General features: G+C 44.1%; 42 protein-coding genes and 1 tRNA gene (1 of these 43 running past the window's edge). 20 read left to right on the plus strand and 23 right to left on the minus strand.

Translation table 11 applies throughout. The annotated features are described in order from the left end of the window. The 3 genes from JKP82_RS10590 to dnaQ all read right to left on the minus strand — a co-directional run bounded on the left by JKP82_RS10590 (position 1) and on the right by dnaQ (position 2701). A tRNA-Asp gene (locus JKP82_RS10590) sits at positions 1-77 on the minus strand. Positions 78-398: 321 nt separating this feature from the next. Next, positions 399-1895 carry a TIGR03503 family protein gene (locus tag JKP82_RS10595; protein ID WP_218396988.1) on the minus strand — a complete coding sequence of 499 codons (1497 nt, stop codon included), beginning with the start codon at positions 1893-1895 and terminating at the stop codon, positions 399-401. Between the two features lie 89 nt (positions 1896-1984). Next, complete coding sequence (dnaQ, locus tag JKP82_RS10600) at positions 1985-2701, minus strand: DNA polymerase III subunit epsilon (RefSeq protein ID WP_013784493.1); 717 nt, start codon at positions 2699-2701, stop codon at positions 1985-1987. A gap of 103 nt (positions 2702-2804) precedes the next feature. On the opposite strand from dnaQ, the gene rnhA reads away from it, so the two are divergent. Next, positions 2805-3272 (plus strand): ribonuclease HI, encoded by a 468-nt coding sequence (gene rnhA, locus JKP82_RS10605; RefSeq protein ID WP_013784494.1) that lies wholly within the window; start codon positions 2805-2807, stop codon positions 3270-3272. A 144-nt stretch (positions 3273-3416) separates the two neighbouring features. On the opposite strand, the gene JKP82_RS10610 is transcribed toward rnhA, so the two are convergent. Beyond that, the gene (locus JKP82_RS10610; RefSeq protein WP_218396990.1) at positions 3417-4394 is read right to left on the minus strand and encodes an NAD(P)H-quinone oxidoreductase; all 978 of its coding nucleotides are present in this window, start codon (positions 4392-4394) and stop codon (positions 3417-3419) included. Positions 4395-4854: 460 nt separating this feature from the next. Between JKP82_RS10610 and JKP82_RS10615 the strand changes: the two genes are divergently transcribed. Continuing rightward, entirely contained in the window at positions 4855-6048 is a 1194-nt protein-coding gene (locus JKP82_RS10615; protein WP_218396992.1) for a class I SAM-dependent rRNA methyltransferase, read from the plus strand. Between the two features lie 194 nt (positions 6049-6242). On the opposite strand, the gene JKP82_RS10620 is transcribed toward JKP82_RS10615, so the two are convergent. The 6 genes from JKP82_RS10620 to JKP82_RS10645 form a co-directional block, all read right to left on the minus strand. Then, positions 6243-6497 (minus strand): DUF2061 domain-containing protein, encoded by a 255-nt coding sequence (locus tag JKP82_RS10620; RefSeq protein ID WP_159530902.1) that lies wholly within the window; start codon positions 6495-6497, stop codon positions 6243-6245. Between the two features lie 355 nt (positions 6498-6852). Continuing rightward, positions 6853-7155: a PilZ domain-containing protein gene (locus JKP82_RS10625; RefSeq protein ID WP_159530904.1), complete on the minus strand. Its 303-nt coding sequence runs from the start codon at positions 7153-7155 to the stop codon at positions 6853-6855. A gap of 158 nt (positions 7156-7313) precedes the next feature. Continuing rightward, a complete protein-coding gene (gene hrpA / locus JKP82_RS10630; RefSeq protein ID WP_218396994.1) occupies positions 7314-11327 on the minus strand; it encodes an ATP-dependent RNA helicase HrpA in 4014 nt (1337 codons plus the stop codon). A gap of 402 nt (positions 11328-11729) precedes the next feature. Continuing rightward, positions 11730-13043 carry a Na+/H+ antiporter NhaC family protein gene (locus JKP82_RS10635; RefSeq protein WP_218397136.1) on the minus strand — a complete coding sequence of 438 codons (1314 nt, stop codon included), beginning with the start codon at positions 13041-13043 and terminating at the stop codon, positions 11730-11732. A 224-nt stretch (positions 13044-13267) separates the two neighbouring features. Then, positions 13268-14362 carry a helix-turn-helix domain-containing protein gene (locus JKP82_RS21025; protein ID WP_159530908.1) on the minus strand — a complete coding sequence of 365 codons (1095 nt, stop codon included), beginning with the start codon at positions 14360-14362 and terminating at the stop codon, positions 13268-13270. Continuing rightward, a complete protein-coding gene (locus tag JKP82_RS10645) occupies positions 14362-15333 on the minus strand; it encodes a GGDEF domain-containing protein (protein WP_232370622.1) in 972 nt (323 codons plus the stop codon). The genes JKP82_RS21025 and JKP82_RS10645 overlap by 1 nt, the downstream gene beginning before the upstream one ends. Before the next feature lie 354 nt (positions 15334-15687). Between JKP82_RS10645 and JKP82_RS10650 the strand changes: the two genes are divergently transcribed. The 3 genes from JKP82_RS10650 (at position 15688) to JKP82_RS10660 (ending at position 21871) form a co-directional block, all read left to right on the plus strand. Continuing rightward, positions 15688-18393 (plus strand): TonB-dependent receptor, encoded by a 2706-nt coding sequence (locus tag JKP82_RS10650; protein ID WP_159530910.1) that lies wholly within the window; start codon positions 15688-15690, stop codon positions 18391-18393. 108 nt (positions 18394-18501) lie between these two features. Beyond that, positions 18502-19488, plus strand: a complete 987-nt coding sequence (locus JKP82_RS10655; protein WP_159530912.1) for a purple acid phosphatase family protein — start codon at positions 18502-18504, stop codon at positions 19486-19488. Next, the gene (locus tag JKP82_RS10660; protein WP_218396996.1) at positions 19481-21871 is read left to right on the plus strand and encodes a phytase; all 2391 of its coding nucleotides are present in this window, start codon (positions 19481-19483) and stop codon (positions 21869-21871) included. Before JKP82_RS10655 ends, JKP82_RS10660 begins: the two co-directional genes overlap by 8 nt. 108 nt (positions 21872-21979) lie before the next feature. On the opposite strand, the gene JKP82_RS10665 is transcribed toward JKP82_RS10660, so the two are convergent. Both JKP82_RS10665 and JKP82_RS10670 read right to left on the minus strand, forming a co-directional pair. Then, the gene (locus JKP82_RS10665; protein ID WP_159530916.1) at positions 21980-22399 is read right to left on the minus strand and encodes a CBS domain-containing protein; all 420 of its coding nucleotides are present in this window, start codon (positions 22397-22399) and stop codon (positions 21980-21982) included. Positions 22400-22650: 251 nt separating this feature from the next. After that, the gene (locus JKP82_RS10670) at positions 22651-26238 is read right to left on the minus strand and encodes an ATP-binding protein (protein WP_218396998.1); all 3588 of its coding nucleotides are present in this window, start codon (positions 26236-26238) and stop codon (positions 22651-22653) included. A gap of 167 nt (positions 26239-26405) precedes the next feature. Between JKP82_RS10670 and sbcB the strand changes: the two genes are divergently transcribed. After that, entirely contained in the window at positions 26406-27839 is a 1434-nt protein-coding gene (gene sbcB, locus JKP82_RS10675; protein ID WP_159530920.1) for an exodeoxyribonuclease I, read from the plus strand. A 148-nt stretch (positions 27840-27987) separates the two neighbouring features. Beyond that, positions 27988-29643 carry a FapA family protein gene (locus JKP82_RS10680; RefSeq protein ID WP_159530922.1) on the plus strand — a complete coding sequence of 552 codons (1656 nt, stop codon included), beginning with the start codon at positions 27988-27990 and terminating at the stop codon, positions 29641-29643. 69 nt (positions 29644-29712) lie between these two features. Here the strand turns inward: JKP82_RS10680 and JKP82_RS10685 are convergent, their stop codons facing one another. Together JKP82_RS10685 and JKP82_RS10690 are read right to left on the minus strand one after the other, a co-directional pair. Next, positions 29713-31173 carry a diguanylate cyclase gene (locus JKP82_RS10685; RefSeq protein ID WP_232370623.1) on the minus strand — a complete coding sequence of 487 codons (1461 nt, stop codon included), beginning with the start codon at positions 31171-31173 and terminating at the stop codon, positions 29713-29715. Between the two features lie 330 nt (positions 31174-31503). Beyond that, positions 31504-32679, minus strand: a complete 1176-nt coding sequence (locus tag JKP82_RS10690; RefSeq protein ID WP_159530924.1) for a thiolase family protein — start codon at positions 32677-32679, stop codon at positions 31504-31506. Positions 32680-32947: 268 nt separating this feature from the next. Between JKP82_RS10690 and JKP82_RS10695 the strand changes: the two genes are divergently transcribed. From JKP82_RS10695 to JKP82_RS10725, 7 genes are all read left to right on the plus strand, one after another. After that, positions 32948-33355, plus strand: coding sequence for a MerR family transcriptional regulator (locus JKP82_RS10695; protein WP_057792458.1), 408 nt, complete (start codon positions 32948-32950; stop codon positions 33353-33355). After that, on the plus strand, positions 33352-34521 hold the full coding sequence (locus tag JKP82_RS10700; RefSeq protein WP_159530926.1) for an isovaleryl-CoA dehydrogenase: 1170 nt from the start codon (positions 33352-33354) through the stop codon (positions 34519-34521). Before JKP82_RS10695 ends, JKP82_RS10700 begins: the two co-directional genes overlap by 4 nt. 87 nt (positions 34522-34608) lie before the next feature. Beyond that, a complete protein-coding gene (locus tag JKP82_RS10705; protein WP_218397000.1) occupies positions 34609-36216 on the plus strand; it encodes a carboxyl transferase domain-containing protein in 1608 nt (535 codons plus the stop codon). A gap of 17 nt (positions 36217-36233) precedes the next feature. Beyond that, positions 36234-37028 carry an enoyl-CoA hydratase/isomerase family protein gene (locus JKP82_RS10710; protein WP_159530930.1) on the plus strand — a complete coding sequence of 265 codons (795 nt, stop codon included), beginning with the start codon at positions 36234-36236 and terminating at the stop codon, positions 37026-37028. Next, the gene (locus JKP82_RS10715; protein WP_218397002.1) at positions 37025-39115 is read left to right on the plus strand and encodes an acetyl/propionyl/methylcrotonyl-CoA carboxylase subunit alpha; all 2091 of its coding nucleotides are present in this window, start codon (positions 37025-37027) and stop codon (positions 39113-39115) included. The genes JKP82_RS10710 and JKP82_RS10715 overlap by 4 nt, the downstream gene beginning before the upstream one ends. Positions 39116-39129: 14 nt before the next feature. Continuing rightward, positions 39130-40074: a hydroxymethylglutaryl-CoA lyase gene (locus tag JKP82_RS10720; RefSeq protein WP_159530933.1), complete on the plus strand. Its 945-nt coding sequence runs from the start codon at positions 39130-39132 to the stop codon at positions 40072-40074. A gap of 177 nt (positions 40075-40251) precedes the next feature. Further along, on the plus strand, positions 40252-41232 hold the full coding sequence (locus JKP82_RS10725) for a transposase (protein ID WP_218397004.1): 981 nt from the start codon (positions 40252-40254) through the stop codon (positions 41230-41232). A gap of 361 nt (positions 41233-41593) precedes the next feature. Here JKP82_RS10725 and JKP82_RS10730 read toward each other — a convergent pair whose 3' ends face one another. The 4 genes from JKP82_RS10730 to JKP82_RS10745 form a co-directional block, all read right to left on the minus strand. Continuing rightward, positions 41594-44227 (minus strand): EAL domain-containing protein, encoded by a 2634-nt coding sequence (locus tag JKP82_RS10730; RefSeq protein ID WP_218397006.1) that lies wholly within the window; start codon positions 44225-44227, stop codon positions 41594-41596. A gap of 114 nt (positions 44228-44341) precedes the next feature. Beyond that, positions 44342-45502, minus strand: a complete 1161-nt coding sequence (locus JKP82_RS10735) for an MFS transporter (protein WP_218397008.1) — start codon at positions 45500-45502, stop codon at positions 44342-44344. Between the two features lie 571 nt (positions 45503-46073). Next, entirely contained in the window at positions 46074-46607 is a 534-nt protein-coding gene (locus JKP82_RS10740) for an SRPBCC family protein (RefSeq protein WP_159530941.1), read from the minus strand. A gap of 44 nt (positions 46608-46651) precedes the next feature. Further along, on the minus strand, positions 46652-47623 hold the full coding sequence (locus JKP82_RS10745; protein WP_159530943.1) for a nucleoside hydrolase: 972 nt from the start codon (positions 47621-47623) through the stop codon (positions 46652-46654). Positions 47624-47845: 222 nt separating this feature from the next. On the opposite strand from JKP82_RS10745, the gene glgC reads away from it, so the two are divergent. Further along, a complete protein-coding gene (gene glgC / locus JKP82_RS10750) occupies positions 47846-49120 on the plus strand; it encodes a glucose-1-phosphate adenylyltransferase (protein ID WP_159530945.1) in 1275 nt (424 codons plus the stop codon). 3 nt (positions 49121-49123) lie between these two features. Here the strand turns inward: glgC and JKP82_RS10755 are convergent, their stop codons facing one another. Beyond that, positions 49124-49927, minus strand: a complete 804-nt coding sequence (locus JKP82_RS10755) for an alpha/beta fold hydrolase (RefSeq protein WP_159530947.1) — start codon at positions 49925-49927, stop codon at positions 49124-49126. Between the two features lie 122 nt (positions 49928-50049). Further along, positions 50050-51369: a spinster family MFS transporter gene (locus tag JKP82_RS10760; RefSeq protein ID WP_126873697.1), complete on the minus strand. Its 1320-nt coding sequence runs from the start codon at positions 51367-51369 to the stop codon at positions 50050-50052. Positions 51370-51539: 170 nt separating this feature from the next. On the opposite strand from JKP82_RS10760, the gene JKP82_RS10765 reads away from it, so the two are divergent. Continuing rightward, positions 51540-52355, plus strand: a complete 816-nt coding sequence (locus JKP82_RS10765) for an acyl-CoA thioesterase (protein ID WP_218397010.1) — start codon at positions 51540-51542, stop codon at positions 52353-52355. Positions 52356-52469: 114 nt separating this feature from the next. Here the strand turns inward: JKP82_RS10765 and JKP82_RS10770 are convergent, their stop codons facing one another. Next, complete coding sequence (locus JKP82_RS10770; RefSeq protein ID WP_159530951.1) at positions 52470-53315, minus strand: HDOD domain-containing protein; 846 nt, start codon at positions 53313-53315, stop codon at positions 52470-52472. Positions 53316-53677: 362 nt separating this feature from the next. On the opposite strand from JKP82_RS10770, the gene JKP82_RS10775 reads away from it, so the two are divergent. After that, a complete protein-coding gene (locus JKP82_RS10775; protein WP_218397137.1) occupies positions 53678-54967 on the plus strand; it encodes a glycosyltransferase in 1290 nt (429 codons plus the stop codon). Here JKP82_RS10775 and JKP82_RS10780 read toward each other — a convergent pair. Both JKP82_RS10780 and JKP82_RS10785 read right to left on the minus strand, forming a co-directional pair. Next, the gene (locus JKP82_RS10780; protein WP_218397012.1) at positions 54962-55366 is read right to left on the minus strand and encodes a SufE family protein; all 405 of its coding nucleotides are present in this window, start codon (positions 55364-55366) and stop codon (positions 54962-54964) included. The genes JKP82_RS10775 and JKP82_RS10780 overlap by 6 nt on opposite strands. Before the next feature lie 60 nt (positions 55367-55426). Further along, positions 55427-55831 (minus strand): DUF2750 domain-containing protein, encoded by a 405-nt coding sequence (locus tag JKP82_RS10785; RefSeq protein ID WP_218397014.1) that lies wholly within the window; start codon positions 55829-55831, stop codon positions 55427-55429. 265 nt (positions 55832-56096) lie between these two features. On the opposite strand from JKP82_RS10785, the gene JKP82_RS10790 reads away from it, so the two are divergent. The 3 genes in view from JKP82_RS10790 to JKP82_RS10800 are tightly spaced (at most 49 nt apart) and all read left to right on the plus strand, a layout consistent with a single transcriptional unit that may run on beyond the window. Then, the gene (locus JKP82_RS10790) at positions 56097-56774 is read left to right on the plus strand and encodes a heme oxygenase-like domain-containing protein (RefSeq protein ID WP_218397015.1); all 678 of its coding nucleotides are present in this window, start codon (positions 56097-56099) and stop codon (positions 56772-56774) included. A gap of 49 nt (positions 56775-56823) precedes the next feature. Further along, positions 56824-57633, plus strand: a complete 810-nt coding sequence (gene xthA, locus JKP82_RS10795; protein ID WP_159530959.1) for an exodeoxyribonuclease III — start codon at positions 56824-56826, stop codon at positions 57631-57633. A gap of 32 nt (positions 57634-57665) precedes the next feature. After that, positions 57666-57671: the 5' end (the start) of an energy-coupling factor ABC transporter permease gene (locus JKP82_RS10800; RefSeq protein ID WP_159530961.1), read on the plus strand. The gene runs 636 nt beyond the window's last position; only the first 6 of its 642 coding nucleotides appear in the window; it begins with the start codon at positions 57666-57668; its stop codon lies beyond the right edge, outside the window.

Here is a 57671-nt window from a genome sequence, read left to right on the forward strand (position 1 = left end):
TGGCGGAGCGGACGGGACTCGAACCCGCGACCCCCGGCGTGACAGGCCGGTATTCTAACCAACTGAACTACCGCTCCACAATTTCAATGTTATCAGTGAGTTAGTTGAGTTGTTAAAACCCCTTGCCCTCACTGCGGCGCAGATAATACGGTTTAGACCTTACAGAGTCAATGCTTTTTATTAATAAAATTGTCATCTGGGCACTGTTTGCACGATAAATAAACACAATGTTGAAATATAATTCAATCAGGCGGGAATTCGTACACATAAAACTAGCATGCTATTCCCACAGGCCACGCTCACCTTAGGATAGCTTATTTGCACTTTCGTATTAATTAATAGAAAAAAGTCCGCCTATTACGGCTATTCAGCGCTAAGAATGTGCCTACTTATTGCCCCTACTCTACCGGTTTCGACTTCTTAAACTTTGCCAGTAATTTTTTAAAGCCCTTGGGTTCATTATCAAGAGATAAGTCAGATTCAGAGACCATTTTCTTGTTAGCTTTTTTATTTTCTTTTTTTGTGGCTAACTTTGTAGATGCAGAACCACTGGCTTTTCTTCTTTTTAAGATAATAATAATAACAGCAGCAATAACACCTATTAAAATAATCGTGCCATTTACCCCTACAATAAGTAGAGTTAGCGTACCTGAATCCATTTCATCATCTTCAACCATCGATTGTGTATTTTCTGGATTGGCGGATGTTGAACCATTGCCCATTGCGAGCCGATCTTCACTACCATCAACAATCGGATCTTCTCCGTCAATTAACGGGTCTATCACTTCTGGCGCAGGTGCTTCAGCCAAAAAACTATACTCAGGCACATCCAAAATGAAGTCTCGGCCATCCGATGTTGTGCCATAGGCTGTTAGCTTAACGCGATAAACCCCCTCTTCATAAGCAACAATAAGGTGCTCTCTTACACCATCGCCACCTTCGGTTAACGAAAAGTTTTGTATATCTGCGTTTGGAAATCTAATTTTGCCGTCAATAAGAAGTGACTCTATGTTGACGAGTTCACGATCTACATCGACGGACAAGGTATGATATCCATCTCCCGTACCATCGGTAGCGTCTAGTTCAACATCTACATAAACAGGGTTGGTGTGCAGTATAATGGGTGTACCAATTTGTTCTCGAGTGAACATTGGTGTGTCTACCCGATACACAGGCTGCCATTTACCCGCCGCCACTTTTAAATTGAATTGGCCAGTAAACACCCCATCCATAGGACGCTCATCCATGCCCCGCCCGTTATCTTCAAACTTTGCGATTTCTGCTTCGTTAGCACCAAAGTTGTCATAATTGGGGTCATTGGCACTTTCAAACTCAATAGACAATTCCACTACATCACGAAACTGTTTGTTGTCAATTTTTTCGCCACCATTGGTTAGGTAAGCTGTAGATTTTAATATTTCGCCAGAAAAGAGAATGCTGGGAAGCGGTGTGGCGTGAAGCTTAATATCAGAAATGACCATAACCCGACTTGCTGGGTTAACCTGACCTACCGCCTGCCAAGGGCCAGGCATAGGATTTTCAATGGTGATCATATCAAAGGTATCGGCGTCGAACCACTTAACGTTGGCCTCGTCCACCCTACCTTGAAACAGCTTTGAACCATCGGGGCGAACTAATACTACGGGAGCAGAGCCGTATTCACGAAAGAAAATCATGGAGACCTCTTTCACGTTGTAGTCAATACGAAAACGATTCTGTAATAATTTAATCGAGTTCTCGTATTCATCCCCCAAGTCAGTAATAGGTGAAGGCGCAGTGTCGGCTTGCGTGCCCTGTGATGACGGAGCTGGCAGCGAAGTATCTTGTGAAAATACCGATGCAGTACATCCTAATAGGCACAACGCCAACACTAGTTTCATCACACCTACTTTCACTGTTGCCCGCTCCTTTGGAAATGTATTTTAAAAATGGTTAAGTACGGCTAGTAGCTAAGGCTACACACCATAACCTGCACCTGAATTAGCTATGCATCGTTTTGCTCTGGGCGCCACAAACATTTACCCCCTGCTTTTTCTACGATATCTAAACGGGATTCATGCTGTGCTAATTCATCGGCGCTAGCCTTGATAACCTTTAATTTATTTCCGTTTCTGTTCAACCGCCGAAGTGCATCTGATTGGTTTTCACCGCTGCCCTTAGATGCCAAATTAAGCTTTGTCTGCCCACCGGTCATTAGCAGGTATACGTCGGCGAGTATTTCAGCATCCAGTAATGCGCCGTGAAGCTCACGATGGCTGTTGTCTATGCCATAACGCTTACACAACGCATCTAGGTTGTTCTTTTGTCCTGGGTGCATTTTGCGCGCAACCGCCAAGGTATCAAGCACACTACAAATATCTTTGGTGATAACGCCACGGGTTTTCGGTTCCATCCCAAATTCGTGATCCATAAAGCCTACATCGAAGGGCGCGTTATGGATAACTAATTGAGCACCGCGAATAAAATTCACGAAATCTTCGGCTACATCTCTAAATGTAGGCTTATCGGTTAAGAACTCGTTGGTAATACCATGAACATCAATGGCCTCTTGTTCTATTTGACGGCCAGGATTAATGTATACATGAAAGTGATTGCCAGTAAGTTTACGGTTAACCAGCTCAACACACCCAATTTCAATCACTCGGTGACCTTCTTTAGGGTCGATACCTGTAGTTTCTGTATCTAGTACAATCTGACGCATGATTCCTCTAATCTTACCTTTTGTTTTTTGATAGTATATCAACCCCTTCGCCACAGGCTAAGGGAAAAGCGAAATATGAAAGTAAATAATTTAAGGACACCCAGTGGCTCAAAAAACCATTCACATTTTTACTGATGGCTCATGCCTTGGAAACCCAGGCCCAGGCGGCTATGGCGCTGTACTCGTTTATAACAGTCACCGTAAAGAGCTAAGTGGCGGATTTGCGCATACGACCAACAATCGTATGGAATTAATGGCGCCTATTGAAGCATTAAACAGCTTAACTGAGCCCTGCAACGTTGAATTAACGACAGATAGCCAGTATGTGAAAAACGGTATCAATCAATGGATCCACAACTGGCGTAAGAACGGCTGGCGCACATCAGACAAAAAAGCGGTAAAAAATGCCGACCTTTGGAAACGCCTTGATGAGGCAGTTAGCAAGCATAAAATTAATTGGCACTGGGTAAAAGGCCACTCGGGTCACCCTGAAAATGAACGCTGCGATGACTTAGCGCGTGGCGCGGCAGAAGCCAAACCTACAACACCAGATAGTGGCTTTACAGGCTAATTACTTTAAGGGCTAATAGCTTACAAGGCCAATAGATTTGCAAGCAAACACCTCTATAGGTAAAGGTTAGTGATTTTGCGAAAAGAAAAGGCAGCATCGCCTTTTCTTTTATTACGCTAAATTGTTTTTATTTTTCGCGTCTCACTACCACTCTACAACTATCTTTCCTTGCGTGTCGTTACTTTCTAATCGTGCGTGAGATTTTGCGACATCACTTATTGCGTATACCGTATCTATGTTTACGCTAAGCTCGCCCGAGGTGAATGCAGGTAAACAGGTTGTCGAGAAGTCACTAATAAGCGCGCTTTTGTAGTCATCGGTTCTGTTACGCAGCGTAGTACCTTGTATTCTGGCTCGTTTTCCCAACATTAACGCCATATCAAGGTTGTCGGCATAACGCCCAGCCAACATGGCGAGGTAAACGACAATGCCGTCTCGCTTTAGAATGTGAAGGTTTCGATTTAAATAATCGCCACCCACCATATCAAGCACCATATTCACGCCCTCAGGCCAATGGGCTTGTACCTCTTCAGCAAAATTTTGCGTTTTGTAATTTATCAGCAGGTTAGCGCCGTTTTGCTTACACTGCGCTAGCTTTGCTTGGGATGATGCGGTAACTGCACTTTCTACTCCCCAATAATGGCAAAGCTGAGTGGCGGCTAATCCCACACCACTGGCACCACCGTGAATGAGAACCCGCTCTGCTGGTTTTACGTTCGAAATAAGACGCAAGCACTGAAATGCAGTAAGAAACACCTCGGCAAGCCCTGCCGCCGTGCTATACGGCATATTTTCAGGAACGTGCATTAAATGCTGCGGGTTAACAGCAACTTGCTGTGCATAACCACCGCCTGCAACCAATCCAAAGACCTTATCTCCCACTTTCCACTCACTGACTGTAGCGCCTACCTCTATGACCTCACCGGCAACCTCAAGCCCTAAAATCTCACTTTCACCAGGGGGGGGAGGATAGTGCCCTTGGCGTTGCAATGTATCGGCTCGGTTCACACCAAAGGCGTGTACTTGCACTAGTACTTTATCGTCGGTGAGTACGGGCGCATCAACCTCTGCTATTGTTAGGCCTTCTGGTGCACAGCCTTTTTCGAAGTTTACAAATTGCATTAGTATCCTCTTTTTTGGAATTTCACTGGGGGTGCAGTGTGTCTTTGCACGTTAGTGATAGCATGAATAAATTTGTTAACCTATGATTACGTGGGTGATAATTTTTGGTGCATAATTGAGTTGGCAATTTTAGCCTCATACCGCTAACACCTATTTTATTGTGCAAAATGAGACGTAAACCAATGTAACTTAAGGTTATTGAAACAATACTCATGATTACCAATAGTTTGCTATAACCCTGTGTGTTATCTATGGCCTGCGCTGCCTAAACAAACTTACTTTCAAACTTAATAAAATAGTTAAGTTCTGGTCAGTAAACTGGGTAATCATTCGCATAGGCAACGCTTTATCGCTATACTTCGCCCCGCCGCTTACGTGTGGTTGCAAGGGCCGTTCACTTGCTAAAGGCTTTCAATGCAATACCCACTTCCTAGCTAATTCAAGAAATAGAGTACGTTTCATGTCATCACAAGTTATTTTGCACCCTAATAGAGATAAATCCCTTCGTCGTCGCCACCCTTGGGTGTTTGAAAGCGCCGTGGCAGAACTAAAAGGTAGAGGGCGCAGTGGTGACACTGTTGATGTGTTCGATTCAGAAGGTGATTGGTTAGGTCGCGGCGCTTACTCTCCTACTTCGCAAATTCGCGTACGCATGTGGACCTTTAGTAAAGAAGAAAGCATCGATAACGCATTCTTTTTACGCCGTATGGAAATTGCGCTTAATTTGAGAATGCGTTTATTTGACCCAGAAGTCACCAATGCATTTCGCTGGATTGCATCTGAGAGTGATGGCCTTCCAGGTGTTACCATAGATTTGTACGACAACGTAGCCGTATTGCAACTATTAAGCGCTGGGGCCGAGAAGCACCGAGATAAAATTGTGTGGGCAATAAACAAGTTAAAGCCCGGTACCCACGTTTACGAGCGAAGCGATGTTGATGTACGTAAAAAGGAAGGTTTAGAGCCCGTTACAGGTGTGGTGAGCGGCGAGCCACCTATGCAAGTTACCGTAAAAGAAAATGGGCTTTCTATCGTTGTTGATATAGAGAACGGCCACAAAACAGGCTTTTATCTTGATCAACGAGATAGCCGTGCTGCCGCTGCACATTATGCCAAAGACGCTGACGTGCTTAATTGCTTTAGCTATACCGGCACCTTTTCTTGTTACGCACTACAAGGCGGCGCTAAATCGGTTACCAATGTGGATGTTTCTCAGCCTGCACTCGACCTTGCTAAGCAGCATGTGGCGTTAAATGGTTTAGATGAAAACAAAAGTCATTACGTCAAAAAAGATGTATTTAAGCAGTTGCGTGAATACCACGAACGCAAAGACCAATTTGATATGGTTATCCTCGACCCACCTAAGTTTATCGACAATAAAGCTTCGCTAAACCGTGCTGCCCGGGGTTATAAAGATATAAACCTGTACGGTATTCATGCGGTGAGAAATGGTGGATTACTGCTTACCTTCAGCTGTTCTGGCTTGATGCCAGCCGACCTGTTTCAAAAAATTGTGGCTGATGCGGCATTGGATGCAGGAAGAACCATTAAGATTATTGCGCGACTTAACCAAGCCACCGATCATCCTGTGATAGGCAGTTATCCTGAAGGGTATTACTTGAAAGGTTTGGTTTGTGAAGTTACCGATCTGTAATTTCAGGCGTACTTTTTACATCCAACGAAATACACGTTACAGACGAATAAAAGCAAATTAATACAGGGTTACTGTTTAATTCATTAAGCATAAAAAAACGTGGCGCTAAGGTTTTATTAAGTGTTATTAGACTTAACTCACCTTTAGTGCCACGTTCTTCGAAAATTCAAATAAGAGGCAAACTTAGTAAACGCTTATGATGCCAATGTCATCTCATTTGAAGCAAAAGCCTGCTCAGGACCACTACGTAGTTGCTGATCGCTAGCTTGGTCTTTAGGCTGGTTCTCAAATTTCTTCCAGACTCGCTCGTGAAAATAAAATACCACCGTATTTACAGCTGGCTCAACTAAGGCTACTGCCCCACCCACTACTGCACTACCTGTTAATAAATATGCCACTGTAAAAGCGACGGTGAAGTGCATACACGCAAAAGTGATTGTCTTTTTCATAATGATTAACCTAATAAGTTTGTCTCGAATCGTTAATAAGAATTATTATCGATTAGATACATCAAAGACAATTGATTTTTACGAAGGGCGCCATCGACTTATTCGATTTTAATATCATACAAGGCGTTGCTTTGTACGTGATAAGCATAGAGGTATTAGCCACTGCGTTCAGTCAGCTAGATATTTCAGCGTTTTAGGCATTTTACAGGGGAAGTGGGAATATTGGTTGTCAGCAATGGGTTGTCAAAATGGCGCTAATACTAACACTAATTACAAGGTTGACAGAGCTAGACTGACTCACGAAAGCATTCGTGAGTCATAAATAAGCCTAGGCTAATGAACGCCCTTGTACAGCCTACTTCATTTCTGAGATTTCAACCCCAATTAAACAGCTAGATTCTGTATCTGGCTCACAGCGAACCACAGTAGCAATAGCTGCTAATGAGGGCACTTGAGAGCTTGGAGAATCTATGGCAACGCTAACTTGCGTACCAATTTCTATCGATGGTTCATCTACTTCTAAAGACATGCCCGTCGCGCTGATGTCTTTACACATCGCTTGCATAGTGCGGCTCGATTCATCATCAGTAACCTGTAACTGACAAGGCGAATTAACCATCATCCTGAAAAAGTTTCGCTTATCATCGTATCCCAACATTTCTACATCTCCACTACGTATTCAAACCACATGTTGCTCTACCTGTTATAGGGCGAGGTTGGCTGCTTGTCAATCAGACTAACCAAGAATTGTCCGATTATATTTAGAAAATTAGTTTCTGTTTTTGGGGAAATTAATCAAGGCCCTTAGTTTCCCAGCTAGAAGTCGGCTAAAAACAGTGAGATACGCTTTGCCGATATAGGGTAAGCCGTACCTAATGCTTGCGCAAATAAAGACACCCTTAATTCTTCAATCATCCAACGTGCATCTAATAATGCTTGGGGTACTTTACCTTTAGGGTATTTACCACACGCTTTTTCCCACTCATTGACCGCTTTCTCAACGGTGAGTTGATGCATTCTGTCTTTGTTCGGATCAATCGGTAGCTTTTCTAGACGACGAGATAACCCTTTTATATACCGATTCCAATCGTTAAGTCGCGCTTCACCTATATCCGATACAAACCCCGGGAATACCAAGCTAGAAAGGTGCCCTTTGCAGTCGCCTAATGCGTTTATCATGTTAAGGGGCACATTGCCTTTCATTTGCTTTTGGCATTGGTGAGCAAGGGTTAAGCCCTGCTCTACCTGTTTCGCTATTTCTAGTACTTTGTCGTTAATTTCAGCGCGCACTATATCTACGCACGCATCGAAATCAGCTTTGTTACGAATATCTGTATTGTGCTTTTCACAATACTCGCCCACCAGCGCATCTATACCGGCAAAAATACAATCATCAATAAGCGCTTTAATTTGCCCAAACGGATTAAAGTAAAGACCCAGCTTCGCTTTATTGGGCAGCTTACTTTGTAAATAATTAAGCGGCGACGGCATGGCGTTTTTAATCAACACGTTCACACCTTTTCGGTGCATAGATTGCGCTTTTTCTGGCTCGTCAATGAGTGCAATATCTACCTTATCGCCCTTCTCCACTAATGCAGGGAAGGCTTGTACTTCAAAGCCCCCCATCTTTTGCGCAAAAGTAGTAGGTAAAGTGTCGAAATCCCAACTTTCAATACCACTACGCTCAAGCTCAGGCGTAGCCGCCTTTTCAAAGGTTTCTTTTACTTGCCCAGCACATTGCTGTTTAAGGGCGTGCAAATCGTCTGAGCGCGCAATGGTTTCGCCTTTATCGTTTACCACGGTAAAGTGCATGATTAGGTGCCTATCAAGCTGAGAAAGGTTCCATTCATCTTCTTCTACGGTAATGCCTGTCATTTTACGTAGTTTAGCCGTTACAGCCTCTACAAGGCTAACTGGCCGGCCGTTTTTATCCGTTTCACTGATATCAGCAATGCAGGCATCCGCAAAGTTAGGCGCAGGCACAAAATTGCGGCGTAAGCGCTTTGGTAAGGTTCTGATCATTGACACTATGCGTTCATGTCGTAGCCCTGCCACTTGCCAATCAAAGCCAATATTTTCCACTTGATTGAGTACCGGCAAAGGAATAATCACGCTAACGCCATCGTCATCCGCATTCGGCTCAAAATGATAACGAAGCCCCATGGTAATGTTGCCCTGTCGCCACGCATCAGGAAACGCGTTTTCTATGGATTGGCCTGGCTGCTGGCGATACACGTCTTCTTCGGTAAAGGTAAGCACTTCACTTATCTTTTTGCCGCCCGACTTTTCTCCGCCCGCTTGTTTAGCTAACGCTTCTTGATTTTTGTACCATTTTTTAAACGCCGCTTCATTATTCGCTTCCACTGGAATACGGGAGGCATAAAAACGTACCAGTTCGTCGTCATCAACCAAAAGATCACGGCGGCGAGTTTTTTGTTCAAACTCATCGGCTTGTTCAAGCAAGGCTTGGTTTTCTTTTAAGAAACCAAAGTTAAGTCGTGTGTTACCCTCAACTAAGCCTTCGCGAATAAAGAGCTCGTGGCATACCGGCGGGTCAATTAAGCTATATACTTTGGCCCGCTTCATCACTATGGGTAAGCCAAACAAGGTTACTTTTTCAAACGCGATAACCGCACCGCGTTTTTTCGACCAATGAGGCTCAGAATAACTGTGTTGACTAACATGCCCGGCTATTGACTCTATCCACGCGGGATCAATTTTCGCCACCATTCGAGCAAATAGCTTAGAGGTTTCCACTAATTCAGCCGCCATTACCCATTTAGGCTGCGACTTAGAAAGCCCAGACCCCGGGAATACCATAAAACGCGTATTACGCGAGCCTAAGTATTCTCTGTCTTTATCTTTAAAGCCAATATGCGAAAGCAAACCACTGGCAATGGCTTCGTGAATAGCTTGATAATCTGGCTCGTTTTTCACAATGCCAAACCCAAGTTCGGCCACCGACTTTTTAAGTTGGCTAACAATGTCCTGCCATTCGCGCATACGCAGGTAATTGATAAATTGGTTCTTACACCATTTACGAAGATGGTTCTGGCTTAATTCATTTTGCTGCGCTTTAAAGGCATCCCACAGGTTATACAAACTAATAAAGTCTGAGTCTTTATCGGTATATTCGCTGTGCTTTTCATCCGCCTGTTGGCGTTTATCCTGTGGGCGTTCACGGGGGTCTTGAATAGATAGTCCTGCGGCAATGACCATCACTTCCATCAACGCGTTAGTGCGCTGCGCTTCCACCACCATGCGGGCGTAGCGAGGGTCGATAGGTAAACGGGCAATCTGCCTGCCCATTTTAGTAAGCTGCATGCGGCCTTTTTGTTTCACAATGGCCTGAATTTCTTCTAGCAACCTAAAGCCGTCATTAATGTTACGGTTATCGGGCGGCTGTACAAAAGGAAAATCGGCGATATCCCCTAACCCCAACGCAAGCATTTGTAAAATAACAGAGGCCAAGTTAGTACGCAGTATCTCGGGGTCGGTAAATTCAGGGCGGCCTAGGTAGTCATCTTCACTGTATAAGCGAATACAGATACCATCGGAAACACGTCCGCATCGCCCAGCCCGCTGATTCGCAGAAGCTTGTGATATAGCTTCTATAGGCAACCGCTGTACTTTACTTCGGGCGCTATAGCGTGAAATACGGGCCACACCAGGGTCGATAACATACTTAATGCCCGGCACAGTTAGCGAAGTTTCTGCCACGTTGGTAGACAATACAATGCGCCTACCGGTGTGAGACTGGAAAATACGGTTTTGTTCTGCGGCGGAAAGCCTAGCATACAAAGGTACTATTTCAGTATTACGGTATTGCCTGCGCATTAGCGCATCTTGGGTGTCGCGAATTTCACGCTCCCCACTTAAGAACACCAAAATATCGCCCGGTTTCTCGGTTAATAGCTCATCAACCGCTCCCACAATGGCGTCGGTTTGATCGATATCGTTCTCATTGTCTTCAGGGCTGTGATAACGAATTTCAACCGGATACGTACGTCCACTCACTTCAATAATAGGCGCATTATTAAAGTGCATCGAGAATCGTTCGGGGTCGATGGTTGCCGAGGTAATAATGAGTTTAAGTTCAGGGCGCTTGTCTAATAGCTGCCTTAAATAGCCCAGCAAGAAGTCGATGTTTAAGCTACGTTCGTGGGCTTCATCAATAATAATGGTGTCGTACTGATTCAAGAAACGGTCGTTTTGCATTTCTGCCAGCAACATACCGTCTGTCATCAGTTTTACGTAGCTTCGCTCGCTAACCTGATCGCTAAAACGAATCTTAAAGCCTACCTTTTCACCTAGCGGCGTGTTCAGCTCTTCGGCAATACGAGTTGCCACACTGCGAGCAGCCAATCGACGTGGCTGGGTATGCGCTATCATGCCGCTGACACCACGGCCAAGCTCTAAACATATTTTCGGCAACTGGGTTGTTTTACCCGAGCCGGTTTCACCCGCTACAATCACCACCTGATTTGCTGCAATGGCTGCTTTAATATCGTCTTTTTTATCGCTAACCGGCAATGGTGGATAGGTGACTTCAGGTAAATTCTTAAGCCTGACCGCACGCTTATCTACCGACGCTTGAATATCATTGGCGAGCTTGTCGTATCGAGTGGCTAACTTGCTTTGCGGGCTATCGGCAGCAGATTCAGTTTGGTTATTATCCTTTACCTTTTCACTGCTATTAAGCTGCCTCGTGAACTGCTGAATACGCCGTTTTAACGGGAATTTATCCACCGACAGACAATTATCGAGTTTTTCATATAACGGTTTAATCTGAAAAGCGACAGGCGACGAGGGCGCGTTAGGTGAAGACAATTTACCATCCTACTTTTTAATACGAACTGGGTGATACGAACTGTACTATCTGTACTTACGGTGCTTAATAGCGAAACGAACTGTTAACCATTGCTGTCAAAATAGCCTGTGCTTTTATATACGGCTAGACAGCGGAGGTCGATCCTAGAAGAAGTTGCTTTAAATTTCCACCGCTAATCACCGTAGCGTGTAGCATAGTGATACGAACCGGATATTTACCCTGCTAGAACAGTAACGAGGCGACGTTTACTCGCGTTAACTGCCAATGTGAACCATCGCTATTGCTGCAGGTATTAACAACTGGTTTGAGTTACCAATCGTTAATACCCTTAGGCATAGATATGCAATACGTATTCAATGTCGAATGTTAGTTTATGCTGAACACAACAACGTTGAGAAGCGCTATTTCACGGCGGCCGAAGCTTCTGTTAATTCATCGTCATTTTTCTGTTCAAATGTGGGAAAGTTGAACCATATCGCCAGTAAGCCAAACACAAAAATAAGCATGGGGTACCAACAATAAGGCGTAATGGCTAGCGGCGATATACCTACTACCGCAGCGGCACTTAATAACTGCGCACCATAAGGCACTAGCCCTTGAAAGCTACAAGAGAAAATATCGAGTAGTGATGCAGTACGACGAGGATCTACCCCATACTTTTCGTTTAAATCGCTCGCGATAGGACCAGCAGTGACAATTGCAATGGTATTGTTAGCGGTGGTTATATCTAAAAAGCTTACCAAGCCAGCAATGCTAAACTCTGCGCCTTTTTTGCTGGTAACGCGCTTGGTTAAGCGGTTTATCAGCCAGTTAATTCCACCGTTTGCATGCATCAAGGCCACAATCCCGCCAATGGTAATGGCAATCATGGCGAGGTCTTGCATCCAGCCCATGCCTTTTTGAATGCTGTGCATCATAGTAAGCACTGTGAAACTGCCTTGCATTAACCCCACCACACAAGCAGTTGCAATGCCCACTGCCAATACAGTAATAACGTTAAAACCGGTTAGCGCGAACCCGATAATGAATAAGTAAGGCAGTATACGCCATGCATCGTACTCTTTGGTGTCAATAAGTTCTGAGGTATCTACATCAACAAAGACGAGTAGTAACACCATGGTGGCAAGGCAAGCTGGTAACGCTACCATCAAATTTGCACGAAATTTGTCTTTTAGCTGTACGCCTTGGGTTCGGGTGGCCGCAATAGTGGTGTCTGATACAAACGACAAATTATCACCAAACATAGCGCCGCCCACTACCACACCTAGGGCAAGTTCAACAGGTAAGCCTAAGCTATTTGCCAGCCCAGCCCCTATGGGTGAAAGCGCGGTAATGGTGCCCATTGAAGTCCCCATGGCAAACGAGATAAAGCAGCAAATTAAAAATAGCCCGGGTAAAATCATGGCGGTGGGTACAAATTGCAATGCCATATTTACCGTAGCATCGCGAGCACCTATATCGATGGTGACTGCGTAGAACGCGCCTGCAAGAAGAAATATCAGCACCAGTAAAATAATGTTTTTATCACCGCCGCCTTTGCAAAACGTTTGTACTTTTTCTGAGAAACTTACCTTTTTACCTTTAGGGTTTAAGCATAAGCCGTAACCTGCACTAATAAAGAACGCTACTAAAATTGGCATAGCAGTAATATCGTTAGTAATAAGCCCTGTAGCTACCACCAAAACAACGAATAATAAAATGGGTGTTAATCCCATCGGGTTAGGTAAAGGTTGGCTTTTTGAATTTGATTGCTGCACAGAAAACTCTACTTCTTTAGATCGGAATGGGCTCGGCGAATGGCCGACAATTAGTTTACCTATAATACGCGTTACGTATAAACGATTATGTCTAAACCCGTTTATGTAAGCGCGTTTGTTTAAGCAAGCTTTCGCAAAAACAAACGAAAGGATAAAAGGTTTTGCACCCAATGCAAAGTAAATTAACGGGCGCGAAGCTCACTTGGGGTCAAGCCAGTTAACCGTTTTACCGCACGGCGAAAATTAGGGAGGTCGGAAAAGGCCATTTGAGAGGCGCTTTGTTCGTTGTTTAGCTTTTTAAGCGCCAGTAATACTATTGCTTGTTGCCGCCGGGCTTCTTCGCTTAGCCCACGATACGTGTAGTGATGATCGCTCAGCTTTCGTTTTAACGTTGCGGTACTGTAACCCAAGCTTTCAGCTAAATCCGCTAAGCCTTTTTGTGGCTCCTGCAACGTTAAACTTCTTATGTAGTCGAGTAAACTCAGATGTGAAGGGGATTGGGTTTGAGGTTGCTGATACTCTGCACTCTTCCCCCCCTCACATTTATGATTGGCGTTTTCGTCATAGCCACTTTCAACACACGTACTTTTCTCAATAGCAAAAGGAAAAGGACTCACCATACAAGATTTGGGAAGCGTTATAGACATTAACGGCGCATTGAAAGTAACTCGAAGCCCCAGGTAAGTCTCAAAATCTTGAACATTGCGCGGTCTATCGGAATCCATTGTAAAGCGTAAAGGTAAACGAGTGCCGGTCCACTGCTTCAACAAGGCCACCAGCATAGATAAATACAGCTGGGCAATAAATGGCCACAGCTTTTGATTACCTTTTTTTTCACACCCCATGGTGTCTTGTAACACCCATATGTATTTATCTTGCAGGGTAAAGCGCTTAAACGATACCAAGGGAATACTTCCCCAACGTATTGCGATAAGCGTTTCAATCGCTTGCTCAAGGTTTTGGCTATGTTTAATATCGGCTAAATCTGCACGCAGCCATACCCCACCTAAACTCTTTCCTATCAGAAAGCTAACATCGTTACCTTTGCATTGCCCTCTTACATTTGACAGTAAGGCAATACATTGTTTAGCGCTAATACGTGTATTCACCGTAAGACTATCGTCAAAAATCCCTGTGCCGCGAAGTATCTTGTCTTTACTTGCTCCTCGGGGAATGGCGACGTCGAGCACAGCGTTTACAAGGTGATACGCGGGTATCACCTTGTCCGACTTAGTCACTGGTACAATCGTAAGTGCTGGTGTTGAATTAGCTATCACTATGCAGCGTTCCTGCTACCGCTTTTAGTGCCGGATTTACTGCGCTTATTACTCCCATCAGTACCATCAAGCCTATCGCCGTCTTCAAGCTGAAGTAGTAAATGCTGCAAGGTAGCGTTTAGCGAAGCTTCCACACCAAGTGGCGCCACCACTGCACGCGCACTGGTATAAATGGCAGCCGTGTCTTCCTTATAGCGAAACGCCACATGGCCGATACTTGCTCTAACTTCTTTAACGATACCTTGTGCTTCAGCTTCATTCACATTAGGCAGTAATAGCGCGAACCTATCGCCGGCATACCGACAAGCTAAATCTTGTTGTCTCAGGTTCATCACAACCAATTGGGCGACTTCGTGTAAATAACGGTCGCCTTCGGCTTGTCCATAGCGCCGATTAAAATAAGAAAATTCATTAATATCGATAATGGCCACATAGCCACTATTCCCAGACGCTTGCAATGCGGTAACCCGTGATTGCCAGTAATCGCCTCGATACAACTGGGTAATAGGATCGATTTCTTGGTGATCTCGATAGTCCCATTCACGGCGGCGAAGTTGCATGTTGATTGCACGCTGTTCTAAATGCCACAGATACAGCGCGGCTGTCATTATTATCATGCCGATTGCAGCAGGTATAGACTCAATCATGCTAAGCCACACAGCAGACTCAGGATAACGTAAAAACTCATCAAGCAAGTCGAGTGTCATTGAGAAGAGGAAAAACACTAAACCTACAATTAGCAAGCTGGTTACCTTGCCAGGAGGCCGACTGGCCAACACGGCTACAATCCAGCCTAGCGTCAGTAGCACTACACTGCCCTCACCCACAATATCTAATCCAGATATAATGGCGAGTGGCTTGGGGTTGCCAAAAGTTAGGCTTAATGAGCTAGCCAGTGCGACGATAGTAAAAGTAAAGAATAGCCAGCCTTTGTGGTGGCTAAACTGCGTGGCATTTCGTAACGTAAACATGAAGTAGCACTCTTATGGGTAACAAACTGTGCTTTTTACGACATCGCTGATAAAAGCAGCCGGAAATAAGCAGTAGAACAAGAATTAGGGAATATCCCATTTTTAACCTAATTGTCGAGGGTCAGTTTGGCTCACCAATGTGACAAATTGGTGGCAGTGCACCTTTGAATTTAAAAATATTAACAAAATAACTAAATTTATTAGTATGTTACCAACAGGTCAATTTAGCTCACTCTTCTTTCATTTAGTTCATATTCGCTATTTATGCCAGTGTAGATAGAGTTCTCGTCATGTAACTGTCATATCAGCTTTTTACCGTACGTGGGCATCGCACACTTAACTTATGGATTAAGAATGAAAATTAAAACCCGTTATTCCACGTTACGCATTGCCTGTATTGCCGCGCTTGGCCTTACTTTTTCTCATCACGCTCTGGCCGCGAATGGCGCTATTACCGGAACCCTAAACGACGCTGCAGAGGCGCGAGTTTATGTAGGTGCTAAGGTAAGATTGGTAGAGCTGAACCTCATCACAGAATCTCGACGCGACGGCAGCTTTCGCTTTTCTGGTGTACCAGCGGGAACCTATACATTAGAGGTGTCGTACCTAGGTGAAGACACCGTTACGCAAAAAGTTACCGTTAATGACGACGCCACGGTGCGACCGGCCATAGAGTTGGGGCAAGGTGACGAACTTGAAGAACTATTAGTATTGGGGCAGCGTAGTAGCCAGGCCAGTGCCATAAACCAACAACGGGTATCAGACCGTATATCAAATGTGGTATCTGCCGATGCTATAGGGCAATTCCCCGATCAAAATGCCGCTGAATCATTGCAACGTTTACCTGGCTTGTCGATTGAACGTGACCAAGGTGAAGGTCGTTTTGTAGGCATTCGTGGTATCGATCCTAACTTAAACAACGTAACCATTAATGGCTTAAACATTCCTTCACCAGAATCTGGTGTTCGCTCTGTCGCCTTAGATGTTATTCCCTCTGAGCTAATTCAAACCCTTGAAGTGTCTAAATCGGTTACCCCTGATATGGATGGTGATGCTATTGGTGGCTCAGTGGAAGTGACCAGTGTCAGCGCTTTTGATAAGCAGCAAGACACCGCGAGTATTACTGTGCAAGGTAGCCAAAATGACTTACGAGACGAAGTAAGCCCAAAAGTATCAGGCACCATTACAAAAAAACTAACGCCCGATTGGGGTATTGCTGCCGCTTTGTCGTACTTTGACCGTGATTTCGGCTCAGATAACGTTGAAAGCAATGGCGATGACGAGGTTGAACAACGTCAGTACACCATTACCCGTGAGCGCTTAGGTGGTGCTGTAAACCTTGATTACCGCCCAGACTTTAACAATCAATACTACCTTCGTACTCTGTACAGCGAATTTTCAGATGAAGAATACCGTTTAAGCAATACTTTCACCCTAGACGGCGAAGATTCAGAAATTGAGCGTGGCAGTAAAGACAGAAAAGAAACCCAAAGTATTTTTACGGTAGCCCTTGGCGGTGAACATCAATTGCAAACTTGGAAAGCCGACTGGCAATTAGGCTATGCCAAATCTGATGAAGATGAGCCAGACGCGCTTTACTATAACTTTGTCACTGAAAACGACAGCATCGATGCAAACCTAAGCACCATTCGCCCTGCTATTACACAAGATGCAGACGCCATGGACTTATCAACGTACGAGCTAGATGAAATTGCATTTGAAGATAACTACACCAAAGACACCGAAACCAGCTTCAAGCTTGACTTAGCGCGCCCTGTAAACTTTGGCAGCTATTTAGGTGAGTTAAAATTAGGGACTAAATACCGTAGTCGTGAGAAAGACAGAGACAGCAGTATTTTTATTTACGATGGCGATTTCGATGAAATAAACCCTGCTGATTTCGGTGATGATTCACCAGAATACACACTAGGTGATTTTGGTCCGGGTTTGTCTCGTTCCTCTATGCGTGATTACTTTAACACTAATCGCAGTGCACTAGAGCTCGCTGAACTTGATTCAGAGATTGAATCTAACGGCGCCACCTATGTGAACGAAGAAGATATTTTTGCCGCTTACGTAATGGGTAGCGTTAATATAGATAAACTTCATATTGTTGCCGGTGTGCGCTACGAGCGTACCGAATTCAGTACATCAGGCATGCGTGTTGAACTTATTGAAAATGAAGAAACCGATGTTGAAGATGTGGTAAACACGGTATGGGAAGCTGAACGTGACTACGATCACTGGTTGCCCAGCATTAACGCCCGCTACGCGTTTTCAGACAAACTTCAACTTCGCGCCGCTTACACCCAAACCATTTCACGCCCTAAATTTGAAGATGTTGCAGCGTTTCAAATCATTGAAAGTAAAACCGAAGAAGACGACGGCGTGTTTGTGACCGAGCGTGAAGCTGAAGTGGGCAATCCTGAGCTCCAGCCCTATGAAGCACAAAACATTGATCTTTCTTTAGAATATTACCCAGGTGATATCGGCGTACTTTCAGCAGGCTATTTCTATAAAGATATTGATAACTTTGTAGTGTACGCCGACGTAGCAGGCACTGAAGGCTGGGAAGATTACGATGAAGCTATTCAAGCAATTAACGGTGAAAGTGCCAGCTTACACGGGCTAGAGCTTTCATGGGTTAAAGCTTTTAATAACGGTTTTATTATGTCGGCCAATGCCACCTTTACCGATTCAGACGCCACCACATTCTTAGACGGTGAAAAGTTTGAAACCCAATTACCCAACCAGTCAGATACTATCGGCAACCTTACCTTTGGTTACGAAGCCAACGACTTTAGTTTACGTTTAGCCATGACCTACAAAAGTGAAAACTTCGAGGAAATTGATGGCGATATGTTGCGCTACGAAGACGAGCACGCTCAGTTAGACTTTACTGCTAAGTACTATATTAATGATGACATGCAAGTCTATTTCAACGCTATCAATATCAATAATGAGCCGTTTTATAACTACTTCGACTCGCGCACTAACAATGCACAATTTGAAGAATATGGCCGCACGTTTGAGCTAGGTTTCACATGGCAAATGCGCTAAGAAACACCACGTATATTTTGTTTTTAAATAAGATATACGTTTAACACTAAAGCTATTAAACACAACACATTGGGCGCGCAACAGCGCGCCCTCATCAGAGAAATATTCATGCGCGTATTACTGCTTCTTGCTGCCTTTTTGTCACTCGCGTGCCAAGGGCAAATCACATCACACGATTATTACCATCAACACCAAATTAGCAACCTAACTGCACAAGACGATGCTTATACCTTTTTGGTTGTAGGTGACTGGGGCCGCAATGGCCATTTTTATCAGCGCGATGTCGCCAAATGGATGGACATTGCCAGCTACCAACTAGATGCAGAATTCATCGCCACAACAGGCGACAACTTTTATGACAACGGAGTGGCGTCTGTTGAAGACCCTTACTGGCGTACCTCATTTGAAGACATTTACCATCAACCTCATTTATTCGTAGATTGGCACCCTGTGTTAGGTAACCATGATTACCGCGGCAACTGGCAAGCACAAATCGACTACAGCAAAATAAGTCGACGCTGGGAAATGCCAGCGCAGTATTATAGTAAAACCGTCGAACTAAAAGACGGTACCACCGCGCTTATTTTATTTATTGACACCAACCCGCTAAATCCAGATTACGCCACAGAAGCAAAATACCAAGAAGCTTATAAACAAGGCTCAACAAAGCAATTAGCGTGGATAAATAAAATGCTATCAGCGAGCACCGCTAAATGGAATGTTGTGATAGGACACCACCCGATGTATTCAAGTGGAAAGCGCTACGGTAATACCAGCGCTATTAAAGATGTACTCGAGCCTTTGTTACACCAGCACGGTGTTGATGCCTACATAGCGGGTCACGAACATGATTTGCAGCATAACCAGTTACCTGACGACGCATTGGTACATATTGTATCTGGTGGAGGTTCAGAAGTACGCCCAGTAGGACATTACGACTTTACTCGTTTTGCTGAATCGACGGGGGGCTTTGTGGCGGTAAGTATGACTAATAACGAACTTGGGTTTACCTTTATTAACCACAAAGGGGGCGTGATTTATCGACATAAAGTACAAAAGCCTAGCGCTGAAATAATAGGAACTGGCAATGAATAACACGCAAAGCAAACTTACAAGGATTACCTTACGAACACGACAGTTAGCTTTTTGCTTTGCTGCTATGGCAAGTGTTAGTGCCCCTGCTGCCGCGCAGCTAAATACAATCGCTAGCACTTTGCTAGATTATGCGAGCAGTAACACAGCCCCTTTGAAAGAACACAATGTGGCGGTATTAACTGCGGCCGACCTCACGCTAGTAGAAAATACCGCTGTTGTTGGCATGGGTTCGGTGGCGACATTCGAGGTAAACGGCAGAACAATAAACATAACAATAAGCGAAACCAATGGCTTAACCGTTTCTGATAACAAAAATTTGCTCGCGACGCAAAAAGGCCACTTTGTTGACGCAGGAAGTTACCTAGCTGTTGACGAATCAGGGCACACTAACAACGCCTATATTCACACCTTGGTGTTTGATATAAATAGCCAACAAATTCGCAGCTACAGAATAGGTACTGAAAATAGCCAAAACCACACTGTGAGTATTACCCAAACATCAGCGACTGAAGTGAAAGATTCAGAAGCGTTGTGTAGCGCAAATATAGGCGGCAAATTGCAGTTCATCAATATAGATGCTTTGGGCATGCTCACCCAATATTTGGCGCTCCCCGATAAAAGCGATAGCACACACACCGTTTATCATTTACGAACTCTGGCTATTGGGCCAGGTATAAAAAGTTGCGCGCTTGGGGTTAGTTACGGAGCAGATCAAGAAGGAGCAGCGCAAAGAGATAAACGTCACGTTGAACAAACCATTTACTTGGCTGACGAGTATGCCGGAGTATGGGCCATGCCTGCAAATGCAGAAGCTGAGGTTGAGCGTTCGCTTATTTTCAACCAAGCCGATACGCCTGTAGAAGGTGTTGCTACGCTTAACGGGCTGGACGCACACACCTTGATTATGGGCAAGCCAGCGTCAGAAAACCCAGTTTTACAGGGCCAAGTTACCGCATGGGTAAGCCCAGAACACAAGGGGATGTGGCTACACAACACTTGCGCCACAACTTTCTTTGGTTTTGATGTGAACATCGCCCCAGAAGATATCGCGCTGTCGGTAAAAAGCGATACGGTTTACGCCAACATTTACGATGACAACTCAGGCAGCACGTTCACCACCGACATCACCCAAGCTATAGCAAGGCTCAATACTTGCCACGAAAGCGCCCCATCTCTAGATAAAAGAACGCTTAACAAGACACCCATAGTAATAAACGAAAATCTCACTATCGAGACACTCATCACAAACGATGACGTATCTACTAACAAGACACCCATGCTTTCCACTATAGAACTGCAGCCTATTTATGAAACCGATGTGGTGGAAAATTATGGTGATGCAGCAGATGATCCGGCTATTTGGGTAAACAAAAGTCACCCGTCAAAAAGTTTGGTGATTGGCACTAATAAAAAAGGCAGCCTAAATACCTACAACTTAGAAGGCGAGTTAGTGGCATCTCACAAGGTAGGACGCGTAAACAACGTGGGCGTGGCATACGACTGGGCACCAGAACACGATATTGCGGTGGCAAGCAACCGAAGCAGTAATAGCATGTCGGTCTTTTTCATCGATAAAAAAACTGGTGAGCTAACCTTTAACACCAACCTCCCTACCCCACTAACCGATATATATGGGCTGTGCGTCTTTACAACAAATAACCACACTCAGGTATTAGTAAACAGTACTGATGGCCGGTACTTACGCTATCAGTTGAACCCTCTCACAGATGTGAATAGTAAGGCCAGTGCGAAAACTAACAGCAAAGCTAACAGAGACACCCATGACATCATTGCGAGCAAAACTGACAGAGCAAGCCCTTCTCTGGTTTCTGCCACCTTGATTCACGACTTCCACTTACCGTCTCAGCCGGAAGGTTGCGTTGTCGACACTGATACGCAAATTGCCTACTTGGGAGAAGAAAGTGCAGGCATATGGGCGTTGGATGTTTCTGAGGTAAAAGCAAAGTCCTCATCAATGCTTAATAAAACGATTATCCAGACACCCACGCTTATTATTCCGATTGAAGCACCGGTTACCGCTGACATCGAAGGCTTGTCGTTGTTTGATGTAGACGGTGTACGCTATCTTATTGCTTCTAGCCAAGGCAATAATCAGTACGCCGTGTATGAAAGCAAGGCACCTTACCGTTTGATGGGTATGGTAAGCATTGGTGCAAATTATGATAACGGCATTGATGGCGTGTCGGAAACCGATGGGCTTGAAACCACAAACGTCAATCTGGGTGGGCTATTTAAAAATGGGCTATTTGTAGTACAAGATGGAAGAAACGTAATGCCTAGCCAGCGGCAGAACTTTAAGTTAGTGGCGGGAGATGACGTAGCAGGTGCTATTCGTACTTTTGTGATCACTCGTACTCGGTAACCAACTTTTGATAAATCCCATAGGAACAATAAGTTAAACTATAAAAAAAGGGTAAGCGAATTGGCTTACCCTTTTTTACTCTCGGACTGCTTAATTACACACCACATGCTAGCTGGCGCGCTGATAACCCGATCGAAGTTGTACGTCTATTGCTCTAAGTACTGCCGTTCGGTTAATACTTCCAACCAACACGCCATCGTCATCAACCACAGGGTAAACGCGAGGCTTATCTTTGATAAGTAATTGGGCAAGTTCTATTACCGACAGATACGGTTTAATAACCACAACCGGTGCTTTCATTATTTCAGCCACCCGGCAAATCTGCTCTCGGTAGTAACTTGACGCTATCATTTGGGCAATGCAATCTTGCTCAGACAAAAAGCCAATTACCTTACCTTTAATATCAATCACTGGGCCTCCACTTTGCCCGCATGCCAACAAAGCCTCTACGGCTTCGGCCACCGTCATATCCCCATTTAATTTAACGGGGTGAGTATTCATATAATCACTGACTAGCAACGATTCCATATTTCTCTCCCAGCCGCGGCGTCTTTATTAGATTTATACAGCGTGAAGACGAAACGGCACTGCTTGTTATAGTAATGATGTAACGCAATGTTATGTTTTTGTAATCAAATTATTTTGTCACGCTTTAAGCCTAGTAGACTATGCCTCTGACAGCTACTTTTTCTATTCAATTTCACTCACTAAAGTTTGATTTTAACTCGCTGCTTAAAGCAAATTGCGCACTTACCACAAATGTCGCACGGCACACTCGCCTAGGCTGGTTTTAACGCATTCAAAATCGCGGAAACCTCGTTAATAGCGTCGGGCAATGCATTGTCTATTTCTAGCATTTTTTCATCCTTGGCTAATCGCTCAATATGACTAAAACGACTTTGCACAAGCACAGCGCCAATATCTCCCGCCATACCTTTAATAGTATGAGACAACAACTTGATGGTGGGTACATCTTTGTCTTTTACAGCAGCTTTGATTTCGTCACATTTTCGAGGTGCACTTTCAATAAACATTTCACATATTTTATCGAACAGAACCTGGTTATTAGCAAGTCGAGACAAGGCGCGTGACTTATCCCAAACGGGCGTGTCGCTTCCTTGTGATGTGGATGGAGCGAGTATCGAAGAGGATGTCGAAGGCTCAGTAACGCTCGATGACGCTGCCAAAGCGGGACTTTCACTTGCGGATTCGCCATGTACTGCGTGTGTTTCGCCCAGTACTGATTTACCTAAAAATTGCGGGCTGTAAGTAGACTGGATCCAATTGATAATTTTAGGTTCTACCATGCTCGCCACTATAGGTTTAGTGACGTAGTCACTCATGCCTGCCGCAATACACTTTTCCTTTTCCCCTAACATCGCATTGGCTGTCATCGCAATAATGGGGATTTGCTGGTGCACTTGCCCCGCGCGGCCATCTCGAATAGCTTGAGTACTCGCATACCCATCCATAATGGGCATTTGGCAATCCATCAAAATACAGTGAAGATAATGCCCCTCTTTTTCACACTGCTTTACAATATCTAACGCCTGTTCACCGTTACTGGCAATTTTCACCGAAACGGGCAAATTATCAAGCACCCCTCTCGCCACCTCTATATTGATAGCGTTATCATCGACTATCAGCACATGAGCGCCAGCTATACTCTCTTTTTCGATATTCGTCGCATTCGATTCAACTTGATGTGCAGGTTGATTTTCTATTAGCTCAGAAGAGGAGCTATCAACGACTTTTAAGAATTCAGATTTCAATAAGGGCTTTGTTAAAATAGCGGGTGTAAAATTGGCGTAATACGTGGCTTGCTTTCCAATACTTTGCAACATACAGATGTGTGGAATGGATATTTGCTTTTCCAAGTTTTCCCAATGTTCGTCTACTACCGACAATACGGGGTTGTTGTAATCAGTGACTATTACATCAATGGTATCCCAAGAAACCTCCTCGAATGAGACGATGTCGGTATATGTCTCTACAATGCTAGCACCTTCACTAGTGATTAGGGTTTTAATATTTTCTGCAAGCGGTGGATACTGGGCAAACACAGCTAAACGTAACCCATCCATTTTATTAGGTAATTCCGAATTTTGCTGACTATCATTCGAGGACACATCATCTACTGCAACCCAAAACGAAAAGGAACTTCCTTGGCCTTGCGTGGAAGAAAAATCAATATCGCCGCCCAATAACACACTGAGCTGTTTACAGATAGATAAGCCGAGCCCTGTGCCGCCAAAACGTGTAGCGACTGAGACGTCTGCTTGAGTAAAGGCAGAGAAAAGCTTTGACTGGTGCTCTTTTGCAATGCCAATGCCTGTATCGGATATCGATACATGGAGCTGAACTGTAAACTTATCAGTGCTTTGAAGTGACGCGGTGAGAGCCACATGTCCCCGTTCTGTAAATTTGATGGCATTGTTCACCAAGTTGCTAATAATTTGAGAGAGTCGATGTGGATCTGACACCAAAGTTTCAGTTTTTAATCCTGTTGTATCTACAAGAAACTCCAAACCTTTGTTGTGGGCTCTTACAGCCAGTGATGAAGATAAGGTTTCAATTAAGTGCACAGGATTAAACGCTTGCACGTTCAAGTCTAATTTCCCCGCTTCAATTTTCGACATATCTAATATGTCATTAATTAAAACACTCAAGTTGTTACAACTCACATCCATCATGGCCGCAAGCTGTTCCGCCTTAGCAGAAAGAGGCTGACGTTTTAACAAATTAAGTGAGCCGACTATACCGTTTAAAGGTGTTCGCATTTCATGGCTTATGTTGGAGATAAACGCGCTTTTTACCTGGCTAGCCTGTTGCGCTTCATCGCGAGCTTCTGCCAGTTGCTTAGTGCGGCTCTGCACCTTTTCTTCAAGCTCAAAATTAATTTTTTTAATCGCATGCTGAGTATTTCTTTCTTCAGTGATGTCCCTTAACACCACTGCCACGCCTGAATATTGCCCCTGCTCACCCCATATCGGGGAAACTGTAACAGCTAGGCAATTCTGAACTCCTGATGATTGTTTATATAAAATTTCATCCTGAAAATAGCCAGTAAGCGCCACTTCAGCATTAAGGTATTTGTCCCAAGATATTGATCTTATAGATGCAAAAGCACTGTAGTGATGGTTCAAAATTGTCGAGCTGGGTAGTCTAAACAATCGCTCAGCGGCCATATTCCAGCTTTTCACTATGCCAGCAATATCCATACTGACTATGGCGTCGCTAGACCCTGCCACAATGGCTGCCGATTCTCCGCGAGCTTCCGCCAGTTCAAAGCTCTTTTTGGCACTTCGGTGAAAGAACAGCAATACCGCTACGAACAAAATAGACATTGCCAAAAGAAAACCGTAAACAGCCAATCGCCTTTCATTCATTAAACCGATAATGATGTTAGCCGGTAGGGCAATATGCACGTAAACAAATTTCTTGCCCGGGGAGTTGCTTACCACCACTTTGCGACTCGCAATGAACACTTCACTGACGACACCATCCACTCGTTTATTTGCGTGCCTAGCACCTTCAAAAACAGGGGAAGCAAATTGCGTTTCCCAGGTGGATTCTGGCGCAAGGTCTTTACTGAAACTGAAACGTTTTTGAGGGTGTAAAATGAAGAAGCCTTCGTCATCGGTGAGATACAGCTGCTGGGGAGAAGATACGAATTGAACCATGCCAGCTAACGCAATGGAGGTATCGATGTTCATGATGATAAAGCCATACCTTCGGCCGCTTTCGCTAAAAATGGGCAATGATAAGCGCAATACAGGCTTGTAAGGGTACTCCACTTTGCCGTATTCGCGGTTAAGGCTGATACCAGACATATACAGTTCATTGCGAGATAATTGGGCACTTTCTTTGTAGTAATCTCTGGTACTTTTTACTTGAAGATCCCTATCAGCTAAGGCTGATATTTTGCCGCCCGATCGTTCTACACGTAGTATCTCCTTGCCATCATCATCTATGCTGATAATTCGTAATTGATCAACTTCTTCGTTATTTTCTATAAAGGCGATAAAAATTGTCTCTAAACGTTTTTTCCAAAGGTCAAAGCTGGTATTTTCTTCAGGATCTACCCCGGCGTTTTCAGTTGCACGGGGAATGCCAGAAACAGGCGGCGTGGCGTGTAGAAATTTTAAATCATCAGCATATTGTGCCGCTTGACGTTGTGTAAACCCCTCTATCTCACTCGTTCGATGATTTAACTCTGATGACACATCATCTAAAACGCTTTTCGAAAGATTGCTTTCGAATAAAAAAGCCAGTATCACAGTAACCAAGATTGCCCCTACAACAGCGAAGCCCAGCATTTGTCGGGAATACTTTGCTCCCAGTTTCTGTTTTATAACCGCTGCCAAGGTAAAATACATTCCAATTATCTGATATACATTAAAAACTAGTTTCACATTTACAGATTCGCAAGTTATGGATTAAATACGTTTACATTAGCTAGGTTTGGTATTCAAACCCACGCAGTGTACACTGCCAACATGATGTCACTTATTCAAATAATGTAACCTAGAACATGCACGAACCTAGCTTTCTTTGGTACGATTTCGAAACTTTCGGTACCAGTGGTCAAAAAGACTTACCCTGTCAGTTCGCTGCCATTAGAACCGATCTGGATTTCAATATTATGGGTAAGCCCATTAATATTATGAGCGCAATTGCCAACGATTACTTGCCCAATCCTGAAGCCTGTTTGGTTACCGGTATTACGCCCCAACAAACCTTACGTGATGGCTCTAACGAAGCTGACTTTGCGCAGCGAATTTACCAAGAAATGTCGACACCCAACACCTGTAGCTTGGGGTTTAATAGCATACGCTTCGATGATGAAGTCGCTAGATTCTTATTTTACCGAAACTTCTATGACCCTTATTCCAGAGAATGGCGAAACGGAAATAGCCGGTGGGATATTATAGATTTAGCGCGAGCATGCTACGCACTGCGTCCTGATGGCATTAACTGGCCAACTCGCGAAGATGGTACGCCTAGTTTCAAACTAGAACACCTGACCAAAGAAAACGGCATAAGCCACGAAAACGCACACGATGCATTAAGTGATGTGCATGCCACTATTGCCTTAGCAAAGTTGATCAAAGAAAAGCAGCCTAGGTTGTTTGAATACGCTTATTCGCTTCGCAGTAAGCATAATGTCGCTAACCAGTTCGATTTAACTAAGCCTTCCGTACTGTTGCATATTTCAGCTAAGTTGCCCGCAAGCCAAGGGTGTTGCACTTGGATCATGCCTATCGCTAAACACCCTACAAACAGCAATGCGATTATTGCCGTAGACTTGTCAAAGCCTATCGATAGCTTACTTAACGACTCCCCTGAAGAAATAAAAGCTAAACTTTACGCGCGCCAAGAGCCTGGCAATGATGCCAATACCTTGCGCCCAGGCTTGAAGCTTATTCATATTAACCGCTCTCCTTTTGTAACGACCGCTAAAGCGATGACTGAAGATAATGCGCATAGATTAGGATTAGACAGAGACACCTGCCTTGAAAACTACCGCATTTTGACGCAAGAGCGTGAATTAGGCATGAAGTTGTCAAAAGTGTACGAAAATGACGCAGACGAGAAAGAACAAGATATCGACCACGCCCTTTATAGCGGTGGTTTTTTAAGTACCGAAGATCGCCACTGGTGTGACAAAGTGCTGGAATCAAGCCCAGAACAGCTTGGCGCATTAGCTGAAGAGACTCAACATGTAGGGCTTAGGACTCTTTTGTTTAGATACAGAGCAAGAAATTACCCGTCTACCCTTACCTACGACGAAACCCTTAAATGGCAAAGACATAGACAAGCGCGTTTAACCGACTCTACCTCGTCTGCTTCGATTACGCTCGAGCATTATATGAGCACGCTAGAACGCCTTGCTCATGAACATGTTGATGACCCCGAGAAACAAGCGATCTTAAGAGCATTATTTCAATATGCCGAAAACCTTTGACGAGACGCAATGAATCGCATTACATTAAACTTATGTCTAATGCATTATTGTTCCTACGATAATGCATAAACATGCTTAAGTCTGCAGCGTTAAGGTCGATATTGACTATAGAAAAGAAAGTAAGACTGCTCAAAGGATGAATGTAGTAATGAACGGCGTAACCATAAGCTTCGATAAAACAAGAACCTATATAAACCTGACGCTAAACCCGTCTGAGTTTTCTAAAGAAATAGACATACGCCAAGTAAAAGCGGAGTTAGCAACCGGTGAAACCAAACGGTTATACATTTCTGATACGGCTTTAAAATCGGCCTGTGATACCGCCAATCATTACTTCAAAACCGGCGATAATACTGTTGTTCAAGAGCGAGTTGGTGAACGAAGAAACGCCGAAATAGAGTTTCGTATTCCCGAAGATGCTATGGCGGCCAATCTTGTGATCACGTCGCCCTACGGTGGTAAATTACCCGCATTAAATACCATTAAATCTTTAGCAGCGAAAAACAATGTACATCGCGGTCTTGGAACAAGAGCCATTGAGGCCATGTTACTGGAAGCACGAAAATCACCACCGGGCGCCATTATCGAGCGCACAGTAGCAAAAGGCCTACCGGCTAGGAATGGCCGTTCATCTCGATTTATCCCTTTAGTCCCTAATGCTCTTGAACGTATCTTGAAGCCGCAAACCAACGAAGGTGAGCGGGTTGATATGCGAAACTTAGGTGAAGTTATCTGCGTTAAAGTAGACACCCCTGTTCTTCGTCGCACAGAACCAACCTCAGGCAGAAGTGGTTTCGATGTACGCGGTAGCAAGCTACCTCCAATTCCTGGTGAGTGGGTTGAATTTCGCAAAGGCACCGGAACTGTTCAGGCCGATGACGATCAAAATTTATTAGTGTCATCAATTGCAGGTATGCCCAAATACCAAGACCAAACCATGAATATCGACGACACCTATATTTGTAACGGAGTTAATGTGGGTACGGGTCACGTGAATTATGAAGGTGCAGTGCTGGTTAATGGTGACGTAACAGAAAAAATGCAAATAAAAGCAGAAGGTGACGTTACCATAAATGGTTTCGTAGAGTCTGCTCACATTGAATCTGGTGGCGATATCATTATTACCGAAGGCGCTATGGGGAAAGTAAATGACAATGCAGGTGAATTCAACTGCCACCTTATAGCGAAAGGCAGCATTCACGTTCAGCACGGTCAAGGTATTGAAATTCAGTGCTCGGGAAATATTACCGTTGGCCGCCAATTGGCTTATAGCAAACTTCACTGTGGTGGCGCCGTTATTGTGGGCCAAATAGACAAACCTATGGGCAACTTGTTTGCTTGCGACATTGTGAGTCAAGATAGGATAGAAGCCGGTACCCTTGGTGCAGTGTCTGGCAGCATGCTCAAAGTCGATTTTAGCCCCGGTTTTGCACAGCTACTTGAACGTAAAGAGGCGCTAGACGAACTTGTGCGCCAACTTCGTGAAAACAACAGCAAGCACAAAGAAAAAATTGATATTTTGAAAAGTAAAAAAGTGCCGAAAGAACTTAAAGCAAAAGTGACAGAAGCGCTTGAAATGTTCAATAACGAAAACGCGTTGCTTGATTGGATTGAAACGAAAGTGCTGGAAATAAGCGATGCGAAAGTTCAGTACCAACAAGATATTAAGCTTATTGCCAATAAGAAACTCTATCCTGGTGTAACAGCAAAATTGAACAATCGTAATTGGCGTTCAGAGCGAGAGTATGAAAGAGCCCACATTCATTATGATTCTCATCAATGGCATTACGAGCCCATCATTTAAACCGTTAAAATAAGCTCTAATCACTACTAGTTAAAACCGCAGCGGGCTCAGCAACGCTTTCATCGCACGCTAGTCTGCGACTGAAACTTTCGCCTTGCCCAGTCTTTTTGAGTGATACAACGCTTTTGTTGTGCGCTCAAACCAATCGGTGAAGTTTTCACTCTCTTTTAGTTCAGATAAACCCGCACTAACTTGCATATCGGCATTGTCGGTAAGCACATCTTGGTCGATACATTCCACCAGGCGATTAGCAAGAACCCGTCCGGCTTCTAGGGCAGTTTGGGGGCATAAAATGATGAACTGCTCGCCTGTGAAGCGTGACACAACATCTACTTCTCTTACGGTTGCAAGACATTGAGACGCCACCTGCTTTAGAATATTTTCCCTGTCGAATTCATTTAATTCGCCCCGACAATCACGCTTACCCCCAATCTCCACAACAATTAATGATGCGGTGGTATGAAAGCGGTGGAAGCGGGAGATTTCCTCTTCTGCCTTCTGAATCATATGGTTGCGGTTATACAGCCCTGTCAGTGTATCGTGGGCTGACAAAAACTCTAGGGTACGATTCCTGTCTAACAACGTAGTTTGCAACGACTCTATTTCGTCATTTTTCTGCTTTGTTAAACGCCTAAATTGTGACACTGTTCTATTGCGCCACACCAAGCAAACAATAGCCATCAATACGAAACATGTAGTTACCAATAATTTGAAATAATCCTGCTCATAGCGAACCTGTACGTTATTCCACTGCTTATAAATATCAACCTTTCTCTTCTCTGAGATAGTGGCTATCGCAGTATTTAAAATAGGAATAATATCGCTGGAAGACTTATTAACACCAAACGCAAGTGAGTCGAACGGCTCGGCATAACCCACAATACTCACGTTATCTATCTTTTGATTATTGATATGTGTATTTACGCTTAATAATGAGCCTACCATAACGTCGATCTCACCTCTTGCCAGCTCGGCAAGCCCTTCACTTTCCGTTTGCACTAACTTCAGCCTTAGCTCTGGATAATGCCTAGATATGTACTCTACTTGCCTGTAACCCTTCACTACCCCAACTGTTCTATGACCAATACCTGCGTAACCTTGCAAAATAGGTGTTCCTGAACGGGCAACCAAAATATTGGGTGCTTCGAAGTAAGGCGTGGAGAAATCGAGAAATTGTTTTCTAAAGTCAGAAACATTCAGCATAGAGAGTATTTGGCAGTTCCCTTGCTGTACGAACGCTAAACTTTGTTCCCATGATTGAGTTGGCACTAGCTTAAAGTTTAAGCCAGACAGCTCTGAAATAGTGTGAATATAATCGGCAGAAATACCAACATGGTTATTATTTCGTATGGCTTCGTAAGGTGCCCAGTCGGGATCGACACAGTACGTCACTTCACGAGGAGCCGTGTTATTGGTCGATTGCGTTTGAGAGACGTTCTGTTGAAGCGCTTGTGCTGCTATTTTCACTGAGTAAGAAAGCGTAAGCAACATTGCTAAGAAGACAAGGCGTAAACACCTGAAAGAAATCAAAAAGACCACCTAAATACAAATACGTAAAATGCGAAAAATCGCACACCAGAGTATCTAACTTAGCGCCTGCAAATGCAACATCGGTCTAAACTAAAAAATCACGATACCAGCACATTCAGCCAAAATTTAGGCAATTTACCTGCCATTTCGTTTCATAGTTGCTAAGTGTCAAAATAACAGTTTAATAAATAGACACTTTTCAATAATAAAGTGAACCTATTCAACGACGGATAATGAACGCGTTATTAGAATAATTAAAACACAAATGGCACCGGTTTGCGGTGCCATTTTCTAAAAATTATGCTTTTTTTTGACGTCAATCAAGCATGCTTATAGCATTTCAACAGCAAGCGCTACGCCTTCCCCGCCACCAATACATAAAGAGGCAATGCCCTTTTTCGCTTTCTTTTGGTTAAGTGCATGCAGCAAGGTGACCAAAATCCGCGCACCCGACGCACCAATAGGGTGACCAAGCGCACATGCCCCGCCTTTTACATTCACTTTACGCTCGTCTAATCCCAGCTTTTGGATAGCCAACATCGTTACCATGGCAAAAGCTTCATTAATTTCGAATAGGTCGACCTCATCTTTAGACCAGCCAGCTTTTAAGAGCACATTTTCCATCGCTCCAACAGGTGCTACCGTGAAATTTTCTGGCTCAATAGAATGTGTGGCATGCGCTACCACTTTAGCAAGCGGAGTTAATCCCAGCGCGTGCGCTTTAGATTCACTCATAACTAGTAACGCCGCCGCACCATCGGATATAGAGCTAGAGTTTGCCGCGGTTACCGTACCATCCTTTTTAAACGCAGGGCGAAGGGATGGTATCTTTTCTGGCCGCGCAGAACCTGGACCTTCGTCAGTATCAACCACTACATCGCCTTTGCGGCCAGAAATAGTCACGTTCACGATTTCATCTTTAAAACTACCACTGTTAATCGCTTCATGGGCTTTTGAAAGCGAACTAAGCGCGAATTCATCCATTTCAGTTCTGGTAATGTTTTCAGCATCGGCAGTATCTTGAGCAAAACATCCCATCGCCTTGCCATCATAAGCATTCTCAAGACCATCTAACATCATATGGTCGAGTACTTGTCCGTGCCCCATGCGATAGCCTGTTCTTGCTTTTGGCAACATATACGGCGCATTGCTCATACTTTCGAACCCACCAGCTACAACCACTTCAGCACTACCCGCCTTAATTAAATCATGAGCCAGCATTACCGCTTTCAAACCAGAACCACACACCTTATTAATGGTTGTTACGCCAGCACTAAGAGGAAGGCCTGCGCCTAACGATGCCTGACGAGCGGGTGCTTGACCTAAGCCTGCGGGTAAAACGCACCCCATTATAACTTCATCAACTTGGCTAATATCGAATGTATCACATACCGACTTAATGGCAGTGGCACCTAGTTCGGTGGCGGCCACCCCAGACAGACTTCCATTGAAGCCCCCCATTGGTGTGCGCTTCGCTGCTACGATCACTACTGTTTCACTACTCATCACTTGAACTCCTAACCATCTGTAATTTATGGAATAATATTCAACTAACTTTACTTTCGTATAAAAATGTAGACACCCATGTTTAGATAAGCGAACTATCTCACATATGAAAAATTGACGTTAGCAAAATGTTACTTTACCTTAACGTAAAAGGTAATTAACGTTAACGTAAACCTCAATATATATAGTGTCAAGAATCCCTTTTCATTCAGGGATAGTCTTTTTGTAAACAGCATAAGACAACGACATCAGTCCAAAGGTACGTGTTATGAATAACAACGAGAAAGAGTCGGTATTCGCCATAGGTGAACTGGCAAGAGAGTTCGATATAACTCACCGATCCATTCGCTTTTATGAAGAGCAAGGGCTACTTAGCCCCAAGCGTACCGGGCAAAACCGTGTGTATGACAATAAAGATAGAGTGAGATTAATGCTCATTCTTAGAGGGAAACGACTGGGATTTTCCTTAGCAGAAGTAAAAACCCTATTTGAAATGTACGACACCAACGCCAACTCCGCTGTTCAGCTAGGTACTATGTTGGAAATGACCGCACAAAAACGAGCTGTACTTCATCAGCAACTTGAAGATATTCAAAGCCTGATGCAAGAACTCGATGAAGTAGAAGCACGATGCCGTGAAGAGCTAGCGGAATTAGAACAAGGAAAAATTGCATGAATACCTCCTACCCTACATTAAATTTTGATCTTGGCGAAGATATTGATTTGTTACGCGATCAAGTCTTCCAATTTGCACAAAATGAAATTGCCCCGTTAGCAGAAGAAGCCGACGCTAACAACCAATTCCCTAACGCATTATGGCCCAAGCTGGGTGAAATGGGTTTGTTGGGGGTTACGGTTTCAGAGCAATTTGGCGGCGCCGATATGGGTTATTTAGCCCATACCATAGCAATGGAAGAAGTGAGCCGCGCATCAGCGGGTATTGGCCTGAGTTATGGCGCGCATTCTAACTTATGCGTAAACCAGATTTTTAGAAACGGCAACGACGAACAGCGAGAGAAATATCTGCCTAAATTAGTGTCTGGTGAGCACATTGGTGCGTTGGCCATGAGTGAGCCCAATGCAGGTTCAGATGTGGTGAGTATGAAACTACGTGCACAAAAGCGCGGTGATAAGTACATCTTAAACGGCAATAAAATGTGGATCACCAATGGTCCAGACGCCCATACCTTTGTGATTTACGCAAAAACAGACCCACAAGCCGGACCCAAAGGGATCACCGCATTCATTGTAGAACGTGATTTCCCTGGGTTTACCCGTGCACAAAAGCTCGACAAATTAGGCATGCGTTCATCAAACACCTGTGAACTTGTGTTCCAAGACTGTGAAGTACCTGAGGCAAATATTCTGGGTAAAGAAGGTGAAGGCGTACGGGTGCTCATGAGCGGGCTAGATTACGAGCGATTGGTACTGTCTGGAGGCCCCTTGGGCATTATGCAAGCCTGTATGGATGTGGTTGTCCCCTATATTCATGACAGAGAGCAATTCGGTCAGTCTATTGGTCAATTTCAACTTGTTCAGGGCAAAGTTGCCGATATGTATACCCAAATGAACGCGGCAAGAGCGTATGTGTACACCGTTGCAAAATCTTGCGATCGCGGTGATACCACCCGTAAAGACGCCGCTGGTGCCATTTTGTATTCTGCAGAATTAGCCACCAAGATGGCCTTAGACGCTATTCAGCTTTTAGGTGGTAATGGTTACATCAACGAGTATTCCACTGGCAGATTATTAAGAGATGCCAAGTTATATGAAATTGGTGCGGGTACCTCAGAAATTCGCCGGATGCTAATTGGCCGCGAACTGTTTAACGAATCAAAATAATAATTATAACGTGTCAGTTCAGCTTTTTTTGCTCTTAACGAAAGACTGTGCGGCTTATAAGGCTGCACTGAACAATCAGGAGGGGGTATGCCCGTTCTACGTTCAAAGATAAATACAAAATCAGACACCTTTGTTGCCAATGCGCAGCATATGCAAGCACAAGTAAACGACTTGATTGCAAAAATAGAACAAGTTTCATTAGGTGGCGGGGCACAAGCTGCCCAACGCCATCAATCTCGCGGAAAATTACTTCCCCGAGACAGAATTAACGCCTTAATTGACGACAACACGCCCTTTTTGGAAATAGGCCAATTGGCGGCATGGGATGTGTATGACGATTATGTACCCTGCGCGGGCGTAGTAGCGGGGATAGGTTGCGTGGAAGGTATTGAGTGCATGATAGTGGCGAACGATGCCACAGTAAAAGGTGGCAGTTACTATCCGCTTACCGTGAAAAAGCACTTACGCGCACAAACCATTGCCGAAGAAAATAACTTGCCCTGTATTTACTTGGTAGACTCAGGCGGTGCGAACTTGCCCTATCAAGATGAAGTGTTTCCCGACAAAGAACACTTTGGCCGTATTTTCTTTAACCAAGCCAATATGTCGGCAAAGAATATTCCACAAATTGCTGTGGTGATGGGTTCATGCACAGCTGGCGGTGCCTACGTGCCCGCCATGGCAGATGAGAGCATAATTGTAAAAGAGCAAGCCACCATCTTTTTAGGTGGACCACCACTAGTGAAAGCAGCGACAGGTGAAGTGGTAACTGCCGAAGAGCTTGGCGGCGGTGACGTGCATACCCGAATTTCAGGGGTAGCAGACCAATTAGCCAATAACGATCATCACGCACTATCTCTTGCAAGAAATGCAGTTTCTAGGCTTAACCGTACCAAACATGTTGCTTTAGATGTGGCAGAGCCAACCCCCCCTCGTTTTGATGCCAAAGAAATTTACGGCATTGTGCCTGCCGATTCAAAGCAAACTTACGATGTGCGAGAAATTATCGCTCGGGTAGTAGATGATTCAGACTTTGATGAATTTAAACCCTTATACGGCACTACGTTAGTGTGTGGATTTGCGCGCATCTTCGGCTATCCGGTGGGCATCATCGGCAATAACGGCATTTTATTCGGCGAAAGCGCGCTAAAAGGCGCACACTTTGTTGAGTTGTGTGCAATGCGTAAAATTCCCCTCGTATTTTTACAAAACATCACTGGTTTCATGGTGGGTAAACAGTACGAACATGGCGGGATAGCTAAACACGGCGCCAAGATGGTTACTGCCGTTGCGTGTGCCCAAGTCCCTAAAATTACCGTATTAATTGGCGGTAGTTTTGGTGCAGGAAACTACGGGATGTGCGGCCGTGGATACGATCCCAGGTTCTTATTTATGTGGCCAAATGCTCGCATATCGGTAATGGGCGGCGAACAAGCCGCTGGCGTACTAGCTCAAGTAAAGCGGGATCAAAAAGAACGTGCAGGTGAAGCCTGGACCGACGAACAAGAGCACGCCATCAAACAACCGGTTATCGACACCTACGAGAAACAAGGACATCCATATTATGCTTCAGCCAGATTATGGGATGACGGCGTTATCGACCCTGCTGATACCCGCACAGTGTTAGGCCTATCGTTATCTGCAGCATTAAATCAACCTATACCCGACACCCGCTTCGGTGTCTTTCGCATGTAGTTTGAGGGGAATTTATTATGGAACAAGCAGTTACTTATCATGTAGACGAAAGAAACGTTGCCCTTATTACGCTAAACCGCGCTGACAAGCACAATGCATTCAACGATGACATGATTGCCACGTTAACCAACCTATTTACGCGCGCTGGCAACGACAGCAGCGTTCGCGCCGTTGTTTTACAAGGCGAAGGAAAGAGCTTCAGTGCTGGTGCCGACTTAGAGTGGATGAAGCGCATGGCGCAGTACGATGAAGCTAAAAATCACACCGATGCGATGGCGCTAGCCACCATGTTGCACACTTTGTACACCTTGCCGAAGCCCACAATTGCTCGCGTGCAAGGGGCTGCATTTGGCGGTGCGGTAGGTCTTATCGCTTGCTGCGATATTGCCATTGGTAGCAAGTTAAGTAAGTTTTGTTTAAGCGAAGTAAAAATAGGCTTAATTCCCGCCACTATCAGCCCTTACGTGATAGAAGCCATGGGCGCACGGGTATGCAGACGTTATTTTCAAACCGCAGAAGTCTTTTCTGCTCGCCGAGCCCGGAGGCTAGGACTGCTTAGCGAGGCTGTGACCGAAGATGAACTTGATAGCACAATAGACGATATTGTCACCCAAATTTTAAAAAACGGACCCGTGGCGGTATCGCAAGCCAAAGCCTTAGTGCAACAGGTTGCCAATGCTCCTATTAATGCCGAATTGCTTGATGAAACAAGCAAGCAAATTGCCAAAATAAGAACCTCGCAAGAAGGACAAGAAGGCTTAGGGGCTTTCATCGAAAAACGCCCCCCAGCGTGGCAGGAGAAACGATCATGATTAAAAAACTACTTATTGCTAATCGCGGCGAAATTGCATGTCGCGTGATGCGTACAGCTAAAGCTATGGGTATTCAAACAGTGGCGGTTTATTCAGACGCTGATGCAAATGCCTTACACGTTTTACAGGCGGATGAAGCGGTTTATTTAGGCCCTGCCCCCTCTAAAGATAGCTATTTGCGCGGTACCGCAATTATTGAATACGCCAAAAAGCTTGATGTAGATGCCATTCATCCTGGCTATGGTTTTTTATCTGAAAATGCCGATTTTGCTAAGGCATGTGCCGCGCACGATATTATATTTGTAGGCCCACCCGCGTCTGCCATAGAAGCCATGGGATCTAAATCTGCGGCCAAGAAAATTATGGAAGGTGCTGGCGTGCCTTTGGTGCCAGGTTATCACGGAGATGATCAAGATGAGGCTACCTTAAAGCAAGCCAGTGATGCTATGGGCTATCCTGTGTTGCTTAAAGCTGCTGCCGGTGGTGGTGGTAAAGGTATGCGTCAGGTGTGGAAAGAAAGCGAGTTTTCGGCGGCGCTAAGTGCAGCGAAAAGAGAGTCGATGGCAAGCTTTGGCGATGAGCATATGCTAGTTGAAAAGTACCTCACTCGCCCTCGCCATGTTGAGATACAAGTTTTCTGTGACACCCATGGTAACGGCGTGTATCTATTTGAACGTGACTGCTCTGTACAGCGTCGTCATCAAAAAGTCATAGAAGAAGCACCTGCTCCTAATTTTCCTGCCAATATTCGGCAGCAAATGGGCGAAGCGGCCCTTCAAGCAGCAAAAGCGATTAATTATGTAGGTGCGGGAACCGTTGAGTTCTTGTATGACGAAGACGGCTCGTTCTATTTCATGGAAATGAATACCCGCTTGCAAGTAGAGCACCCTGTTACGGAAATGATTACCGGTGAAGACTTGGTTCGCTGGCAGCTTGATGTCGCAGAAGGAAAAACCCTGCCCAAGACCCAATCAGAATTAACGCTAACGGGACACGCATTCGAAGCGCGCATCTACGCGGAAGATCCCAACAATGATTTTCTGCCCGCCAGCGGCACGCTCTCGCTTATCAAGACACCCATGTTAGCAAGCCCGGCTTCCTATCAAAACAGCCAGTCGCTAAACAAGACACCCACGTTATCTAGCCAAGGCTCAGCAAGTAAAGTCCGTATCGATACCGGCGTGCAGCAAGGTGACGACATTAGTGTTTATTACGACCCGATGATATCTAAACTCGTTGTATGGGGTGAGGACAGGGAATCTGCATTAAAACAATTAGTTAGCGCACTAAAGCAATACCATATTGACGGCGTAACCACGAATATTGATTTCCTTATCGACGTGGCGTCGAGTACACCGTTCAGTAACGCAGAACTAACCACAACTTTTATTGATAAACACGCTGACATCCTGTTCAGCAGCCAGAGTAAATCAGCTGTTGCTGAGCTTCCTGCTATTGCACTACTAACTGTACTTTCACGCAATCAAGATGCGGCGAACGATGGACTCCCCTCACCTTGGGGGGTTGTTGGCGCATGGCGCCCCAACATGGAATATCAAGAATCCCTCTCCGTTATAGTGAATGATGCACTCCACTCGCTCACAATAAGGCACGTTACCAAATCAGGTAACACACTGAATCAAAAGGGTACTTTTCTTAAGGTGAGCACGGATAGCGAAAGCTTTGAAGCAACTGGTTATCTTGTTGGTGATAAGTTAATTGCCTCTGTAGATGGTGTAGGGCGTACCTATCATTTCTCGAACAATGAAGGGCAATTTGGCTTATTTGGTCAAGATTCGAACTGTCATTTCAAGGTGGTAACGCCTGATATAGGAGATGACGATGACAATCAAAATGGTGCGAGTTTAGATGCACCAATGAATGGTACCGTGGTGGCTCATTTGGTTGAGGTTGGTGCTAGCGTTACAAAAGATGCGCCGCTACTTATTATGGAAGCAATGAAGATGGAACACAGTATTGCTGCACCTTGCGACGGTGTGGTACGTGGCTATTTTTATCAACCTGGTGAGTTAGTAGATGGCGGCTCAGTGTTGATTGATTTTGATCCTGAGCCGAAAGGTGAATGAGTGTGGAAACCGTTATGAAGACACCCATTGCAAATTCGACAACTAAGCAAACGACTCACTTTCCCTCGAAAGTGAGTATCGTGGAAGTTGGTGCCCGTGACGGGTTACAAAACGAAAAGGCGATTCTTAGCGCTAAAGACAAAATACACCTCGTTAATTTGCTTAGCGCAAGTGGATTAAAACGTATTGAAGCGGGCAGCTTCGTTTCCCCAAAATGGGTTCCTCAAATGGCAGATTCTGACGCAGTTTTCAATGGAATTAGCCGAGCTAAAGAAGTTATCTATTCTGCGTTAACTCCTAACCTGAAGGGATTCGAAGCAGCATTGTCTGTTGGCGCTGATGAAGTTGCTATATTTGGTGCTGCGTCCGAATCTTTTTCTCAAAAAAATATAAACTGCTCAATCAGTGAAAGCTTGAAAAGATTTGAGCCTGTCATTGCGGCCGCAAACACGCATAAAATCCCAGTCAGGGGCTACGTATCTTGTGTGATGGGCTGCCCTTATGAAGGAGAAATTTCTAGCGAGGCGGTAGCACTGGTATCCAAGGCATTACGTGATATGGGTTGCTATGAAATTTCACTTGGTGACACCATAGGAACCGGTACTCCTGCGTCTACAACTCGTTTACTCGAGCAAGTTTGCCAACACGTGCCTGTTGCCGACTTAGCCGTTCACTTTCACGACACCTATGGTCAAGCACTAGTTAATATCTACACCGCATTGCAGTACGGTATAGCGAGCATAGATAGCGCTGTGGCAGGACTTGGGGGATGTCCTTATGCTAAAGGCGCGAGCGGAAACGTGGCGACGGAAGACGTTCTATATATGCTTAATGGACTTGGAATCGAAACTGATGTGAGTATGGATAAGCTGCTTGTTGCTACTGAATTCATCTCTTCTTTATTAGGCAGAAAACCAGTGTCTAAGGTAGCTAATGCATTGCTTGCCAAGATAAATTAGATTCACTTTCTTCGGCATTTAGCGCTACCAAGACACCCATCGCTGGCAACGTCACTACCAGCAAGCCATCCTTCGTAAAATAAAGGGGCAATTCAATTAATTCACGCCTAAAATACAGGTTCATCAATTTTCATTGATTGCTAGCATGGTGATATACGAATTTACTGGATATTGACCGTGCCGCAATCAAGAAGCAGCCAAATCAGTCTTGCAGATACTCCTTACTATCATTGTGTTTCTCGCTGCGTTAGACAATGCTACCTGTGCGGCATTGATCAGCATTCTGGCAAAAGTTTCGAACATCGAAGAGGCTGGGTAGAGCGCCGATTATTAGAGTTAGTATCGGTGTATTCCATTGATATTTGTGCTTATGCGGTAATGAGTAATCACGTCCATGTAGTCCTGCATGTTGACAAAAAAAGCGCACATACCTGGAGCCAGGAAGAAGTACTAACCAAGTGGCACCGTATTCATAAAGGCACCCTGCTCACTCAAAGGTTCCTTAAAGGTGAGCCCCTCTCGGAAGCCGAAATACAAGCAGTAACCGATACTGCTGAAATTTACCGTGGGCGTCTGTATGACATTAGTTGGTTTATGCGAAATCTAAATGAGTTTATTGCTAGGGCGGCAAATACAGAAGACGAGTGCACGGGGCGATTTTGGGAGGGAAGATTTAAATCTCAAGCTTTGTTGAATGAAAGCGCCCTCCTTTCCTGTATGGCCTATGTAGACTTAAACCCCGTTAGAGCCAAGGTTGCGACCACGCCTGAAAACGCTAGGTACACCAGTATTTACTCACGAATACAGGCAATGAAGTGCAATTCGAATACTTCTGAATTGCTACCGTTTACAGGGGAGTGTAAACAACACGACTCCAAACTATTACCCATTGGCCTAACCGATTACCTTGAACTCGTCGATACAATGGGAAGAATCATTCGTGATGACAAACCAGGTTACATCAATAGCAATTACGCCCCGATATTGTCTAGATTAGGGATAAAACAGATTCACTGGCAGACGCTTACCACTAGCTTCGAAAAGTTATTTAGTTATGCAGCTGGGTGTGAAGTCACAATGAGGAGGTTTAAGCAAAATACCAATCGGCAGCGAGCAAGAGGAATAAAGAACGCAAAATTGCTTTCCAACGCAAGCTAGTTACCATCTTTTGTCCGCGGATATGAGTTAAATGGCAAAAAATCCCCTTTGTTGACTCAGCAGCCCTTTATCGTCAAAAGTTAATTCGTAGCCCTACTTTAGTTGTTACACTACGGCCTTATTATTCCTTTTCAAACTGTCTAAGTAACCTCATCGCATCTATAAATAATCGCCAAGCTAAATGCTTGGTAGATTTTAAACTTCTGCTCGGCTAACAGAACTAACGAGACACCCACTGTATTTCCTTGAGCAGGGTTGAGATTAAACCTGTATTAGGGTGGGTGTCCTGTTAAGCTGTTAACGGTTAACCCTAATAAGATGGGTGTCTTGATAACTCTTATAATGCCTGAGAATTCTGGATTCAAGCAGGTTCTCGATTATCACTTAAAGCCAACCACGACTCATTAGCTTCCCAGGTAGTTAGCCATAGAGAAACTTGATTAGCGGCCATAGGCTTGGCAATGCCATAGCCTTGCGCTAACACACACCCCAAGCGGATAAGGGCAACGCCGTGCTCAACTGACTCTACGCCTTCCGCAATCACTTCTCGTTTAAATGCTTTTGCTAATCCCACCACACCTTCAACAATCGCTAAGTCATCAGTGTCATCTAACATGTCTCGCACAAAGCTTTGGTCAATTTTAATTAAGTAAGCTGGCAAACGTTTTAGATAAGTAAGTGATGAGTAACCAGTACCAAAATCATCTAAAGCAAAGCTCACCCCTAAATCGTGACACGCATTCATTGTTGAAGATACCTGAAAGGTATCTTGCAGTGCACTGGTTTCCAGAATTTCTAGCTCTAAATAGCCTGGATCTACGTCAGGATGTGCCGCTAAAAGTGTTTCTAGTCGAGAAGTGAAGTTGTCCTGCTGCAATTGATGTGCACTAATATTCACACTTACGGGTAATGAAATACCGCGTTTCTGCCAGTGCGATATTTGTGTTAAAGCGGCATCAATAACCCACTCTCCAACTTCCAAGCTGATACCGTGCCCTTCAATAACTGGCAAAAATTCGAGCGGTGGAATTAAGCCGCTTTCAGGGTGCTCCCAGCGGAGCAAAGCTTCTACACCAATCACTTCACCAGAGCTCATATTCACCTTCGGTTGGTAGTGTAAAACAAACTCTTTGCGATCCAACGCAACGCGTACATTATCAATGCTCTTGTTATAGGTATTAATCGCGTTATCTTGCTCTAAATCGAACTGGTGATATCGGTTCTTACCCCCCTGTTTTGCAATATACATGGCATGGTCTGCGTGGCGTATTAACTGATCCGCATCGACGTTATCTTGAGGGAAAACAGTCACACCAATACTGGCCGACACTTGCATAACCGCATCGGCAATATTGACTGGTGCAGAGGCAGATTTAAGAAGTCGATTTAAGACATGCTCACAATCACTAAACTCATCCAAGTTAACCATAATAATAATGAATTCGTCACCGCCAATACGTGCAATTGTATCTCCCGCTCTTAAACTAGCTTTTAAGCCATTGGAGACTTCAACCAAAAACTGATCACCGATGTTGTGCCCGTAATTATCATTAATCGCTTTAAATCCATCTAAATCCATAAATGCGACGGCCAGTGAATTTTGTTGTAACTGACTGTGCTTAATGGCTTGATTAAGGCGCTTGGCAAGTAACACTCTGTTAGGTAAGTTGGTCAACAGATCATAATGCGCTATTCGTTCTAACTTACCTTCATTGAGCTTAATTTCTGATATGTCAGTTGAGAGTGACACATAATGTTGCACCTGCCCTTCCGAGTCTTTGACGGCGCTGATTGTGACCATTTCAGGATAAACTTCACCATCCTTACGACAATTCCAAATCTCACCTCTCCAGTGCCCATCAGTATTAAGCGTATTCCACATGTTTTTATAAAACTGCGCGCTGTGGCGTCCAGACTGAAGAATTTTAGGGTTCTTCCCTAGCACTTCCGATTTACTGTAGCCTGTAATGCGGCAAAGTGTATCGTTCACTTCAATAATGATGGCGGAAGCGTCTGTGATAATAATGCCTTCGTTCGCATGAGTGAAAACGCTGGCAGCACGCTTTAATGTCTCTTCGGAACGATTTTTTTCGATGGCAATACTCGCTAAACTGGCAGTTTGTTCAATTAACGCAAGATCAGAATCAGATGGGCAATTAATACTGGAGTGATAAATAGCGAAAGTACCAAGTACTGCGCCTTGAGTAGAACGAATGGGTTCAGACCAACAAGCGCCTAAATTAGCGCTAAACGCTAAGTCTTTAAAATCTTTCCAATAAGGATGGGTTTGTATATCTGCAACAATAACACGTTCGTTAATAAACGCCGCTGTGCCACAAGAACCCACGCCCATACCTATCTCTACGCCATCAATAGCATCGGTATAAAATTTAGGAAGACTATTTCCGGTTCCGTTGCGCAGATGCCCCCCTGAATCCTCGAGGATTAAGATGCTGCACATCATTTCTGGGTTATTAAGCTCAACCACGCTGACAATGGCATCTAGCACCTTTTTTAGAGGTTCTCCGCTGGTAATGAGTTCTAATACTTCACTGCGCGTTGTTTCCCTTAACTCATTCTGCCTGCGTTTGGTAACGTCTCGGATAACACCAACAATAAATCGTCTATTATTGCGGTCTACAAATCGGCTCAGTTTAGCAAGTACTACCCTTGCTTTGTCACCCTTGCCCTGCAGGGTTTGCTCAATGACTTTATCTTCTCCGGTATCAATTACATGCTGATCGCTGTGCGCCAACTTCACCAATTCTTGTGGGTAGATTGTATCTGAGAAGGTTTTTCCAATGAGTTTTTTTCGAGAAACGTTTACAAGCTCACAAAAGGCGTTGTTAGCAACTAAAAGCTTACCCTCCCCGTCTTTAATAAATACAGGGTCAACTGATATGTCCAAAAACGCATTAAGATAACCCTCCAATTCCTCAGGATCTTTTACTGGCAATACTGCCGGGCCATTATTTTCTTGTTGTTTATAAGACATATTTGAAACCAAACTTGATTACTAGAGCCACGTTCGCCCAATATCGACTGATATATGAATTGGGTTTCAGAAATGTAATCACGGTAATTTGCACGGCTTCGACCTCCTATTGTCTTATTTTTCTTTTGGTAACATAAGCGTAGTACAAATCGCCATAGTGAGCATTGCAGCCATAATGTACACCACTGAAAAGTCTATAAATGACGATATAATCGCGTAGAAACCACCAAAGCCAAGTAAAATAAGGCCTATAGCTGTGTTTGAAAAACCGACTAATTCAGTCCTGTCTTGCCCATCTTTAATATCTAAACTGTAAGTTTTTCGCCCTGTTCGCACGCCTGCATGAGCAATAGAAAGAATAAAAAACAACCCTGCAGACATCCACAAATTTTCAGGCTTCATAGCAAGTAAGCCAACACAGGCAATTAATGCCAAGGCTCCTGACAATTGAAGGGTGAATCGAGCGCTTTTATCTGCAATTTTTCCCCAAAGAAACGAAGAAAGCATAGATGCTAAGGCTTGTGCAGCAAGATAAAACGGAAGCAAAGATTTTGCGCTTTGTACACTTTCCAACATGAAGTACGGCGCGACTAGCGCAGAGTGAACAAACAGTCCCCTCACAAAAACGAACCGATATACTGTGTTGTCAAAACGCCAATTAAACAACGATTTATTTTTAGATTCTTCTATTTCAACATGGGTTTTTATTGAAAACATTAAAAATAGCGTGACACAAAATGCAAGCGCTGATGACGCTAGCAAAATGTAAAGTGAATAGCCTTCAAGCTCTTTTTCAAAATACACCAAAGGCACTGCTGCGCACAATGTCATCACACCAGACGCTGTGGATGCTAACCCGACCAACCTGCCTCGTTCCCCTTTTTGACTGACATCTGCTTCCATGTCTTTTACGGTAAGAGAGCTCGCAGAGCGGCCTAAACTTAGAAATACAAGTGAAGCGAGTATTATTAGCCCAGCCAAAGAACCTTCGGTGACAAGTGCAGCAGCTAACATGGTACATATGGCCGATATCTGTACGGCCATACCCAACCGCCAAACGTGGTGCCTAGCGCTTTTATTACGTAGATACACACCAATTAGGGCTTGTGGTAACAATGCGCCAGATTCGCGAATTGGCACCAACCACATCACCATCCAGCTAGGAGCCCCCAAAGAGATTAGTAGTGCAGGTAGTGTAGTTTTTGCAGACGCCAGTAAGTCGGCCAATTTATTGAAAGCTAGGCCGACAATTAGACGACGTTTATTTCCCAGCATGTCCTTCCCTAAGGTAATTTTACAAAATCACAAACGCTTCTAACCAGCAAGCCTGCCACAGCTCATTTAAGAGTTACTTAATGGACTTTATACTAAAAACCCTCAGAACTCGATCATGCAGCAATTAAGCGCACTATATCGTACTAACACACTGAACAATCTTAACAATTAGGCCAATTTAAAACCTAAAAGCTTATCGAGACACCCATCGTAAACTAACTGTCCCACCAACCTGTTTAAGTAAGATCGCTAGGGTTCCATCAGCGCTTCATATCCTATTCATAACACTACCATGGGTGTCTCGATAACGTCATAATCATGGGTGTCTCTTTAACTCTTTTAAGACAACCTAAACATGGGTGTCTTTGTAAACAATAAATGCTTCTTAACATGGGTGTCTCGATAACGCCAATAACACCATCTAGCAACACCAGAGAAGTATTTTGAATTTATATCGCCCAAAATGAAAAAAGCCAAGTTCGCTTTGGAACATATCCATAAAAGCAAACTCGGCTTGGTCTGTAGTGAAAATCATTGCCGCTTCTGCACTAAGCAAAAGCGTGGCTAGTTTTTAGCCTTTATTCTCAACAACGGTTTTCAAATTTTCTAATCCCATTTCAAAATCTGGGCCTATCATGCCGTCCATCATGAGTACAAAATAGCGATTGATGATATTGTTACCTACATCACCAGAGTCAACCCACGTCACTTTGGTAGCCTCACCTGCAGGCGATATTACCAATGAACCTGTCGAACCCATTTCCCAATCAGGAAAAGCCAATGAGTAAACGACCTTTTTATTGTGTTCTAAATCGGTAATTTTCATTTCCCCATTGCCTTCCGTCACGCTTTTCCAAGATGACATCATTCCAATAGCTCTATCTGGCCCAGAGTAATCAATTTCCATACTAGGGTCGCGTTGAAACCAAACGCCCCAGTTTTGCCACGCCCGTAAATCGACGACATCGGGATAAATTTCTTCAGGTTGCGCATTGATTAAAATACTTCTTTCAACTTTGTATTGCTTTGGAAGGAATAGCCCAACCACGACAACCAAAGCAATCAGTACGCCCACACCTAAAACTATCTTCTTTAAAACTGCCATCTAAAACTCCATGATAATCACATAGGACTAGAAATATATAACAATTATTTAACAAATGGCACTGGTGATTGACAAAATTCTCCGCTCAAATAATACAGCACCATTTCCCGGACGTAATCAGCATCAACACTAGCCACCCAAGAAATTCGACTCCCTGCATTCTCACACGGGAAGGTTTGACCAGCATTCGGCGTCGTTGTACTTACCGCAACCTGACCGGTTTCAATACTTAGCTTGTCTTCTGGCAATGCTAAAATACAGGTAGAAAGAATATCCCATAAAAAATACGTAAACTCATAAGATGGAATAGACGTTACCGTAGACGCCCAGAATTGACCAGACAGGTCTGAGACTGGCGTATTTTTTACAGCAAGTTGCTGTAAAAAATCCCAACTAACTGGCAAATCGTTGGTGGCATCTAAAGGTACCAATATCAGGTTAACGCCACTATCTACCAGTACTTTGGTGGCTTTAGGATCCCAATATGCATTCCATTCTGCAGAGCCGTCATGATCATGCATAGCCACATTACCTTTAACCTTCACGGCACCTCCCATCCACACTGCCTTCCGCACTTTATCGACTAGGTCTGGATTTTGGGTAAACGCGGCGGCTAAATTGGTAGCTGGGCCTGTCATTAATACAGTAACTGGCGACGCAGCATTTGTTAACGCACTTTGTATCCATTCATGAGCGGCCTTGCTTTCCACCTTCACTTCATCGTGAGGGGTACGCAACATCGTAGGTGTAGCATGGCACATTTTAGGCTGAGCGCGCCATTCAGGCGGAAATGGATTTGGACCAGTTAACTGCCCTACACTCACGGGAATATGGGTATTGCCCGTTAACGTAAGAATTTTGCGAGTACTCAGTAATGCATCATCGGGGTAGCAGTCGGCTGGCGTAATGGTGACACCTACCACATTTATATTAGGCAAACGCAGCAAAAGTAATAGCGATAATAAATCGTCGATACCACCATCGTGGTCAAAAATAACTGGGGTAGTAGAAGACATAAAAAATCCCTTAAGATAATTATAACGTTTTTTTTACATTGTTCAGTAAAACGCCGTGGCTTTATATTTATTCTTGTGTAATATGAAGTTAGGTTATCATAAAACCTAATTTTCAAGGGCAATATTCTACTTACAACGCCCTAGTGCAATCGGTATGAATTATGGTTTTTACACATTCATCGACACCGGAAGATTGTGTCTCAAAAAATGGAGAACGAGGACATGGCAGATAACAGTTCACGCTATATTAGTAATCTGACTCGCGATACCTATGCACTGATATTAGCTGGAGGACGAGGCTCACGTTTGCATGAACTAACAACATGGCGTGCAAAACCTGCACTCTATTTTGGCGGTAAGTTTAGGATTATTGATTTCCCGCTGTCGAATTGTATTAATTCAGGCATTAGACGTGTTGGTGTAGTAACCCAATACAAGTCGCATTCATTGATAAGACATTTAGTACGCGGTTGGGGGCACTTCAAAAAGGAACTTGGCGAGTCAGTAGAAATACTACCCGCTTCTCAGCGATTCTCAGATAGTTGGTACGAAGGTACCGCCGATGCAGTATTCCAAAATATCGACATTATTCGAGACGAACTCCCCAAGTACGTAATGATTTTATCTGGCGACCATATCTATCGTATGGATTACGGTACTATGCTAGCTCGTCATGTTGAAAGTGGCGCTAAAATGACGGTGTCATGTATGTCGGTCCCTATCGAAGAAGCGGCTGGGGCATTTGGCGTGATGTCGGTAGATGAAAATTTCCGTATTAACGGTTTTGCAGAGAAACCTGAAAACCCTGCTCCATTGCCTGGCGATGATAGCCGATGCCTAGCGTCAATGGGTAACTATGTTTTCGATACTGAGTTTCTTTTCGAACAATTACGAAGAGACGCTGAAACCTCTGGCTCACAGCGTGATTTTGGTAAAGACATTATTCCGTCAATAATCAAAGATCACCCCGTGTATGCGTTTGAATTTGAAAGCACCGGTGGTGGCGATGCCTATTGGCGCGATGTAGGTACCATTGATTCATTTTGGGAAGCCAATATGGAGATGGTGGCGCCCGTTCCACAGCTTAATTTGTACGATCAAAAGTGGCCCATCTGGACCTACCAAGAACAATTGCCACCTGCAAAATTTGTGTGGGAAGACCACGACAGACGCGGTGAAGCGATTAATTCGGTTGTGTCTGGCGGCTGTATTATTTCTGGTTCAACCCTTCGCGGCACAATTTGCTTCTCGAACGTAAGAGTGCACTCGTACGGGCTTATAGAAGATGCCGTAATTTTGCCTGATGTTGAAATTATGCGTAATTGTAAGCTAAGAAAAGTGTTGCTTGATAGAGGTTGCGTTATTCCAGAAGGTACCGTCATCGGCTACAACCATGATGATGATAGAGCACGAGGATTCCGTGTTTCTGAAAAAGGCGTGGTGTTAGTTACACGAGAAATGCTAGGCCAACCTGTTGGCGGCCTATCCCCGAACTAAAGGTTAGTTATTCCATTTTGAAATGGTGGTTGAAATCAATTCAGCCACTGCTTCTGGGTGTTCTAAAGGGAACATATGCCCACCATTGAATTCAGTATGATCAATGTTGTTATGTTGAATTAACCTTTCGTACATAGCCGGTCTGCACACCTCGCCATCTTTAGCCGTTACCAGCAAAGCTGGGCACTTCAACTTGCCTTTATACTTACCTAAATTATGCGGTACATTGCGAAATAGCGATGCTTCAACCTCGGCTTTAAATGTTAGCGATGTCAGCTCACCTTTAGTGTGGGTTACATGCTTTACATAATCACGAATACACCGCTTATCCATATTACGAAACAACGCTTTTCCTTGAAAATACGCTTCCATATCAATATGAGATGGCCATTGCGTATTTCGCGTTTCAGCTAGCTTTGCTGGGGTTAATTTATTAATTAACGGCGTCTTCTTTGCAAAGCGAAAAAAGTAACTCATGGGCCCCATCACTAACGGAGGGTCAAGCATGATAAGCCCTCGGAACAAGCTGGGCTCCTCGCAGGCTGCCATGTATGAAATCACCGCACCAAAAGAATGCCCTACCGCATAAACACCTCTACTGTCGGTGTTTTCGGCTTTTACGTGTTTAATAAGCTCATTAACTTGATTGCGCCAATTCGCATTTACTGGCAATTGAGGGTCGTGACCAAACCTGTCGACATGAAGACGGTGAAAATTCTCAGGTAATGAAGAAAAAAGCGCGTTATAACTACCAGCAGGAAATCCATTTGCATGCGCAAAGTGAAAACTAATATCGGTTTTCGACAATGAAATACTCCTTCATGAAAAGCGATGTCAAAGCTACAATTAGCAATAGCAAAGAAAGAAAAGTAAGGGCTGGTAAACCAGCCCTTTATCAAAACAACATGTTATTTATGAAGAAGATAGTACTACAGCCCTCTCGACTCTGCCATCTCCCAATCTTTAACAATTTTAGTACTGGTCCATAAGAACACGATAATAGAAAGCGCATAAGGCACAATCAAATACAGTAAAGACTGACGAAGGGCTTCAACTTCGCCCAATGAAGGCACTAACGCCTGGCTAATAATACCGGTAATCGTTGGCCCGCCGCCCAATGCAATTATGTTCAATACAAAGAAAAACAATGCAGTAGACATAGCACGAACATTAATAGGTGCAAGGGTTTGCGCCATGGCAAAGCTTGGGCCTAAATAGGAACCACTGGTAAACAACAAGAATGTCATTAAGCCTACCGACAACCATAAGTCGTTAACTTGAAGCGAGAAATACAACGCTGGTACACCTATAATTAGCGCAATAGCAGGTAACAACGCATACGCTTTCTTATTTTGTTTACCCCACCTATCGGCAATATAACCACCAAGCCACACGCCTAATGCATAAGCAGAACCATTGATAATACCGAACGCAATAAGCAACTGGGTAATATCTAGCCCTGCAAAGGCACGTACATAATAATCGATGATCCAAGTCGAAATGGCGTAGTTACCGAACGAGCCAAAGGAAATACCTAACGCCATGCCCCACCACGTTGGAATCTTCAATAAGGTTTTAAGTGAAGCTGAAACACTGGGCTTTTCAGCGTCATCCGTTTGTACTGACTCGGTACGTTTTGGCTCTTTCACCGTAAACTTCAGCAATAGTGCTAATATTACACCCGGTAAACCCACACTTATCATTACGGTACGCCAATCAGCAGAACCGCCTTGTAAGAAAAATGCAGAAGCAAAGAATGCCAACATCACGCCAAATGGAATACCCAATGAGTACACCGCCAATGCGCCCGCACGCTTTTCTTTAGGAAATAGGTCGGAAATAATACTGTGTGAAGGTGGGCTGCCCCCTGCTTCACCAATACCTACACCAATTCTGGCCAGTGCCAGCTGAGTGTAGTTCATGGCAAGCCCTGAGGCGGCGGTAAAGCCACTCCATAGGGTAAGCGAGATAGCAATGATATTCACACGACTATACCGATCGGCAAGCCACGCTATAGGGATGCCCACCACAGTATAAAGAATGGCGAAATAAACGCCCTTTAATAAGCCTAACTGTGCGTCATCTAAACCCAAATCAGCTTTAATGAATGGAGAAAGGATACCTATGATCTGTCTATCAATAAAATTAAATGCATAAACCAGCGTTAGTATCACTAACACGTAGTTTCTGTAGGCGCGGGATGTATCCGCTTTCTCTACTGGTGCCGTTTGAACCTGACTATGGGCCATATCATTCCCTTTAAATTCAATGAAAACTCAGTCTACGCGGCAGGTTAAAAGATTGACAACTTATTGTTAGTTATTTGTAAATATAAAAAGGAATGTTAGCCTAGGCTTTCTGTTAGCTTGAGCTTAAGGTAGGATATCAGCACCCTTACTCATCAGACCAGACAAACAGCATGACGGTAGACGAGCTTTTAACTCTTTCTTCTTTAGAGGCACTTTCTGAAAATCACTGGAAAGTAGATAACCTCATTATTCCCAGTATTTGGGCGCAAGGGCGTACAGCATTCGGCGGCATCTCAGCAGGCATGGCGTACAGCGCTATTCGTCAAAAAGTCAGTGACGAACGGGTGCTACGTTCATTCACAACGAACTTTGTGGGCCCCCTTTCGCCAGATACGCCATTTTCGATTGAAGTGACCTTATTGCGTGAGGGCAAAAACGTATCTCAATATACCGCCCATGCAAAGCAAAATGGGAAAAGTTGCGTGTTCGTGCAAGCCTGCTTTGGTATTGGCAGAAAATCAGGCATTAAGGTAGAAAACCAAGACACCCATGACATGCCTGCCCCCACCAAAGGTAAATTCATACCACAAATTCCAAAGGTAACCCCTAAGTTTTTACGTCATTTCGATTTAGCTATCGATAAGGGTGGCATCCCTTTCACCCGTAAAAAGAGCAGTGTTTACCATGGGCACATGCGTTTTAAAAAACCACCCGCGCAGATAACCGATGCACACATCATTACCATGATTGATGCTTGGCCGCCCACGCTGTTACAAATGATGAAGTTACCTGCCCCTGCCAGTACCGTTAGTTGGAATCTGGAGTTTATCCATCCGCATAAGCAGGTAGACCCTACAGACTGGTTTGCTTACCAAGCACATACCCGTCAGGCAGAAGATGGCTATGGGCATACTGAAGCGACTATTTGGGATAAAGACAATGAAGTTATTGCGATCAGTCGCCAAACCGTGGCAATTTTTGACTAATTAGGCAATGAGCATTTAAACAAGGTGCTTGGCAGAGAAGTTTTTAGCTAAAAGGCACTGAAAAAACGAGAGCATAAAAAGGGCGTACTGCATAAAAGAGTACGCCCTTTTTCGTTAATAAAGCATAAACGCGTTAGGGTTGAACAAGGAAATAACTGAAATACACTGCAGGTTAGTAATATCCAATGCATCTTCTAAATCGTCGCGATTTAGCGATAAACTCTCATGTAACTCAGGTTTTAAGTTATTGTAGCTAGGATAAATTTCTGAATTCACGTTATCTAAAGCCAACACGTATGACAACTGCAAAATCTGCTCTTCAACATCAGAAGTGTTGCTGTTGTCGCCGTGTATATTTGAAATAGGCTTATAAATTGTTTCAGGGATACCCCACTCTTTGATGATCCCCGCAGACACGTTCGTAAATGTGTACCCCATCACCCCAGCTTGCAGTTCAGCAGGGCTTACTCTTGCGTTAAACGCCTGACAACGTTTCGCGCTATCTGGCAACATAGCCAATACAACCAACTCACCAATATTATGAAGTAAGCCCGCAACAAATAAGCGTTCCGGCTCTCTGATATTTCGCATTTCAGCAAAGTATTTTGCTAATAGACCACAAGAAACACTTTGCTCCCAAAATTTATCTAAGTCGATAACTTGGCCATCTACCTCTTTGAAAGCTTGGCTAACACCAAAAGCAAGTGCTAGGTCGTAAGTAGAGCGCGTACCTACTACTTGTAGCGCTTTAGTGATGGTATCTATTTTATTAGGGAAACGGTATAACGCTGAATTTGCCACTCTTAAAAGCTGTGTGGCTAACGAAGGGTCAAAAGAGATGATATCAGCGATATCATCAATATTAGATGCTCCGTCATCCATGCAAGCTTTTAAACGCGTCACAGAGTCAGGTAGCACGAACAACGTACTCGCGTTACTAATAATATCTTGTAGGGTCATTTAGGTATACGCTCCTGATATAACCTACTCTATTTAGAAGAGGGTATTTCGCAATCAAGCCTTAAAATAAAAACGGTAACTATAAAACATGATTGGCTTTTTCACTACTAGCTTCATTATAGCGCGATTATTTAGCCTAGCTAATCAGAATTCATTAACTTTCGTATAGTATGCGATAAATTACCTTACATTTTATTCAGTCCCAATAGGGGTTCCCCCTTAAAAGCAGAAGGTTTTAAGCACTTTTATCCGCGATAGAGTTTCATTTTCTTTATTTCCTGCTGTGCTACTATTTCGCGCTTTACACATTTAAGCACAGGTAACTAATGTCAGAGGGAATGTCAGGAGGAATGTCACAAGGCATAATGCAGGTTGTAGTCATTGGCTACGTGTGGCCTGAACCCAATTCCTCCGCCGCTGGTCAAAATATGCTGGCCTTAATTAAACAGTTTCTAAGCTACGGCCATAACGTTACTTTTATGACCGCGGCAACAGACAGTATTCATAAAGCTGATCTAGATAACCTAGGCGTAAGCAGTGAAGCGGTTGCACTCAATTGCAGTAGCTTTAATGAACGAATTGCCAAACTATCGCCTGATATCGTTATTTTCGACCGATACATGACCGAAGAGCAATTTTCTTGGCGAGTAAAAGACACATGCCCTTCTGCTATTCGTATTTTAAACACCGAAGATTTACACAGTTTGCGGCAAGCCAGACACGACGCCGTTAAAGCACAAGATAAGACACTAAGGGCATCCAAAGAAGCTTCCGGGTCTCCTCTTTTAGCGCACATAGCCAGTGCCGCGAAAGAGGCCGACTACAATTCGCCTTTGGCTCAGCGGGAAATTGCCGCCATATTACGTTGCGACCTTACTTTGGTCATTTCTCGCACCGAGTACGCACTACTTACCGACCATTATCAGGTTCCCAAAAAACAGCTTTATTACCATCCTCTTAATGTAGCGCCAATAAATGATAAATCACCAAACTTTGATGAACGCACCGACATTGTCACCATTGGTAATTTTCGTCATGCGCCAAATTGGGATGCAGTATTACAGCTCAAGCAAACCGTTTGGCCTGCTATAAAAAAGGTGCTCCCTCAAGCAAATTTACATATTTATGGTGCCTATCCGCCCAAAAAAGCCACGCAGTTGCATAACCCCAAGAATGGGTTTTACCTTGATGGCTGGGCTGAAAATGCACACGATGTTATTGCTAACGCACGGCTGCTCATTGCACCGCTGCGCTTTGGTGCTGGTATTAAAGGTAAAATACTAGAAGCCATGCGATGTGAAACCCCTACCCTGACAACTTGGGTAGGTGCGGAGGGTATTGCCGAAACAGCACACCATGCTACATGGGGAGGGGCAATTTGCAATACCCCAGAAGAGTTCGCGAAACACGCCGCTAGACTTTACAGCAGCGAAGAGGACTGGTCGTCAGCAAGTAAGTTAGGGCTAACGTTGTTTAACGCTTTTGAAGGTGCCAAAGAGAATGAAACCTTAAGCGAACGGGTTGCCATTATAGCTACAGATGTAGATGCATATCGCAAGACCTTGTTTCTGCAAGGGCTGCTATGGCATCAAACCTTGAATGCGAGTAAATACATGTCGCAGTGGATTGAAGCTAAAAACCAAAACTTATAGCGTATTTAAGCGGCGCAATACACTTAAAATACCATTGCCTCTAGACTGGCTTAAATGGCGCTGCAAATTACACGCGTTCATGTATTGCTCAAAATCGTACGCCTTTCTTTGTTCATCTGAAAGGCTATTTGCTTTTTCTAGTAGTACCGCCAGCACGCCGCGAATAATTTTACTGGGTGAGTAAGCCGCAATTACAAGGTCGCCCGTGTTTTGTGCAGGCGTACACGCTACCCATACTTTACTTTCACAACCCGGTACCAATGAGTCTTCAGTGCGTGCCGACTCTGGTAAAGCCAACAGCTGCTTGCCAGCCAGCATAATGGCGCGAGTGGCGCCATCCCACCCTTTTGCCGCAGCCACGGTTTGCCCTAGCGGCAACAGTTGCGTAAATTCTGTCATCGTTGTGGGGTTACAGCGTTGTAATTCATATCAACATCTTCAGAAAGCTGAGTCCAACAGCTAGGCACTAGCATCTGCGCTAAATTCGGCGCTTAGCTCTTCTGCTGTCATTACTAAGTTTTCGGCATCGGCAGAAGTAGGAAACATTACCAATTCCACCCCATTTTTAGTGAGGCCAGGTAACCAAGTCTCGGTAAACTCATTAAACGGCACTGCCACGCAAGTACCCGTAATGTGGTTGTCGTCTAACCATGCCTGCGCTAAGTTTTTGTGAGGAAATACTGGCAATCGAGTAATGTCGTTGTCTTCCAGCATGACAAAGCCTTCTGTACCTTGGATTAGCCAAATTTCTTTCGCTTTGGGTACGTAGCTGATCACTAGCATTTGTCGGTCTTCAGCAGACAAACTTTTCGCTTGTGCTAGCACAGTATCGTTTAGTGTCGCGGTTACAGTATCTGGAAACACAAAAAATTACCTTATAGTTAAGAGGCGCCAAGTATACCCTTTGCAAGCAGCCCCGCCAAATACCAAAGTCTCTTTAATCTTATAAATTCAAGTTGAAAACATCTCCTGCGACTAATATTATTGCGAGCAAATATATGTCACCTTATCTTGAGTTTTAAGCTGGGTTTCATAATGCACTCCACATGCTTCTTGTACATTAGCAATCTATATTCACGGTAGTAAATTACATCTGCCTTTTATTAAAAAACGCAAAGCTTAAAACTTCATGCAAAACCTATTTAGCGATTTAAAGATAAAAACCCACAGTAAACATGACGAACTAGAGCACAGCGTACCCTTTGCACTTTTTCATAATATGATGGGGCTAAATGGCAGTGAAAAACACGAAAATCATTCAGAAAATTACCACCGCGTACTTTATGTAATGCGAGAATTTCATCAGCACTGCAAGTTAGTCATTAACCACGCTATTGAAAAGTACCCTACACTTAAGCCACTTGCAGAGCAGTTTGAAGCCCAACAAGTGCTAACAGCACTTGATAACGATTTGGCACGGTTAAGTTCAACCGACGCTAAGCGAACCACAGAATTAGAAACGGTAAGCTTCCCCAGTTTTGAAACATCACTATCTGCCACAATTTCTGCAATGTATGTGTGGTTAGGTTCATCGATGGGCGCCAATATTATTAGCCGTAGACTTGAAAAGGCAGACTACGGTTTTCCTACGCATTACTATCAAACTATGGCAAAACAGGCCAAGGCTTGGCCCGAATTCAAGCAAGAAGTAGCACGTTTATTACCCGCAATGATTGAGGGTAACCAGGTTGAAAGCCAGAATTGCGAAACGTTAAGTGTGGCTATCATTAATGATGCTAATCTTTGGTTTGATCATCTTATTTTGTTAGGAAAAAGCACAACTTTGCCCCCACAGACATTAAGTTAAACCAAGCATTCTGTTAGAATTCATCAATTCCGTTTTTTAAGAAGCCCTTATGAAAGTAATCTCATTTAATATCAATGGCATTCGCGCCCGCCTTCACCAGCTCCAAGCATTAATAGATGCGCATCAGCCCGACATTATTGGCCTACAGGAAATAAAAGTTCATAACGAACAGTTTCCTGTTGAAGCCGTTGAAGCGATGGGTTATCACGTTTATTTTCATGGTCAAAAGAGTCACTATGGGGTGGCATTTTTAGCGAAAAAAGAGCCTGAGTCTGTGCTTATGGGCTTCCCTACTGATGAAGAAGATGCGCAGCGTCGCATGATTATATTGAAAACCACAGACCACGACGGCCAGCCAGTAACCGTATTAAATGGTTATTTCCCGCAAGGCGAAAACGAAAAGCACGAAACTAAATACCCAGCAAAACGTAAGTTCTATAAAGATCTAATGACCTATCTAGACACCCACCATACTCCTGATGAAAATGTCATTGTGATGGGCGATGTGAACATCTCACATACCGATTCAGATATTGGCATTGGCGAAGAGAATAAAAAACGTTGGTTGCGTACGGGCAAATGTAGCTTTTTACCCGAAGAAAGAGTGTGGTTGAACACACTGATGGATTGGGGCTTTGAAGACAGCTTTAGAACATTGAACCCAGACACTACCGACAGGTACTCGTGGTTCGATTATCGTTCGAAAGGTTTTAATGATAATCGTGGTCTTCGTATTGATCTTATTTTGGCTACCCCTTCTATGCATAAACGATTGAGTGATGCCGGAATAGATTATGAACTTCGCGGTATTGAAAAACCGTCTGATCATGCACCTATTTGGGCGACGTATAGTCAATAAGAAATCTACAGTAGATAAGTATCGGAGAGTGTGTGACA

It is taken from the genome of Alteromonas lipotrueae (genome assembly GCF_019249215.1).
Classification (GTDB): domain Bacteria; phylum Pseudomonadota; class Gammaproteobacteria; order Enterobacterales; family Alteromonadaceae; genus Alteromonas; species Alteromonas lipotrueae.

Excerpts from the sequence above, each read along its gene's own strand:
- dnaQ (WP_013784493.1), bottom strand. The coding sequence starts at position 2,701 with ATGCGTCAGATTGTACTAGATACAGAAACTACAGGTATCGACCCTAAA.
- JKP82_RS10610 (WP_218396990.1), bottom strand. The coding sequence starts at position 4,394 with ATGCAATTTGTAAACTTCGAAAAAGGCTGTGCACCAGAAGGCCTAACA.
- JKP82_RS10615 (WP_218396992.1), top strand. The coding sequence starts at position 4,855 with ATGTCATCACAAGTTATTTTGCACCCTAATAGAGATAAATCCCTTCGT.
- JKP82_RS10620 (WP_159530902.1), bottom strand. The coding sequence starts at position 6,497 with ATGAAAAAGACAATCACTTTTGCGTGTATGCACTTCACCGTCGCTTTT.
- JKP82_RS10625 (WP_159530904.1), bottom strand. The coding sequence starts at position 7,155 with ATGTTGGGATACGATGATAAGCGAAACTTTTTCAGGATGATGGTTAAT.
- JKP82_RS10635 (WP_218397136.1), bottom strand. The coding sequence starts at position 13,043 with ATGGGATTAACACCCATTTTATTATTCGTTGTTTTGGTGGTAGCTACA.
- JKP82_RS10645 (WP_232370622.1), bottom strand. The coding sequence starts at position 15,333 with ATGTTTACGTTACGAAATGCCACGCAGTTTAGCCACCACAAAGGCTGG.
- JKP82_RS10650 (WP_159530910.1), top strand. The coding sequence starts at position 15,688 with ATGAAAATTAAAACCCGTTATTCCACGTTACGCATTGCCTGTATTGCC.
- JKP82_RS10655 (WP_159530912.1), top strand. The coding sequence starts at position 18,502 with ATGCGCGTATTACTGCTTCTTGCTGCCTTTTTGTCACTCGCGTGCCAA.
- JKP82_RS10660 (WP_218396996.1), top strand. The coding sequence starts at position 19,481 with ATGAATAACACGCAAAGCAAACTTACAAGGATTACCTTACGAACACGA.
- JKP82_RS10665 (WP_159530916.1), bottom strand. The coding sequence starts at position 22,399 with ATGGAATCGTTGCTAGTCAGTGATTATATGAATACTCACCCCGTTAAA.
- sbcB (WP_159530920.1), top strand. The coding sequence starts at position 26,406 with ATGCACGAACCTAGCTTTCTTTGGTACGATTTCGAAACTTTCGGTACC.
- JKP82_RS10680 (WP_159530922.1), top strand. The coding sequence starts at position 27,988 with ATGAACGGCGTAACCATAAGCTTCGATAAAACAAGAACCTATATAAAC.
- JKP82_RS10690 (WP_159530924.1), bottom strand. The coding sequence starts at position 32,679 with ATGAGTAGTGAAACAGTAGTGATCGTAGCAGCGAAGCGCACACCAATG.
- JKP82_RS10695 (WP_057792458.1), top strand. The coding sequence starts at position 32,948 with ATGAATAACAACGAGAAAGAGTCGGTATTCGCCATAGGTGAACTGGCA.
- JKP82_RS10700 (WP_159530926.1), top strand. The coding sequence starts at position 33,352 with ATGAATACCTCCTACCCTACATTAAATTTTGATCTTGGCGAAGATATT.
- JKP82_RS10705 (WP_218397000.1), top strand. The coding sequence starts at position 34,609 with ATGCCCGTTCTACGTTCAAAGATAAATACAAAATCAGACACCTTTGTT.
- JKP82_RS10710 (WP_159530930.1), top strand. The coding sequence starts at position 36,234 with ATGGAACAAGCAGTTACTTATCATGTAGACGAAAGAAACGTTGCCCTT.
- JKP82_RS10715 (WP_218397002.1), top strand. The coding sequence starts at position 37,025 with ATGATTAAAAAACTACTTATTGCTAATCGCGGCGAAATTGCATGTCGC.
- JKP82_RS10720 (WP_159530933.1), top strand. The coding sequence starts at position 39,130 with ATGAAGACACCCATTGCAAATTCGACAACTAAGCAAACGACTCACTTT.
- JKP82_RS10730 (WP_218397006.1), bottom strand. The coding sequence starts at position 44,227 with ATGTCTTATAAACAACAAGAAAATAATGGCCCGGCAGTATTGCCAGTA.
- JKP82_RS10735 (WP_218397008.1), bottom strand. The coding sequence starts at position 45,502 with ATGCTGGGAAATAAACGTCGTCTAATTGTCGGCCTAGCTTTCAATAAA.
- JKP82_RS10740 (WP_159530941.1), bottom strand. The coding sequence starts at position 46,607 with ATGGCAGTTTTAAAGAAGATAGTTTTAGGTGTGGGCGTACTGATTGCT.
- JKP82_RS10745 (WP_159530943.1), bottom strand. The coding sequence starts at position 47,623 with ATGTCTTCTACTACCCCAGTTATTTTTGACCACGATGGTGGTATCGAC.
- glgC (WP_159530945.1), top strand. The coding sequence starts at position 47,846 with ATGGCAGATAACAGTTCACGCTATATTAGTAATCTGACTCGCGATACC.
- JKP82_RS10760 (WP_126873697.1), bottom strand. The coding sequence starts at position 51,369 with ATGGCCCATAGTCAGGTTCAAACGGCACCAGTAGAGAAAGCGGATACA.
- JKP82_RS10765 (WP_218397010.1), top strand. The coding sequence starts at position 51,540 with ATGACGGTAGACGAGCTTTTAACTCTTTCTTCTTTAGAGGCACTTTCT.
- JKP82_RS10770 (WP_159530951.1), bottom strand. The coding sequence starts at position 53,315 with ATGACCCTACAAGATATTATTAGTAACGCGAGTACGTTGTTCGTGCTA.
- JKP82_RS10780 (WP_218397012.1), bottom strand. The coding sequence starts at position 55,366 with ATGACAGAATTTACGCAACTGTTGCCGCTAGGGCAAACCGTGGCTGCG.
- JKP82_RS10790 (WP_218397015.1), top strand. The coding sequence starts at position 56,097 with ATGCAAAACCTATTTAGCGATTTAAAGATAAAAACCCACAGTAAACAT.
- xthA (WP_159530959.1), top strand. The coding sequence starts at position 56,824 with ATGAAAGTAATCTCATTTAATATCAATGGCATTCGCGCCCGCCTTCAC.